The sequence below is a fragment of the Methylocucumis oryzae genome (assembly GCF_000963695.1).
GTDB lineage: Bacteria > Pseudomonadota > Gammaproteobacteria > Methylococcales > Methylomonadaceae > Methylovulum > Methylovulum oryzae.
The window spans coordinates 1-43444 of sequence record NZ_LAJX01000119.1 but is presented as its reverse complement, the minus strand read 5'-3'; the positions used below and the strand labels follow the sequence as shown (position 1 = coordinate 43444).

Genomic DNA, 43444 nt, shown 5'->3' with positions numbered 1-43444 from the left:
TAGATTCGTTTTACGAGAAAGTATTGGCTAATTTAGTGATGGGAGGCACTACTTTTTTTTTTTGTATTTATTTCAGGCTTCTTTTTTCCATCATGCGTTTTATCCTAAATTTCAATATCGGCAATTCCTATGGAAAAAAGCGAAATATGTGTTATTGCCCTATACCTTTCTAACACTCGCCGGTGTTGTCTGTTTTATTGTTTATTTGGAGCATCCCTCGGCCTGTGCTGAAGTTTTTTATCACCGGCTCAATAAGTCATTGGTATCAATATATTTGGCTAAGTGCCCAGTATTGGTGGGTGGGAAACATCCTGGCCGCTTATTGGTATATCCCCTTTATCATGATTTTTTTTGTGCTTTCACCGATATTTATTAAGCAGATACAACTCCCTATAAAAATTCAGGTGAGTTTGTTTTTGATCTTATTATGCATTTCAACCTTAATTCATCGGCCATTGGATAATTTTCCACATCTACATTCGGTGATTTACTTTATGCCGGTATACATGCTGGGAATTATTTGCTCAATAAAGAGAGAACAAGTATTTAAATTTCTGGTAGGCAAGGGTTTTGTGTTGGGAATCGCTGTTGTTTTGATGTCAATGGCGCAAATTTTGCTCTACGACCATTATGGGAATTTTCATAGAAATCTCCTATTGTCTTATGATGGGATTGATATGATGCTGCTACAAAAAATATTGATGTGTTTTTTCCTGTTATCGGTACTGCAGAAATTTGAGCATAAAGACTTACCCTTTTTAAAATATATCGCTTCTGCCAGCTTTGCTATTTATTTCATACACCCTTGGGTTCTTTATTTCTTTGAATACTTGTCAGATTTTGGGCATCTTAATATTTTTATTGGACAGCTAGGTTTCGTGGTTGCTACACCGGTCGTTCTTGCTATCAGTTTAGTTATGGCGGCAACGTTTAAGAAGGCATTTCCTAATAAAAGTCCTTTTATTGTCGGTTGGTAAGCGGGGTAGGTTGTTGGATTTTCGTCCTTGCTGAGTTGACTTGTTTCATAAGCCTCTTTAGGTTTTTTTGTTCAGTAATGTTTCTCAGTCAAACCCGATTTGCTCAGATTAAGTTATTAATATGTCACTACGGACAATGGTAAACTATAGACTAAATACGTCAGGATTTATCGGAGCATACCTTTGGAAACGAATGATTTAAGAAATGTGGGCTTAAAAGTCACTTTGCCCAGGCTTAAAATCCTCCAGATTTTAGAAAAACAAGTTGATGAACGGCATTTAACTGCTGAAAAAGTCTATAAAATTCTGTTAAGCGAAGATGAAGACATTGGTTTAGCAACGGTTTATCGCGTGTTAACTCAGTTTGAAGCGGCAGGGTTAGTGACACGCCATCATTTTGAAGGCGGTAACTCGGTGTTTGAGCTGAGTACCGGCGACCATCATGACCATATTCTGTGTGTAAAATGCGGTAAAGTCGATGAATTTACCGACGAGGTTATCGAAGCACGACAAAAAGAAATCGCGATTAATTTAGGCTATGAGTTAACCGATCATGGCTTGTATTTATATGGCTTATGCCCTAAATGTAAAAAACCTTAAAGCCCCCTAATGTTTAAACCCTTAATTTTCTATATTGGCTTGCGTTATACGCGTGCCGAACGCCGTACTCAGTTTATTTCTTTTGTCACATTAGCATCGGTTTTAGGTATTGCGTTAAGCGTTACGGCGCTGATTACCGTGTTATCGGTGATGAATGGCTTTGTTGAAGAGATTAGTCAACGCATGTTAAGCATGACCGCACATGCCACCGTGACCGGTGCATCCGGTGAATTAAGCGATTGGCAAAACATACAGCTACAGCTTAAAACTAATCCTCATGTCATGGAATCAGCACCGTTTATTACTGGGCAAGTGATGATTAATGCTGACCGTCGCGTCAGCGGCACAGTATTAAGCGGCATATTGCCTGAAACAGAGGCTAAGGTGTCAGAAGTTGCGAATAAAATGCTGGCCGGTTCGTTAACAGATTTACATGCCGGTGAATACGGGATTGTGTTAGGTGCTGAATTGGCATCTTATTTAGGCGTATTAATCGGCGATAAGATAACTGTCATTACGCCACAAGTGACATCAACACCAGCAGGTGTGGTGCCGAGAATGCGCCGGTTTACTATTGTCGGCGTGTTTAAAGTCGGTATGTTTGAATACGACCGCAACATGGCGTTTATTCATTTAGACGATGCCGCTAAGTTATTCCGTTTTGAAAATAACGCCGTGTCTGCGCTACGTGTGAAACTGGATAACGTGCTAAAACGCGCCACAGGTTACGCAAATGTTGGCGGATAAGTTTAGCCCGAATTATTTAGTCAGCGATTGGACTAAAGCGCATGATAATTTTTTCCAAGCAATAAAAATGGAAACGCGTGATGTCAATTATTCTGTTATTAATGGTTGCCGTCGCAGCGTTTAATATTGTGTCTACGCTGATTATGGTGGTGACCGATAAACGTAGCGATATAGCGATTTTAAAAACCCAAGGCTTGACTTCACCGGCCGTCATGGGCATTTTTGTCGTGTTGGGTACGGTGATTGGTGTGTTCGGTACGTTATTAGGCAGTTTAGGTGGCGTGTTATTAGCGCTGAATGTGGCTAAGCTGGTTAAAGCCGTAGAGGATACATTTGGTTTTAAATTTTTATCCGCTCAGGTTTATTACATTAGCGACTTACCGTCTAAATTGATGTGGGGCGATGTTTATGTCATTGCCAGCATGGCATTTTTATTAACGGTGTTAGCAACGCTTTATCCCGCGTGGCAAGCCGCGAAAGTCAACCCAGCGGAAGTGCTGCGTTATGAATAAATCCATCATATTAAGCTGTAGCGGTTTATGTAAGCGTTATCAACAAGGCACACTGGACGTTGAGGTGTTAAAAGGCGTGGATTTAACCATCACGGCTGGAGAGCGTGTTGCGATTATGGGCGCTTCCGGTTCGGGTAAGAGTACGCTGTTGCATTTGCTAGGTGGTTTAGATAAGCCGAGTTCAGGTGAGGTCATTTTAACCGGCGTTAATTATAAGCAAGCCAATAGCAGAAAATTAGCGCGTTTGCGCAATCAGGCGTTAGGCTTTATTTATCAATCGCATCATTTATTAAGCGAATTTACCGTGCTGGAGAATGTCGCGATGCCATTGCTTATTGCTGGGCAATCGGTAAAAACAGCGCGCTCGGACGCTGAAGCGTTGTTAAAACGCGTCGGTTTAGGGCATCGTATCGAGCATAAGCCGGGTGAATTATCAGGTGGTGAGCGGCAACGCGGCGCGATTGCTAGAGCCTTAATCAATAAACCTGCCTTAGTGTTAGCCGATGAACCGACTGGTAATTTAGATAGCAAAACCGCAGAGCAGGTTTACGCATTAATGCTAGAGTTAAATCAAGAGTTAAACGTCAGCTTTTTAGTCGTGACGCATGACCATGAGCTAGCGTCTAAATTAGAGCGAGTGTTACACATGGAAGATGGGGTGATTAAAACTTAGCTATGTGAAAAATATGAAAACATCCAACAGATTTATCCGGGTTATATTGTCGATACTGTTTGTACTGGCTGGTTTTTGGATGTTGAATTATTCACTATATTGCTTTTGGATCTCAGGAGGTCCGCCAAATGATTATCCAGAAGCATGGTATCAGCAAGGGATTATTAGTGGGTGGTATAGCATTACGCTATTAGTTTCTGCGATATTTGCGCAGTTTACGCTTAAGCAAATAAAAAAAAGTATATTTGCAAAAATGGTTATAGTTTTGGTCCTGTTAGGGCTTTGTTATCCTTACGTCAGGCAGTATTTGCTTATCGATAACTGTTTGGACTCTGGCGGCAGTTGGTCATCAAAGTATTTCAAATGCGGCAGCGTCAAATAGCAAGTCGTTCAAGTCGACTGTTCTACTTCAAAGGCTCCATTTAAGACTTATGTTAAGCCATGCGTTTGCTTTATTCATCGGGGTATTATGCGCTCAGTATTTGCCTGAGCTACCCGATGGGCGAATGCTGGTTGTGTTAGTCATATTTATGCTGGTTACGGCTTGGCAACGTTGGTGGTGGCTGTTGGCATTACTTGTCGGCTTAACATGGACAATAGCCATCGCGAATAATAGGTTAGCACAGCGTTTACCGGAAAACTTAGCCGGTAAAGACTTAATCATTAGCGGTCAGGTGTTAAGCTTGCCCGATGGCGATAGTAAGGCCTTGCGTTTTGACTTTGCACCCGATGTCAGTGAGCTTAAGTTACCGGATAAAATTCGTTTAAGCTGGTATCAGGCAACTATGTCGGTTAAAGCGGGGCAGTATTGGCGATTTAATGTCCGTTTAAAACCGCCGCACGGGCTGTTAAATCCAGGTGGTTTTGATTATGAGCGCTGGGCGCTAAGCGAAAATATAGGCGCAACCGGTTATATTCGCCCATACCCTAAACCGGTGCTGTTGGAGGAAGGTTCGGCCTGGCGGGATATTAATGTGCTTAGGCAGTTGATTAGCGATTATTTAGCTCAACATCAGCATTCGGCGTTATTAACCGCGTTAACGATAGGCGATGGCCAGGGCATTAGCCGTGAACAATGGGATGTGTTTAGGAAAACGGGCACGACACATTTAATTGTGATTTCCGGTTCGCATATCGCGTTAGTGGCAGGATTGGTGTATTGGTTAGTGGTTAAACTTTGGGCGTATAGCGGTGTGTTGCGTTATTCGGCGCAGAAAATCGCCGCTGTCATTGCCGGTTTGTCAGGTGTGTTTTACTCGGTATTGGCCGGGTTTTCTATTCCAACCCAGCGCGCGGCTATCATGCTATGCGTTTACATGTGGGCATTACAGCAACAGCGCGTCTATAAGCCCTTGTCGGTGTTAGCGATAGCGGTTGTGGCGGTGGTGTTATTCGACCCGTTTGCGGTCTTTGCGCCAGGCTTTTGGTTGTCGTTTTTAGCGGTGTTTATTATTGTCTATTGCTTGTCTGGACGCTTAAAACAGCCTGGGCTTGTCATCGAAACCTTAACCGTTAATTGGGCAAGCTTCGTCGCGTTAACGCCCATTGTGTTATTTTATTTTCAACAGTTTAGCCTAAATGCGCCGATTGCTAATTTAATAGCGGTGCCGTTTATTAGCGTGATTATCGTACCGTTGGCATTAATAGCAGTGGGCTTATTGTTTATTTGGCTAGATGCAGCAGAATGGTTGTTAACGCAATTAGATACGCTCTTAGCCTATGGTTATCAAGGTTTAACCACTATTGCCAAGCTGCCTTATACCACATTGACCTTGTCGCAACCGACTTGGCCGTCGCTGCTATTAGCGCTACCCGCCGTGTTATGGTTATTAGCACCTAAAGGTATACCGATGCGCGGTTTAGCGTTGGTTTTACTCTTACCGTTATTTTTTACTGAAGGCGATAAGCCGCGCGTGGGTGAGTTTAACGTGACGGTGTTAGATGTAGGCCAAGGTTTAGCTGTTGCGATAGAAACGGCTGAGCATTGGTTAATCTATGATACCGGTGCAAAATTTTCGTCAGATAGTGATATTGGCTTGTCGGTGTTAATTCCGTTTTTACGCATACACGGCGTGACGGCGCTGGACAGTTTAGTGATTAGTCATGGCGATAACGACCATATTGGCGGTAGCGCATCGTTATTAGCTGAAATTCCAGCACGTCAACTATACACCAGCGTACCTGAGTTATTATCGGCTTATCAGCCAGAGTTATGTCGCTCAGGTCAGCATTGGCAATGGGAAGGCGTTGAATTTACGATGTTAGCCCCGTCTGAGCAGCGTTTAGGCTCGGAAAACAATCAATCCTGCGTCTTAAAAGTCAGTAACGGTCAGTATTCGGTTTTATTAACCGGCGATATTGAAGCGGAAGCCGAAGCGTGGTTAGTCGAACATCAACGCGAACAATTAGCCACAACGGTGTTACTCGCACCGCATCATGGCAGCAAAACCTCATCGACCACGCCATTTTTATTAGCGGTGCAACCTGAAGCAGTGATTATTTCCGCCGGTTACCATAATAGCTTTGGTCATCCGCATGAGTCCGTCGTCAAACGTTATCAACAATTAGGCATTCACGCTGTCAACACAGCGGATAAAGGCGCGCTAAGCCTATATTTCACACAACAACGTTATGCGCTAATAAGTCAACGTGAAAGCCAGGCCAGGTATTGGCATAATACGCAGCAATTTCAGCTAACAACACGAGAGGAGTGAGTCATGGCAGAGTTTACTGTCACCGGAGATGTAGACCCGTTTTTACATGTGAGTCTTAAACGCGGTGAGAAAATTTATTGCGAATCTAACGCAATGGTGATGATGGAAAACGGCTTAGAGTTAAAAGGCAAAATGACCGGCGGCATTGGCGGCGCGTTAACACGGGTTTTCGCAACCGGTGAGTCGTTTTTCCAGCAACACATCGAAGCGGTGCGTAGCGATGGCGATTGTTTATTATCACCCGCGTTACCTGGCGCGATTCAAGTCTTAGAAGTCGGTCGCGACAGCTATATGCTGACCGATGGCGCGTTTTGTCGCGGCAGAAAGTGGCGTAAATTTAAACGTGCGTACGCAAAATGTGGGTTCGGCATTATTCGGTCATTCAGGTGGTTTTTTTGTTTGCGAAGCCACAGGCGTCGGTAAATTAGCTGTCTCAGGCTTTGGTTCAAGTTTTACCTTAGATGTCACGCCAGATAAACCTATTACGATAGATAATGCCCATGTCGTGGCGTGGGATAGTCGTTTACACCACGAGATTTCAGTCGCCACGCAATCAGGCGGTGGCATTTTCGGGCAATTAGTCAACAGCGTAACCAGTGGCGAAGGCGTGGTGTTGAAGTTTTCCGGTACCGGTAAAGTCGTGATTTGCTCGCGTAGCCGGGATAATTTTATTGCGTGGTTAGTGAAGTTGTTGCCGGGTGGGCGTTCGTGAGTGTTTGGTTTAATGGAGTGTGGGAGCATAGTTGAGTTTCAAGCTTTCAAAACCTGAGGGCCTGGCTAACTGCTTCCATAGTGAAGTAGTCCATGTAGTATTAGCTAAATAGTGGATTCGAAACTGAACAATCACCAATTCCGGCAAAATATACCAAATTAATACGTTCAGACACTATCTTCAGAAACGTAGAGTTTTTCAGAAGTATTTTTAAACTAGGTAATTACAATGGAATTCGTACAAAAGAAAAAATCGAATAAACACACTTTCACGCTTCATGATGACTATTTTAATTTCGCGTATAAAGATAACAATGGGTCTGGAGATGTTGATTTAAATTATGCGGATTTGCCGCAAAAATCGTCTGTTCAAATCGAACAAAATGAATGGTTTAGGAATGTAGGCGTTCTGTGGGTTGCATTAGGGATTGTCCAGTATAGCCAAGCTATTTTCTTAAATATGCCCTTAGCAGGCAAGGGAGTTTGGATAACCGTTGGTTCGGCATGCCTTATCTGGTTTTACCTTTCAAAGGTAAAGTACACCGTATTTCGTACCGAACGAGCAAATGTTCTTGTTATTCAGGATAAAAATCATGACAAAATCATCGATGAACTAAATAAGAGAAGAAAATCACAGCTTCTAGCATGGTATGGAGATGTCAACCCCCAAAATAATCTTGAGAATGAGATACAGAAGTTTAAGTGGTTGGCGGAGCAAAACATCTTGAGCAAGGAAGAAGCCGAGATAAAAATTGCTCAGGCGGAGCTCCTACAAAAGGCAAACACTCAGCTACCTAAGGAGAGGCTAAACTAACGCTGTAAGGTGGATTCGCCGCTAGGCAATCCGTCATTCCGGGCCGCACCGATGGCGGTTTGCTGCTGCCAAACCTCCTTACTTCGCTAAAAAGTCACGTTGTTGTTAGCTCACAGCTTCGATGTTAGTTTTTACTTAACAAAGACGTACAATCGCCTTCATGAAAGTTTCTGAGTTATTGAGCATTTTAGAAAAAGATGCTTGATTTTTGGTGCGTGAGCGTGGCAGTCATCGTCAATTTCATCATGGTACTAAATCTGGAACAGTCACTGTTGCGGGTAAACTCAGCATTGACGTGCCTCGCGGCACGCTGAACAGCATTTTGAAACAAGCGGGTTTGAAGGAGTAACTATGCGATATATGGTTATAGTTGAGAAAGGCGAATCAAGTTATGGTGCTTTTGTTCCTGATTTGCCTGGTTGTGTAGCGGTTGGGGAAACTGAGCAAGAGGTTATTGAGCTGATTCGAGAGGCCATTCAATTTCATCTGGAAGATTTGCAAAATGAAGGTCAGCCAATTCCTCAACCCGTATCAAAAAGCACATTTATCGAAGTAGCTGCGTAAAAGGAATTCGCCGCTAGGCAATCTGTCTTCGGGGCGCACCGATGGCGGTTCACCGTTTTTGATGAGCAGTAATCATCTCTGGAAAAACGGGAGATGATGCCAAAAAATCAGGAACGGGCTGTCGAGGCTGCTATTGAAGAGGTGAAAAAATGAATCAAAAATACTGCTATGTAAAAATCGTTGAATGGTCAGATGAAGACCCATAATAAAAATTATTGCTGATTTACTCTGACCCCGATTTTACTAGACTTTTTATCTAACTCAAGACTTTTTATGAAAAAATCTACTCTCGTTATTATTGCGATAATTACGTTTCTTCCTTCTTGTGCTTACATAGCCATTAAATCTGCGCCGTCAAAACACGATACGGTTACTCGCAGCCGTGCGGCATTAAAAGCTGATGCGTTGTTTTGGCAAATCTTTCATGCTGGCGAATATGAAAAAATTTCCAATGCATTAGAAAGTATGACGGCTGCTTATTTGGATGCTCCTAACGATTCAGTTACGGCTGCACACTTAGGATGGCTCCATATTTGGCGATTAGCAGAGCGTAGTCGGTTGCAGGAAATACCGTCTTTTATCACTGATGATGCGGTATTAGCCCATAAATATTTTCATGAGGCTGTGAGGCTCAATCCTTTAGATGCCCGCTTTTTAGGTTTTCTGGGGAGTTCAATCGTTGCCGAGGGGACGATTCATAAAGATGAAAAGCTCGTTCGCGAAGGGTATTATTTATTGGTGGACTCAATCAGCGAATGGCCTGAATTTAACTTTTTTACTGCAGGCTATATGATGAGTTCGCAACCCGCTAACTCGTCCCAATTCCAAGAAGGCCTGGAATGGCAATGGCGTAATTTAGATGTTTGTGTCGATGAGACCGTCGATAGAAATAATCCTGATTTTTCTAAGTATATGCGATTGCTGACGGTGCAGGGAAACAAACGGGTGTGCTGGAATTCTTGGATTGCGCCACATAATTTTGAGGGATTTTTTTTAAATATGGGTGATATGTTGGTGAAATCAGGTGATTGGGCTACCGCTCAAAAAATTTATGCCAATGCGAGATTATCAGCCGATTATGTCAAATGGAAATTCCGTGACGTACTGGAAAATCGTATTAAAAATGCACGGGATAACGTTGCTCAATTTAACGATGATTCGAGTGGTCCATCGGGTGTAAAAATCATGTTTAATTCGTCATTCAACTGTGTGGCATGTCACCAGCAATAATATTGAGCTTAAGTAGGGGGCACCCGACATAAGCGGTTAAACTAAGTATTTCGCGATGTTAGTCGTATCAAGATTTTTTATACCAAGCCCTGGCGCATACCCATAATTCGACTCGTTCAACACCTTGATTTTTTAAGGTTTTGGTCAGCTCATCCGCTGTCGCGCCGGTGGTCATGACATCGTCTAGTAGTGCAATATGCTTAGCCGGTAAAGGTTTAACTACGCTAAACGCATGTTTGATATTTTGCCGACGCTTTTTAGCGGTTAATTGCGTTTGTTGCTCCGTCGGGCGGTTGCGTTTACAGCTATAAAAATCAATAGGTAACTTCAATTCGGTCGCAACAATTCTTGCGATTTCCAGCGCTTGATTAAAACCGCGTTCCCGGTAACGTTGCCCATGTAACGGTACCGGTAATATCAGTTCGGGTAAGTCGTCTCCTGGGATATGCTCGGCTAATAACTGTCCTAAAATACGCGCATTTTTAAAATCACCACCGAACTTCAATTGGGTAATCAATAACTGCATGGCATCTTGGTATAAAAACGGTGCCAGTGTTTTATCAAAAGCCGGTGTTAACCTTAAACATTCCCCACAAACAAGCCCTGATTCATTGGTTGCTAGCGGGCGCGCGCATAGTGAACAACAGATGAGGTTACGCGCTAAGTCTCGGTAACAATACTCGCACAAGTCTCGACCTAAAAAACCTTCATGCCCGCATAAAACACAAGTAGGCGGTAGCAAGTAATTCTGTATAATATTAAGCCAGTTGTAACCCATAACAATAATATCAAGTTGACAAGTGTTTGAGTAAAGTCGCTCACACTATACCCGGAGAACATAGCCATGTCTTTAATTCGCCACGATTGGCAAACCAGTGAAGTGCTCGCGCTTTTTGCAACGCCGTTTAATGATTTGATTTTTAACGCACAAACGCTGCATAGACAATTTTTTGATGCCAATGAAGTGCAAATCAGTAGTTTGCTCAGCATTAAAACTGGCTCATGCTCAGAAGATTGCGGCTATTGCCCGCAAAGCGCGCGTTATCATACCGGTTTGACGTCTGAAGCCCTCATGCCAGTGAGTGATGTAATACAAGCAGCAGCGCAAGCCAAACAACAAGGTGCCTCGCGTTTTTGCATGGGTGCGGCGTGGCGTCAGCCTAAAGACCGCGATATAGAGCGTGTCGTTGAAATGGTACAAGGCGTTAAAGCCTTAGGTATGGAAACCTGTGCAACTCTCGGTATGTTAACCGATAGCCAAGCCGCACGTTTAAAAGACGGTGGTTTGGATTATTACAACCATAACCTCGATACTTCAGAAGATTATTACTCTGAAATCATCACGACACGCACGTATCAAGACCGTTTAGATACTTTAGATAGAGTGCGCGCGGCCGGTATTAATGTCTGTTGCGGCGGTATTGTCGGCATGGGTGAAAGCGATGACGATAGGGCGAATTTGCTGGTGCAATTAGCTAACTTGCCTAAACATCCCGAAAGCGTACCTATCAACATGTTGGTGCAAGTCGAAGGCACGCCGTTAATGGGTACCGATGCGCTAGACCCGTTACTGTTTATCAGAACTATTGCCGTGGCGCGCATTATGATGCCAACTTCGCGTGTCCGATTATCGGCAGGCCGCAATAGCATGAGCGATGAAATGCAAGCCTTATGCTTTTTGGCGGGTGCGAATTCTATTTTTTATGGTGAAAAGCTATTAACCACCGATAACCCCATGACTAACCATGATAAGCAATTGTTTAACCGGTTAGGCTTACATGCGGGTGGGTCTAGTTATGCGTAATTTCGTAGGTACAAACGTCGGCTACCAACTTAAGTAGGGACAGGGCGTTTAGAGAGCAGGTGTCGGCAGCAGGGATGCTGCCGCCAAGCCTACAGGGATGTATTTACGGCGTCCTGCGCTCTGAATGTCCTGTTCCTATTTAGCATTGTCTCGTCTAAAGTGCATAGCCCATAAGCCTAACTAAACCATGTCGTTTTCCCACTTACAACATCACTTACAGTCACTAGCCGCACAAAACCTTTTACCGCACTCGGCGTATTTTAGAAACCGCCCAAGGCGTTAAGGTAAAGGTAGACGGGCGCAACGTTATTAATTTTTGTAGTAACGATTACTTAGGGTTAGCAAGCCATCCTAAAGTGATACAAGCCTTGCAGCAAGGCGCAGAACAATACGGTGTGGGCAGTGGTTCTGCGCATTTAATAGCGGGTCACAGCCAGGCGCATCATGAGTTAGAGCTGGCTTTAGCCGAGTTTACTGGGCGCGAGCGCGCATTGTTATTTTCGACTGGGTATATGGCTAATATTGGCGTAATGACTGCGTTATTAAACGCTGGCGACACGGTATTAGAAGATAGGCTGAATCATGCGTCGTTACTCGATGGTGGTTTAAGCTCTGGCGCGCGTTTTCAGCGTTACGCTCATGCGAATAGCCAGCACTTGGCTGAGCAGTTAGCGAAAGCGAAAGCGAAAGGCAACAAACTGATTGTCACTGATGGTGTGTTTAGTATGGATGGTGATATGGCGCCGTTAGCTGAACTCGCTACGCTGGCACGCGAGCATAAGGCTTGGATAATGGTCGATGATGCGCATGGCTTGGGCGTGTTAGGCGCACAAGGCGGTGGGGTTTTAGAACAGTTGCAATTAACGCAAGACGATGTACCTATTTTAATGGCGACGTTGGGGAAAGCATTGGGTTGTTGTGGTGCGTTTGTTGCCGGTTCAGAAGCGCTGATAGAAACCTTAATTCAGTCGGCGCGCACGTTTATTTACACCACAGCCTTACCGCCCGCGCTGGCGTGTGCCAGTTTAACGAGTTTAACGCTGTTGCGTGATGAAGCCTGGCGTAGAGATAAACTGGCCGAGCTTAGTGTGTATTTTAGCGAAGGTGCTAAGCGCTTAGGGCTTGAAATCTTGCCGTCCGTATCGGCCATTCACCCTGTGATTATTGGCGATAGCGGTAAAGCTTTAGCCGTCAGCCAAGCGTTATTGGTGGATGGTTTATGGGTTACGGCGATTAGGCCACCCACCGTACCTAAAGGCAGCGCGCGCTTACGCGTCACGTTGTCGGCCGAACACGATAAAGCCGATATTGATTATTTATTAACCCGCTTAGCCCATCATTGTCATTAATGACTCAGTTACATATTGAATGCTTAGGTGCGGGTGAACCGCTAGTCATGCTACACGGTTGGTCTATGCATAGCGCTATTTGGTATGAGTTTGCGCAAGAGTTGGCTAAGTCTTACCAAGTTTATCTGGTCGATTTGCCCGGACATGGCTTAAGTGACACAGTAATTCCTTATAGTTTAGCGTCGGTAGGCGATGCGATTATTGCGGCATTACCGAATCAGCCTAGTTATTGGTTGGGTTGGTCATTAGGTGCGACGCTTGCGTTGAGTATAGCCGAGCGTCATCCGGAGCGAGTCAAGCGCTTAGTGCTGATCGCAGGTAATCCTTGTTTTGTTAAACGCGCCGATTGGCCTGGGATGAGGGCAGAGGTATTACAGCAATTTGCTGAGCAGTTATTACAAGATGCGCCTGCCACGTTATTGCGCTTTCTAAGCTTACAAGTACAGGGTATGGCGGCGTATAAGCCGGTGCTAAAACAACTAAGAAGTGCATTATCAAAACGGTCTGCACCGAATAACGCCACGTTACAGGCCGGTTTAGCTTTATTAACCGATACCGATTTAAGACCTGCATTAACCAAACTTGCTCAGCCCGTTATGGCGTTATTAGGGGCAAAAGATGCCTTAGTACCTAAAGCGTTAGCGCCTGCATTAGCTGAATTAAATCCTCAGATACGAGTTAACTGCTTAGCCGGTTCAGCTCATGCGCCTTTTTTATCCGATAGTGCCGAATGTTTGGCACTGATTCATGACTTTTTTCAATGATTGCCGCGACTAATACGATTAAGCAACAGATTAAAGACTCGTTTGCTTTGGCTGCGCCTCGCTATGAACAAGCCGCTCAATTACAACAGGCGAGTGCAATACGGCTTGCTGGCTTGATAAAACCTGGACTTGAGCAATGTTCCGCGCAAACGGTTGTGGAATTAGGTTGTGGTACCGGTTTTTTGACCGAAGCCTTAGCACCGGTTATGACTACGCACCGCTTTATCGTCACCGATTTTGCGAGACCTATGTTGTTAACCACGCAGCAAAAATTGAGCAGCTTAACTACACTGCACTATGCCTGTGTTGATATGGATGCGCTACCTTTTACCAGTAATAGTGTTGATTTATTGTGCGGGAATTTAGCGCTGCAATGGAGTCAGCAGTTAGCTGATAGTTTCAACGACTTCCGTAGGGTATTAACCCGCCACGGCCAGATAATGTTCACGACGTTCGGCGCGAATTCATTAATCGAGTTAAAGACAGCGTGGGCCAGTTTAGATAGCTATCAACACGTTAATGATTTTTATAGCCAAGAGCAACTGTATACCCTATTAAAACAAGCCGGATTTAGCACGATAACACTGCAATGCCAACGCCATGTTTGTGTATATGCTTCAGTGTTTGAGTTAATGCAGGCGTTAAAAACCATAGGCGCGAATAAAATCGTCGGCGCAAGCAAAAAAGGCTTAACGACACGCGCTCAGTTACAAACCTTAGAAAATGCTTATTTGCGTTTAACGCAGGCGTCTACGATTAGCGCGACTTTTGAAATTATCACCCTACAGGCTAGTGTATGAAATCTGGACTATTTATTACTGGAACCGATACGAATGCAGGTAAAACCTGGGCTACGCTCACTTTAATGCACTTATTACAACAGCAAAATCATTGTGTAGTTGGCATGAAGCCGGTCGCATCGGGGTGTTTGTGGCAACAAGGCGAATGGCGTAATGAGGATGCGTTAGCGCTACAACAGGCGTCATCGATACCGTTACCGTATGAGTTAATCAATCCTTATGCGTATGAATTGCCGGTATCGCCTGATATAGCCGGGAGCCATAATCCGGTTAAGCTTGAATTACTGAAACAACGTTACCAAACCTTACAAAGCCTGGCTGATGTTGTCTTAGTCGAAGGTGCGGGAGGCTGGTTATCGCCTATTAATGCAACGCAATCCATGAGTGATTTAGCATTGGCATTGCAGTTACCGGTGTTATTAGTCGTCGCACTACGTTTAGGTTGTATTAATCATGCGAGTTTAACACTTGCGGCGATTAAGCAAGCAGGACTTCGTTGCCTAGGTTGGTTAGCAGTAAGCGTAGACCCGGACATGGTATGTCCTGAGCAAACCTTACAAGTTCTAAAAGCTAGACTGCACGCAGAATTTCTTGGCGTATTAACTTATCAAGCGCAAGCGGACTATCAGCAACTCGGACAGGCGGTTGATTTAAATGTCTTAAGTCAGCAATTAAGTATGACTCAATAGTTTGAATATTAGGATTTTCTGATATAGTTTGACGTGCCGAACGGTACAACAAGACGCAAGTCTGAGGAGAGGAAATGTCAAACTATTATAAGAATTATTCCCGTCGCCGCTTTCTTACCCATACCAGTTTGGGTGTCGCTGCGACGTTATTACCTAACTGGTCGGGCGCTATGCAAGGCATGGCCATGTTGCCCCAAATGCCTAAGCGAACTGCCTCGCCCACGTTTAAACCCGATGTTGAATTTGAATTACGTTGTGAACGAGGGGCAGTACCTATTTTAACCGGACAACAAACCCGCGTGTTTCAATACCGCGCCAAGCTATTAAAAGGGCCTGATAATACCTTAGTCACTTTGCCTGATTCCTATCTAGGCCCACTTATCCAGCTACAACGCGGGCAAAAAGTCCGCATTCATTTACAAAATGCCTTACCCGAAGCTTCCGTGACCCATTGGCATGGCTTACATGTGCCAGCGGAAATGGACGGTCATCCGGTTTATGCGATTAATCCAGGTGAAAGCCTAGTCTATGAATTTGAAGTCTTAAATCGAGCCGGGCTACATATTTATCATCCCCATCCGCATGAGGCGACTGCCACGCAAGTTTATTATGGGCTAGCCGGTGCCATACGCGTTAGCGATGCTGAAGAAACTGCATTGGAGTTGCCTTCTGGCGCGTATGAATTACCGATTGTTATTCAAGACCGCGCCTTTGATGCAGATAATCAACTCGCGTATGGGCATGGTATGCATGCCAGCATGATGGGCAATTACGGTGACCGTATTTTGGTCAATGGCCGTGCCGATTATCAACTTGATGTCGATAGCCGCGCCTATAGACTTAGAATTATGAATGGCTCTAATGCGCGTATTTACAAATTGGGCTGGGATGATGGTACGCCTATCACGGTATTAGGCGTTGATGGCGGTCTGTTGGCGGCCCCGGAAGTTAAGCCATATTTAATGCTAGCACCGGGTGAACGTTTAGATGTCTGGGCGGATTTTAGTGGCCGTAATCCAGGGACGTTACTGACGTTGCGCAGCTTAGCGTTTAGCGGAGCCTTACCATCAATGGGTATGATGATGAATCACTCTAGTTTACCGTTAGGTAGCGATTTTCCCATCATGACGTTTAAGATTGCGCGGAAAATAGACGATAGTCCGAAATTGCCCAAACAATTAGCGTCACTGACACCGCTTACGCTTAACCAATGCTCGAATCCGAATCAGCCTAGGCCTATCGCGATTAGTGAAGGCCACATGGCGATGCTGTTAAACGGTCATGCCTATGAATACAATAATCCATTGCCTACTGAGCGTATTCCAGTCAATACCATTCAATTAATGGAAATTTTCCACGAGCATGGCGGACACGGCGGTATGGGCATGGGACGTAGGCATGGTTCAGGCGGAGGTCGGCACGGACGCATGGGTATGATGATGTCTATGGCGCATCCGATTCATCTACACGGTCAGCAATTCCAAATCATTAGCCGTAGTATCGAAGACGCTGATGATGCAGGCTATGCCAGTGTACGCGACGGTTTTATCGAGAGCGGTTTAAAAGACACAGTCTTAGTCATGCCTGGTGAAACCGTGCGCATTATCAAACCATTTCAAGACTTTAAAGGTTTGTTCATGTACCACTGTCATAACTTAGAGCATGAAGACATGGGTATGATGCGTGAGTTTTTGATTGAATAAAGGGTGAGGTTTCTGCGTCGTTATGGCGCAGAAACCTCTAGTTTTTTGATAAATGTATTTTTCCACGTTACTTAATGGGCGTTAAGCAGAGAGAAACTCTCCGCTAGCCGACGGCTAACAGAGAGTTTAAAGCACTATGGCAAGCTGCCATTACTTTTTAAATACACCAGCAATTGCCGTAACGCTTCTGGTGGGTTAGTTGCTGTCGCATGGCCGGCTTGGTCTTCGGTATTAGGTGCATGACAAGCTGGGCATGTGCGAACTTCACCCGGTTGTAATGTCAACCAGTTGCGCTCACGTACCACAAATTTACCTTTGTCATCAGTAATCTGCCAACTGACGGCTCTTTGCGTGGGTAATAACATTGCAACCGAACCATCATTAGCAATTTTAACGCTACCTTTAGGTGCGCCAGCCGCTAACGGTGGGTTTGCAGTAACCCCGTGTACAGGCACGCCCAATACTCGGCGACCTTGCTTAGGGGTGGTTGAGCCGCAGCAGCCGTATAAGCCACGAATTTGATCGGCTTGAAAGGCTTGAAAATGCGCGACTTCATAGAGTTTGCCTGAGTTTCCTGTCGTTTGTGTGCCAGAACCTTTGACAGCAAGATTAAACGGCTGTTGTTTATCATGACTATCACGTTGCGTGACATTGCGCATAATCGCTAAGGCTAGACCTTTAGATTTCAAATACTGTTTTAAACTCGCTTCAGTCACGCCTTCTTGTTGCAAGATTTGCAGTTCTGGCGCGCCTAAACTGGTCACTCTAGTATTAGGTCGAGTTCTAGCCACTAATTCTACCGGTTGTAATTCCCAGAGTTCAGTCGAGTATTGTCTCAATGTGTCAGGACTGTAATAGCTAATGACTTCAGTAATGCCATTGGTTAGCGGTTGGTCGGCTGTCCAAGTACCACCTGGTAATTGCTTTAATGTGCGTAAACGGAAGCTATAACGTGATTTAGGTGATGATACGGAGTTATCATCAGACACTGTGCCTTCGTTGCGGTCTTGTCGAGTTTCAAACGTATGAGCTGCGATTAACGAGCCATCGGTTAACGCGGCTGGGTCACGATAATGGCCAGAATTTTCCGGGCTAGGTGTTTCATCATCGCCTAGTAAACCAAACGTTGACGGGTCAGTCACATATTCAATACGCATATCATCTGGATTATGACCTGGCTCAACATGGGTTAACCGGACAATTTGTCCTGATGCATGTGCACCAAACTCTGGCGCATTAACGCCTATGAAATCATTAGGGTGGATAGGGTCTTGTTTAATCTGGAAAAAATTGGCGATTTTATTTTGGTTAGGACTGTCGATAACCGCTGTTAAACTTGGATCGTCGGTAAAAACTCCTTCAACATAGCTACCACCTAACTCGTGTCTACCAATATGGTTAACAGTTTCTAATTCGGAGCCATCTTCATTCACTTGCCAAGGGAAAAATTGATTAAAGGCATGACCATGCAAATTAGTACCCGCTAGCGAAATTTCATCGCGTGCAATAGGCTCTGGAAACACTTCTTTGCGGGTATTTAATATCTTGGCTTTAGCCGACTCGCCGGAATAATTAAACGTACCATAATCACCACCGTCTCTATCCGCAGCCGCTTGCTGGTCTTGTTGCAAATGATCCCAACGAGTAAAAATCACCCGGCCAAAGCTGTCAACAAACGGTGAAAAATCCCCTGATGGAGCATGTGTTACCATGGCTAATGCGCCTGTCGTTGGGTTTAAACGCCATAAGCCAGTTACCGTTGGCGCTTCTTCATACTCGTCTAATTGTGGGTATAAATGGCTTTTGCCGCCGCGCGGTCTATCCGAAGTAAAAATGATGCTGTCGTCAGTGCCATACGTTGGGCTTACATTATTGTAGGTTAATGGCTGTTTAGCGACTTTAGTGATAACAGGCGTTTCGTTTTTACCTAAACCGGTAATTTCGTATAACTGCCAGTTAAAACGCTTAACTTGATAGCGTTGGCTGGGCGCACCGATGACCATACTAAAAACCACTTTATTGCCATTCCAATGCACCGCTGGGTCACGCACGGCTATCGCTTGGTCGCTTTGAAAACCGTCTTGCCCAAAGCCTGCGGCTTGAGTTAAGTTTTTTAGGCTACCATCAGGATAGCGTATCCATAAATCACCACCGCGTCCGGTGCTATCTATATCGCCTTCTTGGTTGCAAAATGTTGAGGTTAGGGCGCAAAAGTCACCGGGTATGGGGACTTGAGTGACAAATACAATGGGATTATTGATTTGTGCTGCACAAGGATTGCTTAGCCCTGCTAGCAGCAAGAGGCTTAAGCCAGTTAGTTTCTTAATCATAAGAGTTACCTAGAGAGTATGTAGTTAAAAAATACGCTACCGATGCAATCGGTAGCGTGAAAAGGCGCATCCTTGCTTAAGCGACAGAAGAGGAGACCGTTGCTTAACTATTTCCCAACATTAATGTAACGCGTTAAACAGAGCTATTAACGTTCGGTGGCTGTTACGGACGTAAGAACTGCACTATCCGGTTATTTTGACTATCGATAACATATAAATTGTCATCGCTGTCAGTCGCTACCGTATCAGGACCGCATAAGGTCGAAGCACTGACGGGGGCAAGACAACTACCGGTATCGAAATGCCCATCTTGACCAAATACCAGATCAGCTCGTCTATCAGTCGTCAACGGGCTGTTGTACTTCAATACTCGATTATTGGCATGGTCGCTGATAAAGACGTCGGCTTGGCTGTTGACGGTAACTGAGCGTGGGTGACACAAACTATCGGCGCTGGTGGTAGCGCACGCTTTGCTAGTTAAATCGGGTTGTCCGAAAACATGGCTGGCACTGGTGGTATCTTTAGGAAAGGCTAATACTCGGTTGTTTGCCCAGTCGGCTACATATAAACGGTCTTCAGCGTCGACGCTTAAACCAAGGGGATGACAGAAGCTATTTGCACTGGCAATATCTGGGTCACCATCAAAATTACACAGACTAGACGTGAAGCTGCCGCCTTGACCATACACGGCATCGGCAACAACATTTGTCGTTAATGGCGCTAAGTATTTTAAAACACGATGGTTGTTTAAATCCGCCACATACACACTATCATTGCTATCCACGGTTATGCCCGCTGGATAACATAAGCTATCAGCACTGATACCATTTTGATTACAACTGTTAGTCGTAAAACTACCGCTTTGCCCTAATACAACATCCGCAGTGGTGTCCGTAGTAAATGGTGTGTTAAACGCCAGCACTCGACTATTACCATTGTCGACAACAAATAAGTTACCGTGTTTGTCAACGGATAAGGCTCGCGGGTAATTCAAACTTTTATTGCTTAAGCCACCATAATTAGCCTCATGACTATAAGCATTGGGTTGACCTATGACTAAATCAGCCTTAGCTTGAGAGGTAAATGCGGCGATGCTGTTATAGCCTAACACCCGATGATTGGCGGTATCGGCGACATAAACCCGGCTTGGTGTCACGCTAGTATCAATAGCGATTGAGCCTGAATCATCATATTCAGAAAAACTAAAGACACGACTATTGAAATCATTTTTGTAGCTCGTCTTAAATAGATATTGACCTAACACACCACTTGCGGGTTGCCACCGTTTAAACGACCATTCCTTAGTAACCTCGTCTTGACTAGGCTGGTATTGCAACACGCGATTATTATAGACATCGCTTACATAGAGCTTAGCGCCATCGTTTGCATTATCCAGCGCTAGACCTGAAGGACCATTGAGTGTTTTACGGCTAGTTTCAACATCATGTTCATGGCGAATAAAGTTAGGTTGACCCAATACAGTATCCGCCCGTGTTTTTCCTTTGGCATAACCCAAAATTCTCTGGTTACTTCTATCGGAAATGTAAACATCGCCATTAGCATCGACAGCAACCGACCAAGGGTAGCACAAGCTCCGTTTAGAAATTCCGCCTTTATTACACTCAACGGTAGTAAATAACTTATCCTGCCCATAGACATTATCGGCGGTCGTATCGGTTACCAGAGGCTTTTTGTATTTCAATACGCGGTTATTAAACGAATCGACGATATACACATTGTTTTGTATATCAACAGCTACATCACTAGGGTAGTAAATACTGTCCGCCGTCGCGCCAAAAGCATTAGCGCTGTTGGAGCTGAACACGCCTAGTTGACCAAAAACTCTATCCGCACTGGTATCGCCAGAACCTGTTACGACCGTAGTTCGTAATGGTGAATGAAATTCCAAAACGCGATTATTACCACTATCTGCGACGTATAAATTACCAGCTTTATCAACTGTCAAACCGGTAGGATAAGACAGTGAGTTTTCTGTTACGCCACCGTTGTTTTCTGCATGGCTAGTAAAACTGCCACCTTGGCCAAATACTTCATCGGCTAGTTTTCCTCCAGATTTATAGGGCAAGCGATAATATAACACCCGATGATTACCGGTATCCGCGACATATAAATTGCCTGAATTATCAACAGCCACACCAGAAGGTGCATTTAAACTTGCTGCACTGACACCACCGTTATTAGCGGTATTTTCGGCAAAGTTAGGTTGGCCTATGACAATATCAGCCGGTGCATGGGTTTGAAATGCTTTTATATCACTCCAGCCAAGCACACGGTTATTGGCGGTATCTGTTACATACACCCGATTAGGCGTAACGCTGTTATCAATAGCGACATCGCCTGTTTCCCAATCCGCTAAGTTTAAGCCATAACCATCAACCAAATAATGGCTGTTATGGTTTAAGTCTAATTGCCCAAGAACCGCATCGGCTACGGTATCGGCTTCGCTAACAAGGCTATCGGCTGCCAACAGAAGAGTCGGTTGTGCGGACAATAACAAAATACCTGTTATCGCTGTTAACAAGGGTTTTAATGAGGGTTTTGAATTATTTAACATGGTTACTCCTAGCGTTTAGCGCTGTATTAGGGTTTTAAAAAATTGCACTACACGGTCGCGATAAGCATCGACCACATATAAATTATCAGCGGCATCCATCGCTACACCTTCTGGACCACATAAGGTAGATGGGCTGATTGTTTTGCATGATGCTTGATTAAATTGATTGTTTTGTCCAAAAAACGCGGTCGGCACGCGCATCAGTAGTCAACGGCGTTGTATATTTCAATACTCGGTTATTTTCGTTATCAGCAACAAAGACATCGCCCCGGCTATTGCTAATCACTGCTCTAGGACGGCATAAGCTGTAAGCTGATACACCTAAGTAATTACAGACATTTGTCACCATATCAGGCTGACCTAAAACGTTATCCGCTGTGGTATCAGTAGGGGTAAAGAGTAATACTCGGTTATTAGACGAATCAGCAACATATAAATTAGACGCCTCATCTAGGGCTACGTCATTCGGATAGCATAACGAATTGGCACTGGCAGGTAGAGGTGTATTAGGATTAACTGTCATATTGCAAGCGTTGCTGGTAAAGCTACCGTTTTGACCGTATACCTGGTCAGCTTTGTCATCAGAAATAGCAGGTCGTAAATATTTTAAAACCCGGTTATTGCCTTGGTCGGCGACGTATAAATTATCTTTACCATCTAACCTCAAACCAGTTGGGAAACATAAGCTGTCTGAGCCTAGGTTATCGCCCCTATTACAATCATGATAGGAAAAATTACCCAATTGCCCCAATACTTTATCGGCAACGGTATCTGAGCTAAATGGCGTGTTATAGATTAATACGCGGTTATTGTCGGTGTCTGAAATATAAAGATTACCGATACTGTCAACGGCGACACCTGACGGTAGAGCTAAACCACTCGCACTAATCTCGCCGCCTGCATTGGGTTCATTGGTATACGCTTTAGCTTGCCCAATGACGAAAGCCGCAGGCGATTTTGTATGAAAGGCAGCAAGGCTTTTAAATGCTAAAACCCGGTGATTAAGCGTATCAGCCACATAAACGCGATTAGGTGTGACACTTTTATCTATCGCTATTACGCCTTCACTCTGTTTACTGGCAAAACTAAAGGTTCGGCTATTGAAATCGTCATAATGGTTAGTGGTTAACGCATATTGACCTAACACATTAGTGGCTGATTGAGCAGATTTAATTACTAGTGTTGGATTCTTATCGGAAACTGGGCTAGGTTGGTATTGCAAAATACGACTATTTGCCCCATCAGCAACATAAACATTTGGGCTATTAGGGGTAACAGTACTATCTAAAGCAATATCTACCGGATTACATAAGCCATAACCATCAACAGGTCGAAAATCAACTTTACTCAGGCTAAATATAGCCGGATTACCCGCACAAACATTAGTGGTTAAATCATTTTGTCCTAACACTTTGCTAGCAGACGTTGAGTTTTTCGCATAAATGGCAATTCTGTTATTAAATTTATCAGCAATATAAACGGAATTATTGCCATCAGTTGCAATAGCTCCAGGACCACATAACGAATCTGCTGTAATAACATCGCCAATATTACACACACCCGTCGTGAACAAGCCGTTTTGGCCATAGACTTTATCTGCTTTAGTGTCGGTCAATAGCGGATTGTTAAACTTCAACACCCTATTATTGCCAGTATCAGCGATATAAAGATTGCCCTCGGCATCAACGTCTATATTGTCTGGGCGAAATAATGATTCAGCGCTAATGCCGCCGTTATTCACGTCTTTGCTTATAAATGAATCGAATTGACCAAAAACCTTATCAGCTGTTGTATCGCCTGTTCCGTTAATATCACTGACTACAAACGGGTTATAAAATGCTAAAACACGATTATTATAACTATCTGAAATATAAACATTTCCGACATTGTCTAAACGCACACCTGTGGGACGAGCCAAAGTATTTTCAGAAGCACCATCGGGGTCGGTATCGTTGGTAGTAAAGCTGCCGAACTGACCAAAAACCTCATCAGCGACTTTATCTTGCTTAAATGGCGAATGATAAAACAACACTCGATTATTACTTGAATCAGCTACATACAAATTGCCTTTTAAATCAACGGCTATACCGTTTGGGTAACAAAGACTGGCTGCCGATGGATTACCGCCTTGATTACAACTATTAGCAATAAAATCAGGCTGCCCTATCACAATATCGGCAGGTGCATGATTTTTAAATACCTTCAAATTTTTCCAGCCTAAAATTCGATGGTTAGCACTATCAGCAACATACACACGGTTTGGGGTCGCTGATTTATCAACCGCAATATAAATAGCGGGGCCACTTAAACCACGCCCGCTAGTACGGGTTTGCTGGGCCAAATCAGGTTGCCCAAGTACAGCATCGGCTATTGTGTCGTTTTCAGCGATGATAGACGTGATAGCTTCGCTAGCTAAACTCGGTATGACCGATAAGGATAATACAAAACAAGAGGCTATTGTGAGCCGCTTCGCATTTTTAGTTTTATTACTACACATAAAACACCTGCTCTATTAAAAATGACTACCCGTCAAGGCGGCTACGCAATAAAGTTTAATTTCACTCTATTAAGCGTGCATTCAGCTTGACTTCGGCGCAAAGGTTAGCAGTTAAATATAAATAAATTGTTAACAAACATTGGGTATTATTACCTTAAAAAATCCATTGACTTAAGATGTTATTTATCTTACTTATAAGATAAGCCGACTAAAGAAATTCAACGTTAAAATCAATGTAAATAATTGTAAAAGTAGATGGGTAAAATATCACAGCGTTGTTTTGGTGCTCTTTTTACTTTATTAGCTGCTTCGTATCTAAAATCGAAGCGCAATCTTGTTAACACAGTGGAGCTTATCATGTACAACAGAATCTTAGCACTAATTTGTCTACTTACTTTATTAGTTATGGCGTCTGTAACGAATGCAGCAACGGTAGTAACATTCGATGATTTAGCGGATGGCTTAGTACCTTCACCTTATCAAGCATTAACTGGGATGATAACTGGCAAACTTATAGCAATGCTCAAGATCCATACAACCCACAAAGCCCTTTTAGTAGAATTTATAGCAATTACGCTAAATACAATGGCGGCTGGGATTCCGCCGTACCGTTTTATTTTTTGAGCAAAAGTGTCTTTATCGGTGCTTATGTTTCGGGCAATTCAAGCAAGGGTCCTGTGTCGTTTGAAATGTATTATTTAGGCAGCCTAGTTGCCACATCAATTAGTCTTATACAAACATCAGTACCTACTTTCTTAGCGAGTGGTTACGCTGGATTAGTAGATGAAGTTAGAGTGATTGGAAAAGGAGGTGTATATGTCTTAGATAATATTACTTATGATGCTGCTAACGTAAATGCTGTTCCTGTCCCTGCAGCCGCTTGGTTATTCGCAACGGGTCTTGCCGGATTAGGCTTAACCCAACGTAAACGAGCTAAGCTTGTGGGTTAATAATCAATAGATTGCATAATTAACCGCTTCTTGACCCATAAAAAAACCGGTCATTCTTCTTGTAAATGACCGGTTTTTTGTATCTATTATGACTATTCAACATCCGATGTTGTTTTATTTAAAGCCTGCCTATCTTCATTTTGCTCTTTTTGTAATGTACGCATCATATAAAACAAACCTGATAAGACCCCTAGCACTAACGCGATTTCAAGCAGCATTCTAAACATCATCTTCTCCTCATAACCTTGTCATTGTTTTTTAACAGAGCGTATACGCTCATGAAACAACCTATCAGCTATTTTGAGTATGGCAAGTGCTTTAAAATCAGCAAGTCATTGTTAATAGTAGTTATTAAGTGCCAGCTGTGTTTATACCCTAAATTTTGGTCGATAATACCTGCGAAAAGATTCAAAGTTGGCATGTGCGGTAATATTCTAAGTACACAGCTCGCAATTTTGATGTTTGAATTTTAACAATTCCCATAAGTAAAACCTGGATTTAGTATAATAATAATTGGCTAAAAACACGCTTAATTTACAGGTAAGACTATGACTATAACAACAAATATAATGAATAACTTGGAAGCCTTTATTAATGGGGGATGTGAGCGAGTGGTTAATCATCCACAGTATCAAGTGTGGTTGAATATGCCACCGGTTAAGCGCTGGTCAGTGCTTACGGGCGTATTACTAGCAGTAACGGCTTTATTTTTTGGTCTTTTATATCTGATTTTTGGCAAAATTGTCGTTATCGGCTTTTTGCCAGTATTTTAGCGGGCTTAGCGACGGGTGCGGGGGCTTTGCCGGCGTTATTTTTTAGAAATATATCCAATAACTTATTTAATAGCTTATTAGGCGCTGCGGCTGGCGTGATGTTAGCGGCAACCGCGTTTTCTTTATTGGTGCCAGGTATAGACAGTGCGAATGCGTTATGGCCGGGTAAGGGCATATACGCGGTGTCATTGGGTATGATTATTGGCGCGCTATTTTTGCATTTCGCCGACAGTAAAATGCCTCATGTACATTTTGATAGCATTAGCGATAAACACCTTACCTCAATGAAAAAAATCTGGTTGTTTATTATCGCTATTACAATTCATAACTTTCCTGAAGGCATGTCGGTTGGGGTGAGTTTCGGCGCGGGTAATATTAATAATGGCGTGGTGTTGGCGATTGCGATTGCTTTACAAAATATTCCTGAAGGTTTAGCGGTTGCGTTGCCGTTAGTCGCGTTAGGCTATGATAAATGGCGCGCTGTGGGTATTGCTTTGGTAACGGGATTGGTTGAGCCTGTCGGTGGTTTATTGGGCATTACTATGGTAACGATTTTCCAGCCGTTATTGCCTCTCGCAATGGGCTTTGCCGCCGGTGCGATGTTATTCGTGATTAGTGAAGAAATTATCCCAGAAACGCATAGTAATGGCCGGTCGCGCTTTGCGACATTTACGTTAATGCTTGGCTTTATTGTCATGATGATTTTAGATAATTTGCTAGGCTAGGATTAAGTATGGAGCTTTTTGCCAATTGGCATCTTGTTGAGTTATGGCAACAAACGGTTAGCACTTTAACGGCACCGGCTTTTTCATTGGCGACGTTTACCAGTTACGCGTTAATTGTTGCGGCTGAAATGGGCGACAAAAGCCAATTAGTGTGTATGAGTTTAGCGGCTAGGCATAAAGGGATGCCTGTGTTTTGGGGGGCGCTAGCCGCTTATGCATTACTGAATGCGTTAGCGGTAATTTTTGGTAGTGTTATTGCTTCATGGTTACCTGACTATGTCGTGGCCTTCGTTGTTTCGCTGTTGTTTGCCGTGTTTGGCGTGCAAGCGTGGTTTACCGAAGAGGACGATGATGACGAAGAGGTTGTAGAAAAAAAGTGGCGTCAGTGTGTTTGCGACAGCGTTTTTATTAATTACGATGGCTGAATTTGGTGATAAAACACAGCTAGCCGTAGTGGCATTAAGCAGTGGTACATCAGCGGTTGCCGTTTGGTTAGGTGCAACCGCTGCGTTAGCCACAACAACAGCCGTAGGTGTTATAACTGGACGTACTTTATTGCAAAAACTACCGTTAGTGTTGTTGCATAAGCTGAGTGCGGTAATTTTTTTGTTATTATCCGGGTTTGCCGCGTGGCGTATGTATCAAGCGTATGGTTGCCAGTAAACACCTGATTAACGTAAAGGTGCGACTTGGCCGCTATTCCGATAAGCTTGATAATCCGCTATTACTAAAGCATGGTCAAATGCGAGTAACTCAGGTAAGGTTTTAAATGTAAATAACGCTACATTTTTTGCATCATCTGCGGCCTTAGGTTGACCATGCGCTTCAGCAACATAAACGGCGGTGACGGTATGATTTCTAGGGTCGCGGGCTGGGTTGGAATAAAGCCCTAATAGCGTTATTAAACTAACGTCTAAGCAAGTTTCTTCTTTAGCTTCGCGTATGGCTGCGTGTTCAAGCGTTTCGCCTACATCAACAAATCCACCTGGGATGGCCCAGCCTAGCGGTGGATATTTACGCTCAATCAAGACAAATGGGCGTTCCGGCAAATCAATTAATTCAATAATACAATCGGCGGCTAATAATGGCGTGACTGGTTTTGGCATATAAAACTCGAAGTGGTCGTGTTAGGTTTTTTAGTTATAGCATAAGGTCGGGTTGTTTAGCTAAGTTTGTTACAATAGCTTTCTTTATTCTTTTTCTTAAGTCCCTGTGAAACATTCGACTAATATCCATCACGATAAAATTCTCATTTTAGATTTTGGCTCACAATATACTCAGTTAATCGCTAGACGTATTCGTGAAATCGGCGTTTATTGCGAAATCTACTCGTGTGAAGCGAGTGACGATGAGATTAGCGCGTTTGCGCCTAAAGGTATTATTTTATCGGGCGGCCCTAATACGGTGACTGCTCATGATACGCCTAGAGCGCCTGCATCTGTGTTTACTCTAGGCGTACCCGTATTAGGCATTTGCTACGGTATGCAGACCATGGCAGAGCAACTCGGCGGCAAAGTTGAAAGCTCTGACCACCGTGAATTTGGTTATGCGCAAATTCGCGCACGTGGGCATTCCCCGTTATTACAAGGCATAGAGGACCATTTGTCACCAGAAGGGTATGGCTTATTAGATGTGTGGATGAGTCATGGTGATAGAGTGGTGACGATGCCTGAAGGCTTTAAGCTTATCGCGAGTTCAGAAGGTGCGCCTATTGCGGGCATTGCTGATGAAGAAAAAGGCTTTTATGCGCTGCAATTTCATCCAGAAGTAACCCATACCAAGCAGGGCTTACGCATTCTTAGCCGTTTTGTTGTTGATATTTGTGACTGTGCGACATTGTGGACTTCAGACAATATCATCGCCGATAGTATTCGTTCAATTACTGAGCAAGTCGGTAGTGAGCAAGTGATTTTAGGTTTATCGGGCGGGGTTGATTCTTCAGTAGTTGCGGCGTTGTTACATAAAGCCATTGGTACGCAGCTTACCTGCGTATTTGTCGATACCGGCTTGTTAAGACTGCATGAAGGCGATCAAGTCATGGCCATTTTCGCTGAGCATTTAGGCGTGAATGTGATTCGTGTTAATGCTGAGCAGCGTTATTTAGAGCAACTGGCCGGTATTACTGACCCTGAGCAAAAACGCAAAATTATCGGGCGTTTTATTCGTCGATATTTTTTCTGAACAAGCCGAGCAATTACATAATGCTAAATGGTTGGCACAAGGCACGATTTATCCTGATGTGATTGAATCGGCCGGTGCTAAAAGCGGCAAAGCGCATTTAATCAAATCCCATCACAATGTTGGCGGTCTACCTGAAAAGATGCATTTAAAATTGTTAGAGCCGTTGCGTGAATTATTTAAAGATGAAGTGCGTAAGCTAGGCTTAGAGTTAGGGCTGGCGTCTGAAATGATTTACCGCCATCCTTTCCCAGGCCCAGGTTTGGGCGTTCGTATCTTAGGTGAAGTAAAAAAATCCTATGCTGATTTATTGCGCCAAGCGGATGCGATTTTCATAGAAGAACTTTATAACCACCGATTATACGAACAGGTTAGCCAAGCGTTTGCTGTCTTTTTACCGGTGCGCTCTGTTGGCGTCATGGGCGATGGTCGGCGTTATGACTATGTTGTGGCCTTACGTGCGGTTGAAACGATTGATTTTATGACAGCCCGCTGGGCGCATTTGCCGTATGACTTTTTTAGAATTAGTATCAAGACGAATTATCAACGAAGTCAACGGTATTTCGCGCGTTTGTTTACGACATTTCCGGCAAACCACCGGCTACGATTGAATGGGAATAACGGAACAAGACGTTGCTTGGATGCGCTATGCGTTACGCTTAGCGCAACGTGCCGAACAGCAAGGTGAAGTGCCCGTCGGTGCGGTGTTAGTTAAAAACAATGACTGTTTAGCGGAAGGTTGGAATCGAGTGATTCAAGATCATGACCCAACTGCTCATGCTGAAATCATTGCCATACGCGCAGCCGGTTTAGCACTGGGTAATTATCGGCTACTTGATACTACATTGTATGTCACGTTAGAGCCCTGTGTTATGTGCATAGGCGCTTTATCACAGGCACGCATTAAGCGTTTAGTGTTTGGTGCTGATGATCCTAAACGCGGCGCGGTGTGTCATGCGTTAAGCTTATGTGAAGCGGATTTTTTAAATCATAAAATCGAATGGCAAAAAGGCGTGCTCGCAGAGCCGTGTTCTGAGCTGTTGAAACAGTTTTTTAAGGCTAGGCGTTAGATTCGTGGTAACAAATTGTTAATAACGGCATGTCATTATTAAAACTCCTCTAACATTTTAAAAATTCACTATGTACAACGTTTTGATATTATGCACAGGCAATTCTTGTCGCAGTATTTTGGCCGAAGCATTATTAAATGCTAAAGCGGCGGGTCGTTTAACAGCGTATTCGGCCGGTAGCCATCCTACAGGCACAGTCAATCCTAATGCCTTAGCGACTTTGGCGCGTAATGGCTTGACGACTAGCGGTTTTCTTAGTCAATCTTGGGATGATTTTTCTGATAAAGCTATTGATTGGGTGATTACCGTGTGTGATAACGCGGCAGGTGAGACTTGTCCTGTTTTTTTAAACGACAGTGTTAAAGCACACTGGGGTTTACCAGACCCTGCTAAAGTAACCGGCACAGAGACAGTGATTACTGAGGCTTTTCAGGCTACTTACGACGCCTTAGCCGAGCGAGTTGATATGTTGCTGGCCTTGCCTTTTGAGACTTACAGCCGCGAAGACTTAGTAGAACAGCTTAATCAGATAGGGACGCAGGCTGAGTTAAAAGGTTGTGTAATAGTTTGATGGTTAACGGATAACATCTGAGTGAGGATGTTATCCGAGTCATTAGCGGTCTATTTGCTATTTATCGACTTGAACACTGGCGCTGGAGCCTAAAACGTTTTAAGCTTGCAACGGAATCGATAAAGCACTCTCTAGGTGTGGCTTCGTTGTAAATAATCCCATGTTGTTGGCAGAAGTCGCGGGTAATTTTGGCGGCTATTGGCAGTTTATGCCAGGAGATACCCGGCCATAAATGATGCTCGGTTTGGTAAGCTAGCACCCCCCAAAACCAACGGCCAAAAGCGCCATTCACATTGCGCGTGGTATAGGTTTGCAGCGTTAAGCGATCAACGGGAAAGTCACCCGAAATGACGGGAAGGCCAACATGATTTAACGCAAAGACAAAGCCAATGACAAAACCTGCCAGCAAATATTTATAAACTAATAAAATAATCGCCATCCACAAAGCTTAGCCATAAATAGTGGGAAATTATTAAGAAAATAACCCGCTAAAATTAAGATAAACACCCAAGATTTTGGGCTTCTGACTGAAAACGCGCGCTCTTTAAACTTGCCGGTGACGACGAAGTGAAAGCTTTCTATGGTTAAGCCAACGATTAACAGCGAGAGATAAAGCCAATACAAAATATGCTGATATTTGACAATCGCTAAGGCCAATAAGGATTTAGGTTGGGCTTGTAAGCTTCCTAGCACAAAACGGCGGTGTTTCAATATCGGGGTCGCCGTTAGACTCCGAGGCAATATTCGTAAATTTATGATGTAAGCTGTGCTTAGCATCCCAAAATTCTTTACTTAAGCCTAAAAAAAAGCACCAAACAAACTCGCCTAAATAATCTCTATACCAACGTGAGCTTTTGACGGAACCGTGCGCTAAATCATGGCCGACAAAACCAATGCGTAAAATAAAAACGGCGTCAATCGATAAAAACACCAGACTCAAAAAGAGATTAGACGTCACTGCAATTAATGCCAACATCGCAACGTGTACAGCGATATAACCGGCTAAATGGCGCATATAAAACATCGGTTGTTTTTCAAAGCAATTGTAAGGTCTTAATTGCTCGGTGAGTTCATTAAAAAGCTTAGAACGATCCGTTTTAAGATACTCCTCATCAGCTACTTGAATCATGCATATTCCTCCTCGATTTTATAATAGTTATTGTTTTTTATAGTTTTTTTGGCTAAACCGCTGGGTTGCTGGTTTGCTTTGTCGTCAGCGTGAAGCTTTATGCTGCGAAGCGTGTAACTATACAACGTTTGCCGGTTGAACGCATGGCAACGAATGCAAAAAAACAGGGGAAAGTTTAAGAGATAGAAAAAAAACGGTTACCAACGTAGGCTACGCACTTAAGATGGGACAGGGCGTTTAGAGCGCAGGTGTCGGCAGCAGGGATGCTGCCGCCAAGCCTACAGGGACGTATTTACGGCGTCCTGCGTTCTGAATGACCTGCCGTCTTAAGTAGGTAACCCCAACGTATGGCGGGACAGGGGACTGGGAGTGCATAACGTCAGGGATGGCGTAGTGCAACGTAGGAGCAGTTGCCGAGGAGCGGTTTTCTATCGCTCTAAACGCCCTGTCCCATCTTTAAGTGTATAGCTTTTTTACGCCTCGAAAAGAGGTAATGCCCGCCAGATTTGGATGTATTCATTGTTGGACATCGCGCGTATCAAGTTACTTACTAGGGTTGATAAACAAAATTAGAGCGAAGCAAAATAGCGACAAACTAATTGATTAAAGCGGTTGATGTGGACTGGCTTTTCACCGCCATAAGCGTGTACCGAAAAAATCGGCCAGTGCGGTCCGGTGGTGCCTTCTAATAGATGTACCATTTCCCCTGTCTTCAGTAATGGCTTGGCAATCACATCAGGTAATAAAACAATACCTAAATGCCGCAACGCTAAAGCCACTGCACTAGGTAAGCTGCTGACGCGGGCAAACGGAGTTAAGTTTAGGTAAGTCGTTTGGGCATTACCGGCAACGCGTAGGGGCACTTTAGTTGCTTGCCAAGACGTGGCAATCCATCGGTGGTGTGGTAAATCTTCCAGTATTTGCGGTGTGGTGTGCCGGTTTAAGTATAACGGCGTGGCGCAAAAATATTTCGGTCATCGTGCCGACGGGTATTGCTCGATAGCCGCTATCGGGCAATGCCCCCACATGCAAAGCCACATCCAATTGGTTAGCGATTAAATCCAAGGTGTTGTCACTAGCAATCAGTACAGGCTCTAGTCTGGGATACTCGTTACAAAGCTGTTCCAATGCCGGGAGCACTACACCCATTTCTAAACTATGCGGAAAGGTCACGGCAAAACGGCCTTGCGGGTCGCCGCTGGCATTGGTGATTTCTGCAAACACTTGCTCGACGTGGTCTTCCAACAACTGGCAGCGTAACAATAGTTTTTCGCCCAAAGCGGTCAGCGATACGCCACGGGTGCTGCGGTTAAGCACTCGGATTCCCATGGCCGATTCCAACTGCCGGATATGCTGGCTGGCAGCCGATTTGGTGATGCCTAACAGCTGCGCCGCTTGGGTGAACGAGCCTTTTTGAGCGACGGCGGCAAACACCATCAGTTTGTTCAAATGGCGAATATTGTTCATAAAAACTTAACAGTGATTGAAAATATATGCAATTGTGCTGTAAATCAGTCAAACCTACAATGGTTTTCCCTTTGTAACCCCAATGAGAAAACCATGTCTGCTTATATTATTGTCAGTTTTACCCCTACCGATGCCGAGCAACTCCAGCACTATGCCACCGCCGTACCCGCCACTTTATCGCCTTACAACGGTGAGCTGTTGGCGAAAGGCCCAGCGGAAAACTTGCAGGGTGATAGTGGTTTCACTTTGCAAGCCTTAATCGCCTTTCCCAGTAAAGCCGAAGCCAGTGCTTGGTACGGTTCGGCGGCTTACCAAGCTCTAGTGCCATTGCGGGATGCCGCCATGGTGAGTCAGTTTAGTTTGTTAGCGTAACCGGAGGCATACATGAACCCATTTATTCTGCACACATTGGTTACTGCCCCCGAAGCCAGCCAACCTTTATTATCAAATGTCCAACACAACTTTGGTTTTATCCCCAACTTGCTGGCTGGAATGGCAACGTCGCCAGCTTTGCTGGAAGGTTACCGGAGCTTGGCGGCCTGCTTTGATAAAACCCAGTTAAGCGAAACTGAACGACAAATTATATTGCTGACCACCAGCCGCCTGAACGGTTGCCGTTACTGCATGGCGGCACACACAGTGATTGCCAAATCTGCGGGTGTACCCGACGAAGTCATTGCCGCCTTACGCAACAACACGCCGCTCGCCGATGCTAAACTGGAAGCCTTACGGCAATTTGCCGGTACAGTGACTGAACGCCGAGGCTGGCTTGATGAGGTTGATTTACAAGGCTTTTATACGGCGGGATATACGCAGGAAAATGTTTTGGAGGTGATTCTCGGCGTGGGTTTAAAAATACTCTCAAATTACACCAACCATATTGCGCAAACGCCGTTGGATAAAGTTTTTGAACAAGCTGTTTGGTCTGGGGCTGACCCTGCAAGGTCTCCTTAGCATATGGTGTAAAGTTTCAAAAACGCTGCGCCATGACCTTGGCGGGTTGTAGGCCAATGGCTAAGGTTTGTCACATTCATTTGATTTTTTCGTGATGAATTCGTGAATTCTTGTATTGATAATAAACCAGCAAAAAGTATTTTGGCTGGGTCTTGATCGCCTGGACTTACACACTCCATTCACTTAAATGAAATAGGAAAACGCATGAAAACTTCAGCAAATACCTCTGGATTATTATTGGCAACTGCGGTTGCAGCTTTATTTGTAAACAGCCCTGTTATGGCAGAGGAAAGCAGTGCAGAAGAAGCGAAAGTGCATTGCGTCGGTATAAAACGCCTGCAAAGGGCATTCTGATTGTAAAACTGCCACGAATGAGTGTGCGGGCAAAAAAAACGCCTGCAAAGGCAAAAGGTTTTGTGCAGACCTCTAAAAAAAGAATGTGCGGATAAAGGCGGTAAGGCTGAGTAATTTCCAACTTTTTAAAGCGGCAGATAAATGAGGGCGGTGTTCGGTTATTTGCTTTGAACGCCGCCTTTTCTTCCTCAGGGAGCCAGATTTCTGTATAGTTTGAAAGTCTAAAAAACCATTAAAAATTTGTAACATAGCAAAAATAATCAGCCTATTGGCTTATTGCTCACGAGTTTTACAGATTTTTAATCAGCCGGCATACACAAAAGGCAACCTCCTCAGTAAAACAATTTTGATAGTATTTGCAGCCTAGCTTAATGGGCAAATTAACATAGGCTGAATCCACGAAAGTTAACAACGGACATAATACCGTTAGAGGTAATCATGATCGACAAGATGTTCGCTGAACATTTCTCAGCCGACTGGATAGCGTCATGGAACGCTCACGACCTTGATCGCATACTGTCGCATTACACCGATGACTTTGAAATGTCGTCACCTGTAATCATCAAGGTGACTGGTGAACCATCAGGAGCACTAAAGGGCAAGGAATCCGTGGCTTCTTATTGGGCTAAAGCCCTTCAATTGGCTCCGAATCTTCATTTCGAGTTGGTCACTACGCTTGTCGGAGTAAACAGCATCACCCTCTACTACAATGGTGTCCGTGGTTCATCCGCAGAGGTGTTCCATTTCAACCAAGATGGCAAAGTTACAAGCGCATATGCACACTATCTCTCACTTTATACTCAATAGCTGCTGTGCAAATAAACCTTCGCGCAGCCCCTTAGCTCCACGATAACAGATAAGCTTTATGAATATTCCGCAAATTTACAGCCAACGTGCAAAAAACCTTACTTACCGTATTAGCATCACAATGCGAATACACAGGAAGGTTAGACATTATTACCTTAACGGGTGCGTTTTTAACCTATGCCAAAAACTTGATGCCCGATAGCCTCGCTGAGCTTGATGAGATCCGTGTTTGCCTTGAAGGAAAATGGTTGCCGATTCGCTGTGAAATTGTTTATGCCGCCACAGAAAATGACGGGATTTTTCCGTTCGGCTTTGGTGTCATTTTCAAAGATGATGAAGCGACGCAATGGGCGATAGCAAAGCTGTTAACCACTTCACTGCTGAGTGAAATGGCTTCTCCACCTCATTTACAGAAACATGCAGCCTATGGCAATGAATTTACCCATTTAACAGAGCTGCTATGCCAACCATGAAACCACTCCCCAACCTCGGCTTCGGTCTAGGTTTACGCACCGACCACTATCAAACCATCTTGGCTGACAAACCTGCCGTGGATTGGTTTGAGCTTATCACCGAAAACTATCTGGTAGCCGGTGGCAAGCCTTTGTTTTACTTGGACAGCATCCGCGCCGATTACCCAATGGTCATGCACGGTGTGTCGCTATCCATCGGCAGCACTGATCCCTTGAACTGGGATTACTTGCGGCAACTGAAAGCCTTGGCGAAGCGCATAGAACCCGCTTGGGTTTCCGACCATTTGTGCTGGACGGGTGTTAACGGCGTTAACCTGCACGATTTGTTGCCCTTGCCTTATACCGAAGCCGCCATTGACCATGTGGCAAACCGTGTCAGCACTGTGCAAGAGTATCTGGGACGGCAATTGTTACTGGAAAACGTTTCCAGTTATGTCAGCTATGCCCATTCCGAAATGAGCGAATGGGATTTTCTTAGCGCCGTTGCCGAACGCGCCGATTGTTTGATCTTGCTCGACATCAACAACATTTATGTGAGCGCCCATAACCACGGCTTTGACCCTTTGCGGTATTTACGGCAGCTTCCCGCCCAACGCATCCAGCAAATCCACTTGGCGGGGCATTTGGATTTGGGCCATCTCATCATCGACAGCCACGGCGACACCGTGATTGATCCGGTTTGGTCGCTGTACGAAGCCGCCTTGCAACGCTTTGGTTTCGTCGCCACGATGATCGAACGCGACGACAATGTGCCACCGCTCACGGACTTATTGGCGGAGCTGGACATTGCCAAACGCATCGCAAACACCCTGAGGTTAGCCGCATGACGACGATGACGTTAAGCCTTGCCGACACCCAGCAAGCCTTCCAAACTGCCGTATTGCATTTGCAAAAAGCTACCCCGGATTTTATTATCGGCACACCGCAAGTATCTGCCGACCAGCGATTCAAAGTTTATACCGACGCTTATCGCTTGCGGCTGATCGAAGCGTTAAGTGCGGATTTTCAGGCTTTACACACATATCTGGGTGATGACGGATTTGCTGGTTTAGGCCAGACTTACATCGACGCATCGCCATCCGATCAATTTTCCGTGCGTTGGTTTGGCCGCCATCTGCCGCGTTTTCTCGCGGAAACCCCGCCTTATACCGAACAACCGGAACTCAACGAACTGGCTGTTTTTGAATGGGCGTTAAGCGAAGCCTTTGACGCGGCAGAAAGCACCTTGCTAAGCCATGCCCAACTGGTCACCATCGACCCCAACGCTTGGCCATCGTTAACCCTGCATTTCCATCCGTCTTTACGCCGCATCAATTTACACAGCAACGCCCCGCAAATCTGGCAAGCGGCAAACCAAAAACAAGCGTTACCCGAATTTACCCGCCAACCCGAAGCGCAAGCTTGGAGCATTTGGCGGCATGAACAGAAACTGTTGTTCCGTTCTTTATCAGAGCAAGAAGCTTATGCGCTGGATGCGTTTGTACAGGGACAATGTTTTGCGGAAATTTGTACGGGGTTGTCAGAATGGTTGGAAGAAGCCGATGTGGTGATGAAATTGGCAAGCTTTTTACAAACTTGGTTGCGTGATGGATGGATTGCGGATAAGGCTACTGGTGTAGCTAAAGCAACATGAATAGATAAGGATTGGGTGTCCTTTGTCTGGCCTACATGACACAATCAAATTATAGTGCGTCAGCCAGAATAAGCGGTGTGCCGAAAAATGCCCGTCCACACCATGAATCAATCAGAGGGAACATTATGCCTATTAAGACACTATGAACATTCACGACCAAAACCCTGTCCTTGATGCCATCCTTGAAAGCTGGCGTTTGGTTTTAGGCGATGACTTCACCGCTTACAAAAACCATGGTTACCGCGTCCTCAATTTTGCCTTGGCGTTTTGTGAAGAAAACCCGCAAAAACCTCAGCAAGTTAGCTATCGCCGTGGCTTTTCACGACTTGGGCATCTGGACAAACCAGACTTGTGATTATCTTGAGCCTTCCCAACAATTGGCCCATGACTATCTTGTCAAATATGGTCAGGAGGATTGGTGTGACGAGATTGCAGCCATGATTGGCCTGCACCACAAAATTAGACCCTATAAAGCCAAGCCAAATTGGCTAGTGGAGCCGTTCAGGAAAGCCGATTGGACGGATGTAAGCCAAGGGATGCTCAAATTTGGCTTGGCATCCAGCACGGTTGCCGAGATTTTGGCACATTTCCCTAACGCCGGTTTTCACAAGCGGCTGCTAGCTTTAAGCAAGCAGCGCTTGCAAACACATCCGTTCAAGCCACTGCCGATGCTGAGGTTTTAACGGATAATCCCATCTCAGCCTCGTCATGCGGCGCAACAAGAATTTGATGATTAACCACAGGAAATTAGCAATGAGTACACGATTTTTTCAGTTTGTCGGTGGCGATACGGGCGTTTGGCGGGTTGTCAAAACCCACACGTTGATAGGTGAACCGCTGTTGGATGTCGCTAGGCTGGATGTTGTTGCCGGACAGGATAACGCAAGCCAACCCGACAGCGGCTGGCTATTGCGCGGCATCACCAGCAACGAACGCTATGTTGAGCGAGCAGAAAAAAATACCTTGGTGGAAAAACAACAAGGTCTAGGTCGGCCTGAAGCGACCTGTGCCGCGTTAATCCCTATCCGCAAGAATGCCGCATGGTGGGCGCTGACCCAAGACGAACGCCGCCATATTTTTGAAGGCCAATCCCAGCACATCCAAATCGGTCTGGACTATTTACCCGCGATTGCCAGAAGGTTGCACCATTGCCGCGACATCTCCGAAAACGAGCCTTTCGATTTTTTGACGTGGTTTGAATTTGCCCCCACCGATGAAGAGGCGTTTAACCAGATGCTTATGCAATTGCGCGCCTCTGAAGAGTGGCAGTACATAGACCGGGAAGTTGACATCAGGTTGGTACGCGAAGCCTAGCCGTTAATACTAGCAATCATTTAAAGTTGGCCTAGTCCAAATGAACGTCATGATTATCTGGAGCCGGTTACGGCGGCCTTTGGCTGTGGCTTTGTTCGCGGCGGTTTTCGCCTATATCTTCATTACCCCGCTGTGCGGCTGGTTATTTTCCTGCGGTTGTGACTGGCCTTGGCGGGGATTTACCCAACATTGCAATGCCTTTATCGCCACAGCACCGGAAAAATGCGCGTGGTGCGCCACGCATTGGCGTTTAAGCCAATTGTGGCCTGGGCATTAAAAAAAATCGGATTTATCGGTCACACCTCCGTCATCCAAGCCGTCTAATGAAGTTCAAGGCTGCGATTCCCAAAGCCCTAAACTTGAGAGAACCACGATGAACAATTGTGAACAGATCATTACCGCCGTCAACACGATGGCTTTAGCAATGGCAGAAGGCCGCTTGGATGACGTGCTGTCCGCTTACGAACCCCATGCCACGTTGGTGGCGCAACCGGGTATGCCTGTTTCAGGCACTGGCTTGTGCACAGCGTTCCAAGGTTATATTGCCATGCAACCAAAGTTTGCCATGCCCCAACATGAAGTCATTGAAGCAGGCGACATCGCGCTGCATATCGCCCCGTGGACGATGACCGCAATAGACCCTGTGAGCGGCAGTCCGATAGAACAAAGCGGCTTGTCGTTGGCGGTTTTCCGCCGCCAACCGGATGGCCAGTGGCTGATGGTGATCGACAATCCGTATGGTTCGGTGTTGCTGGATGGCTAAACGGCAATACGGCTGAAATTCAGCCATTTTAAATGTAGCAAGGAAATGGGGGACAGACCACATTTTTACAAACTTATCATAAAACGTGGTCTGACCCCTATTTCGTCATGTCGGCGACAGTCGAATGGTTTATTAGCTATGCACATGTTTAATCTACCCACGGAAGTGACCGACTATGAAAATTGACAGCCTTGACCACTTGGTTCTCACCGTTAAGAACATCGAAGTCACCGCATCCTTCTATGCAAACGCCTTGGGCATGGACATCATTACCTTCGGTGGTGGCCGAAAAGCACTTGCATTTGGTGAGCAGAAGATTAATTTACATCAGCACAAAAAAGAGTTTGAGCCTAAAGCCCACAATCCCACGCCCGGTTCGGCTGATTTGTGTTTTATCACATCCGTCCCGCTGCCTGAGGTGGTCAATCATCTCGCCTCATGTCATATAGCGGTCATTGAAGGGCCGGTGCAACGTACAGGCGCGACAGGAATAATTCTTTCAGTTTATTTCCGCGATCCGGACTTTAACTTGATCGAGGTTGCTAACCGGTTCATGACCAACATCGCGATTAGTACAGATGAAGGCTATACACTTAAGACGGGATAGGGCGTTTAGAGCGAAGGTGTCGGCAGCAGGGATGCTGCCGCCAAGTCTACGGGGACGTATTTACGGCGTCCTTCGTTCTGAATGACCTGTCCCGTCTTAAGTTGGTAACCCAGATGAATAAGCCAGTATTTCGCTTATTCACAACCCGCACATTTTTTTAACCTTAGGTTTTTTTGGAGAACTATGGACAATATCACCGTCCGCCAAGCTGTTCTTACTGACCTCGACGCGCTTGCGCCGCTTTTGGACGCTTATCGCCAATTTTATGGCCGTGCCAGCGATGTTGCCGCCGCGCGGGCGTTTTTTGCTTGAGCGCTTTAATCACGGCGAATCGGTGTTGTTCATCGCCCATGAAGGCAATCATCCTGTTGGATTCACCCAACTGTACCCCAGCTTTTCATCGGTATCACTAGCCCGGACGTTCATACTCAACGATCTTTTTCGTGCATGAAAACATGCGCAGAAAAGGCGTTGCCAAAAAGCTGATGTCCGCTGCGACTGAATTCGCTAAATCAGTGGGGGCTGTGCGCGTCTCGCTTTCAACTGCCACCAGCAACGAAATAGCGCAAGCAGTTTATCAATCCACTGGCTGGAAACGGGATGAGCAGTTTTACGTTTATCACTTTGCCATTCCGTCATAATCTGTGCAACTCAAGACGTGAGGCATTAACCAACCTGCTTAAACAAAGGAGTAACTGGAATGCGATGTATACGATTAATTAGCGGCCTGATTTTAGCGATGGTCATACTTTCTGTTGCCAATGCCCAAGTCTCCGAACCTCGCTACAAAGCTGTCGCTTTTGACTATTTTGTGATTTTTGATCCCAACTCGGTTGTACCCGAAGTTGAAAAAAGTTTTTCCGGGCAAAGGCTTGGAAGTCACGAAAGCATGGCGCACCAAAATTTTTTGAATACAGCTTTTTGCGCTCCATTACGAGAGCTCACGAAGATTTTTTCAAGGTGACGGAAGATGCCATGCTCTACACGCTCGCCAGCATGAAACTGGAAGCCAGTAAAGAACAGAAACAAGCACTTCTTAACGCTTTTCTTGCCCTGAAACCTTGGCCCGATACGGTAGAAGGCCTGAAAAAATTGAAAGCGTCCGGCGTGAAACTTATTGCCCTGTCTAATCTCAGTAGCATGATGCTTAAATCCAATGCCGACCATGCCGGTATTACCGAACTTTTCGATGAGCTGGTAAGCACCGAGATCAACGGCACCTACAAGCCACAGCCTGAAGCTTATGCCTTGGCAATACAACACCTTGGTTTGAAGAAAGAGGAGATTGTTTTCGCTGCTTTTGGGGGTTGGGATGCTTACGGCGCAAAAAGCTTCGGCTACCCCACCTATTGGGTTAATCGCTTCAACCTGCCCACAGAGCGATTGGGTACTCAAGCGGATGCAACATCCAATAGTTTTCAAGGATTGTTGGATTTTGTTTTGAGCACCGGAAAATGGGCAAAAAAAGAGTGATGAACTTGTTTAATGTTCAGTTCGTTAAATCCAGCCTTACCGATAGTCACAGCCGCTTGCCTTTCATTTTTGAACAAGCCGCAGGTTCCAAAGGCAAGCTGCTCAAAGCTTGGTGGACTTTGCTTTGGGTAGATAAGCATATCAATTAAACAATGGGCAAGTTACTACCCAATAACCCGTAACCTAATAAGTTTAAGGAGATGACATGAACGAACTATATGGTGAACAACATAAGCTGTTACAACAAGAATTTGATACCACGAAATTAGCCGAAAGAGTAAAAGAATTCATCGTATTGCCGGAGATTACCGATGAACATAAGGCTTTCATTGAAAGTAGGGATATGTTTTTTCTGACCACCATTGATCATCGCGGCTACCCCACATGCTCATACAAGGGTGGGATACCTGGATTTATAAGAGCGGTTGATAATACGACCCTGGCTTTTCCAAGCTACGATGGTAATGGCATGTTCCTATCTCTGGGCAATATTAACGGCAACAACAAGATTGGAATGCTCTTTATCGATTTTGAAACGCCGCATCGGGTGCGGGTGCATGGCACTGCCAGCATAAACAAAAACGATCCGTTAATACAAGAATTTAAAGGTGCGGACTTGATTGTGCGTGTTACAGTCAAGGAAATATTCGTCAATTGCCCACGTTACATCCATCAATATCAACGTGTGCAATTTTCCCAATATGCACCCCAGTCAGACTTTGAGTCACCATTGATACCTCAATGGAAACGTATTGATGCCCTACAGGATGTGCTGCCTGAGCGGGAGAATTTTATTGCAGAAGAACTGGGTACAATTAGCCCAGAAGAGTACGGGGCGCTGCTCTTGAAAGGCAAAGGTTAATGGGTGAGGACGACAATGCCGAATATGCGCTCAATCGGGATACGCCTTGTCATGGCAATTTTGAAGGCTTGTTGTTTTTTCGGCTTCGGTGGCTTCGCCAATCGTCCGTGAAAGGTGCGTCCCTTTGCTTAATGCTAGAACTCAGGAACCAACATGTATATTCCCGAACATTTTAATGAAACAAATTCGGAACGTATCTCCTCGCTCATCAATGGCAATTCCTTTGGAATGCTGGTCACCGCGCCTGATGGTGAGCCGTATGTCAGTCACTTACCTTTCATCTTTGACCACACCGCAGGTACTAAAGGCAAGCTGCTCTGCCACATGGCGCGCGCCAATCCGCAATGGCAGCACTTTTCATCAAGCACTGAGGTGCTGGTTGTGTTCCAAGGGCCTCAGGCTTATGTTTCCCCTTCGTGGTATTCGTCACCTGGCGTGCCAACATGGAATTACGCGGTGGTTCACTTGCGTGGCAAGCCCCGCCTCATCGACAGTGAGTTCGAGCTTGAAGCCTTGGTTGAACGGCTTACCCATGTTTATGAATCCCAGATGCCAAACCCGTGGCAAGCCAACCTTGCAGGTGAACGGCGAACTAAACTTCTCAACATGATTGTGGGCTTTGAAATTGACATCACAACCATTCAGGCAAAGTTCAAACTCAGCCAAAACCGCCCGCCCGAAGACCGACAAAGTGTCGTTGAGAAGTTGGGGCAATCAAGCAATCAAACGGAGGTTGCCGTTGCAACGCTCATGTCCGAGATGTTTGATGCCGAGTTCTAATGTGGCGCTCAACTTTACGTTAGGCGACCAGATGGTTAATAAAAGGAGGAAATAATGGAAAACCATGCTTTAACACAAGAAATAGCTAGAGCTGATAAAGCAATTAATGAGCGTGATTTTGATACCGTGGCTTCTTGCTATACTGAAGAAGCGGTATTGGTTGTTAAACCTGGTATGCTGGTTCAAGGTCGTGACAAAATTAAGGCAGCTCATCAAAAAATTTCTGATTACTTCAATGGCAGCCTTAATGTATCGCAAGGGGATATGGTTATTATCGAAGCCGGGGATATTGCGCTTGTTTTATCAAATACTTTTGTTGAGTCTCCCGATAAACTTGATTCAGAGTTTGCAACGGAGAGAGATGCGATTTATGTCTATAAGAAAACATCTGATGGTAATTGGTTGTGTGCCATTGATAATTCCTATGGTGTAGAGTTATTAAAAAAAAGATGCTTAGCATTACGCTCATACCCACAAGGGGCACTAGAGCGGGATGCGCCTTTTCGCG

At 44.9% G+C, this 43444-nt stretch carries 54 protein-coding genes and 3 pseudogenes; 44 read left to right on the top strand and 13 right to left on the bottom strand.

Annotated elements, in window-relative coordinates; genetic code table 11:
* Nucleotides 1–182: 182 nt before the first annotated feature.
* From VZ94_RS12335 to VZ94_RS12290, 11 genes and pseudogenes are all read left to right on the top strand, one after another.
* Nucleotides 183–977, top strand: a complete 795-nt coding sequence (locus VZ94_RS12335; RefSeq protein WP_082081610.1) for an acyltransferase family protein — start codon at nucleotides 183–185, stop codon at nucleotides 975–977.
* A gap of 183 nt (nucleotides 978–1160) precedes the next feature.
* Nucleotides 1161–1577 carry a ferric iron uptake transcriptional regulator gene (gene fur, locus VZ94_RS12330; protein WP_045779457.1) on the top strand — a complete coding sequence of 139 codons (417 nt, stop codon included), beginning with the start codon at nucleotides 1161–1163 and terminating at the stop codon, nucleotides 1575–1577.
* 9 nt (nucleotides 1578–1586) lie between these two features.
* Nucleotides 1587–2836: pseudogene (locus tag VZ94_RS12325) on the top strand (lipoprotein-releasing ABC transporter permease subunit).
* Nucleotides 2829–3509: a lipoprotein-releasing ABC transporter ATP-binding protein LolD gene (lolD, locus tag VZ94_RS12320; RefSeq protein WP_045779456.1), complete on the top strand. Its 681-nt coding sequence runs from the start codon at nucleotides 2829–2831 to the stop codon at nucleotides 3507–3509. Before VZ94_RS12325 ends, lolD begins: the two are co-directional and overlap by 8 nt.
* 431 nt (nucleotides 3510–3940) lie before the next feature.
* Entirely contained in the window at nucleotides 3941–6223 is a 2283-nt protein-coding gene (locus tag VZ94_RS12310; RefSeq protein ID WP_045779454.1) for a DNA internalization-related competence protein ComEC/Rec2, read from the top strand.
* Nucleotides 6224–6226: 3 nt separating this feature from the next.
* Nucleotides 6227–6646: an AIM24 family protein gene (locus VZ94_RS28980; RefSeq protein ID WP_239649893.1), complete on the top strand. Its 420-nt coding sequence runs from the start codon at nucleotides 6227–6229 to the stop codon at nucleotides 6644–6646.
* Complete coding sequence (locus tag VZ94_RS28975; RefSeq protein ID WP_239649892.1) at nucleotides 6567–6935, top strand: AIM24 family protein; 369 nt, start codon at nucleotides 6567–6569, stop codon at nucleotides 6933–6935. Before VZ94_RS28980 ends, VZ94_RS28975 begins: the two co-directional genes overlap by 80 nt.
* A 228-nt stretch (nucleotides 6936–7163) precedes the next feature.
* Nucleotides 7164–7748, top strand: coding sequence for a hypothetical protein (locus VZ94_RS12300; protein WP_045779453.1), 585 nt, complete (start codon nucleotides 7164–7166; stop codon nucleotides 7746–7748).
* A 211-nt stretch (nucleotides 7749–7959) separates the two neighbouring features.
* Nucleotides 7960–8097: a type II toxin-antitoxin system HicA family toxin gene (locus VZ94_RS24470; protein WP_239649894.1), complete on the top strand. Its 138-nt coding sequence runs from the start codon at nucleotides 7960–7962 to the stop codon at nucleotides 8095–8097.
* A gap of 2 nt (nucleotides 8098–8099) precedes the next feature.
* Entirely contained in the window at nucleotides 8100–8312 is a 213-nt protein-coding gene (locus VZ94_RS12295) for a type II toxin-antitoxin system HicB family antitoxin (RefSeq protein WP_045779452.1), read from the top strand.
* 273 nt (nucleotides 8313–8585) lie between these two features.
* A complete protein-coding gene (locus tag VZ94_RS12290; RefSeq protein ID WP_045779451.1) occupies nucleotides 8586–9542 on the top strand; it encodes a hypothetical protein in 957 nt (318 codons plus the stop codon).
* A gap of 67 nt (nucleotides 9543–9609) precedes the next feature.
* On the opposite strand, the gene VZ94_RS12285 is transcribed toward VZ94_RS12290, so the two are convergent.
* Nucleotides 9610–10320 (bottom strand): ComF family protein, encoded by a 711-nt coding sequence (locus tag VZ94_RS12285; protein WP_045779450.1) that lies wholly within the window; start codon nucleotides 10318–10320, stop codon nucleotides 9610–9612.
* Nucleotides 10321–10386: 66 nt separating this feature from the next.
* Between VZ94_RS12285 and bioB the strand changes: the two genes are divergently transcribed.
* The 6 genes from bioB to VZ94_RS12255 all read left to right on the top strand — a co-directional run bounded on the left by bioB (nucleotide 10387) and on the right by VZ94_RS12255 (nucleotide 16651).
* Nucleotides 10387–11346 carry a biotin synthase BioB gene (gene bioB / locus VZ94_RS12280; RefSeq protein WP_045779449.1) on the top strand — a complete coding sequence of 320 codons (960 nt, stop codon included), beginning with the start codon at nucleotides 10387–10389 and terminating at the stop codon, nucleotides 11344–11346.
* A gap of 257 nt (nucleotides 11347–11603) precedes the next feature.
* Nucleotides 11604–12695: an 8-amino-7-oxononanoate synthase gene (bioF, locus tag VZ94_RS12275; protein ID WP_082081606.1), complete on the top strand. Its 1092-nt coding sequence runs from the start codon at nucleotides 11604–11606 to the stop codon at nucleotides 12693–12695.
* Nucleotides 12695–13459 carry a pimeloyl-ACP methyl ester esterase BioH gene (gene bioH, locus VZ94_RS12270; RefSeq protein WP_045779461.1) on the top strand — a complete coding sequence of 255 codons (765 nt, stop codon included), beginning with the start codon at nucleotides 12695–12697 and terminating at the stop codon, nucleotides 13457–13459. The genes bioF and bioH overlap by 1 nt, the downstream gene beginning before the upstream one ends.
* Entirely contained in the window at nucleotides 13456–14259 is an 804-nt protein-coding gene (gene bioC, locus VZ94_RS12265; protein ID WP_045779448.1) for a malonyl-ACP O-methyltransferase BioC, read from the top strand. Before bioH ends, bioC begins: the two co-directional genes overlap by 4 nt.
* Nucleotides 14256–14948: a dethiobiotin synthase gene (bioD, locus tag VZ94_RS12260; protein WP_045779447.1), complete on the top strand. Its 693-nt coding sequence runs from the start codon at nucleotides 14256–14258 to the stop codon at nucleotides 14946–14948. The genes bioC and bioD overlap by 4 nt, the downstream gene beginning before the upstream one ends.
* A gap of 74 nt (nucleotides 14949–15022) precedes the next feature.
* Nucleotides 15023–16651: a multicopper oxidase family protein gene (locus VZ94_RS12255; protein WP_045779446.1), complete on the top strand. Its 1629-nt coding sequence runs from the start codon at nucleotides 15023–15025 to the stop codon at nucleotides 16649–16651.
* 134 nt (nucleotides 16652–16785) lie between these two features.
* Here VZ94_RS12255 and VZ94_RS12250 read toward each other — a convergent pair whose 3' ends face one another.
* From VZ94_RS12250 to VZ94_RS12235, 4 genes are all read right to left on the bottom strand, one after another.
* A complete protein-coding gene (locus tag VZ94_RS12250) occupies nucleotides 16786–18981 on the bottom strand; it encodes an HzsA-related protein (RefSeq protein ID WP_045779445.1) in 2196 nt (731 codons plus the stop codon).
* A 163-nt stretch (nucleotides 18982–19144) separates the two neighbouring features.
* A complete protein-coding gene (locus tag VZ94_RS12245) occupies nucleotides 19145–21556 on the bottom strand; it encodes an NHL repeat-containing protein (protein WP_045779444.1) in 2412 nt (803 codons plus the stop codon).
* 15 nt (nucleotides 21557–21571) lie between these two features.
* Nucleotides 21572–21757 carry a hypothetical protein gene (locus VZ94_RS32760; protein ID WP_045779443.1) on the bottom strand — a complete coding sequence of 62 codons (186 nt, stop codon included), beginning with the start codon at nucleotides 21755–21757 and terminating at the stop codon, nucleotides 21572–21574.
* Nucleotides 21714–24053, bottom strand: coding sequence for an NHL repeat-containing protein (locus VZ94_RS12235; protein WP_045779442.1), 2340 nt, complete (start codon nucleotides 24051–24053; stop codon nucleotides 21714–21716). Before VZ94_RS12235 ends, VZ94_RS32760 begins: the two co-directional genes overlap by 44 nt.
* Nucleotides 24054–24308: 255 nt before the next feature.
* Between VZ94_RS12235 and VZ94_RS12230 the strand changes: the two genes are divergently transcribed.
* Both VZ94_RS12230 and VZ94_RS12225 read left to right on the top strand, forming a co-directional pair.
* A complete protein-coding gene (locus VZ94_RS12230) occupies nucleotides 24309–24677 on the top strand; it encodes a hypothetical protein (protein WP_131655548.1) in 369 nt (122 codons plus the stop codon).
* Nucleotides 24674–25003 carry a VPLPA-CTERM sorting domain-containing protein gene (locus VZ94_RS12225; protein ID WP_045779440.1) on the top strand — a complete coding sequence of 110 codons (330 nt, stop codon included), beginning with the start codon at nucleotides 24674–24676 and terminating at the stop codon, nucleotides 25001–25003. Before VZ94_RS12230 ends, VZ94_RS12225 begins: the two co-directional genes overlap by 4 nt.
* 92 nt (nucleotides 25004–25095) lie before the next feature.
* On the opposite strand, the gene VZ94_RS30750 is transcribed toward VZ94_RS12225, so the two are convergent.
* Nucleotides 25096–25230: a hypothetical protein gene (locus tag VZ94_RS30750; RefSeq protein WP_275575223.1), complete on the bottom strand. Its 135-nt coding sequence runs from the start codon at nucleotides 25228–25230 to the stop codon at nucleotides 25096–25098.
* A gap of 342 nt (nucleotides 25231–25572) precedes the next feature.
* Here VZ94_RS30750 and VZ94_RS12220 point away from each other — a divergent pair.
* The 3 genes and pseudogenes from VZ94_RS12220 (at nucleotide 25573) to VZ94_RS32115 (ending at nucleotide 27164) form a co-directional block, all read left to right on the top strand.
* Nucleotides 25573–26501, top strand: a pseudogene (locus tag VZ94_RS12220) (ZIP family metal transporter).
* An 8-nt stretch (nucleotides 26502–26509) separates the two neighbouring features.
* Nucleotides 26510–26926, top strand: coding sequence for a TMEM165/GDT1 family protein (locus VZ94_RS32120; RefSeq protein WP_338040389.1), 417 nt, complete (start codon nucleotides 26510–26512; stop codon nucleotides 26924–26926).
* Nucleotides 26919–27164 (top strand): TMEM165/GDT1 family protein, encoded by a 246-nt coding sequence (locus tag VZ94_RS32115; RefSeq protein ID WP_338040388.1) that lies wholly within the window; start codon nucleotides 26919–26921, stop codon nucleotides 27162–27164. Before VZ94_RS32120 ends, VZ94_RS32115 begins: the two co-directional genes overlap by 8 nt.
* A gap of 8 nt (nucleotides 27165–27172) precedes the next feature.
* Here the strand turns inward: VZ94_RS32115 and VZ94_RS12210 are convergent, their stop codons facing one another.
* Complete coding sequence (locus VZ94_RS12210) at nucleotides 27173–27607, bottom strand: NUDIX domain-containing protein (protein WP_045779439.1); 435 nt, start codon at nucleotides 27605–27607, stop codon at nucleotides 27173–27175.
* 106 nt (nucleotides 27608–27713) lie between these two features.
* On the opposite strand from VZ94_RS12210, the pseudogene guaA reads away from it, so the two are divergent.
* From guaA to VZ94_RS12195, 3 genes and pseudogenes are all read left to right on the top strand, one after another.
* Nucleotides 27714–29300, top strand: a pseudogene (gene guaA, locus VZ94_RS32110) (glutamine-hydrolyzing GMP synthase).
* On the top strand, nucleotides 29291–29749 hold the full coding sequence (tadA, locus tag VZ94_RS12200) for a tRNA adenosine(34) deaminase TadA (RefSeq protein WP_045779438.1): 459 nt from the start codon (nucleotides 29291–29293) through the stop codon (nucleotides 29747–29749). Before guaA ends, tadA begins: the two are co-directional and overlap by 10 nt.
* 70 nt (nucleotides 29750–29819) lie before the next feature.
* Nucleotides 29820–30320, top strand: coding sequence for an arsenate reductase ArsC (locus VZ94_RS12195; protein WP_045779437.1), 501 nt, complete (start codon nucleotides 29820–29822; stop codon nucleotides 30318–30320).
* 61 nt (nucleotides 30321–30381) lie between these two features.
* Here the strand turns inward: VZ94_RS12195 and VZ94_RS12190 are convergent, their stop codons facing one another.
* The 5 genes from VZ94_RS12190 to VZ94_RS30740 all read right to left on the bottom strand — a co-directional run bounded on the left by VZ94_RS12190 (nucleotide 30382) and on the right by VZ94_RS30740 (nucleotide 32916).
* Nucleotides 30382–30759, bottom strand: coding sequence for a fatty acid desaturase (locus VZ94_RS12190; protein WP_045779436.1), 378 nt, complete (start codon nucleotides 30757–30759; stop codon nucleotides 30382–30384).
* Nucleotides 30741–31013, bottom strand: a complete 273-nt coding sequence (locus VZ94_RS12185; protein WP_045779435.1) for a hypothetical protein — start codon at nucleotides 31011–31013, stop codon at nucleotides 30741–30743. The genes VZ94_RS12190 and VZ94_RS12185 overlap by 19 nt, the downstream gene beginning before the upstream one ends.
* Nucleotides 30985–31449: a fatty acid desaturase gene (locus VZ94_RS12180; RefSeq protein WP_045779434.1), complete on the bottom strand. Its 465-nt coding sequence runs from the start codon at nucleotides 31447–31449 to the stop codon at nucleotides 30985–30987. Before VZ94_RS12180 ends, VZ94_RS12185 begins: the two co-directional genes overlap by 29 nt.
* 569 nt (nucleotides 31450–32018) lie before the next feature.
* Nucleotides 32019–32366 carry a LysR substrate-binding domain-containing protein gene (locus VZ94_RS30745; protein ID WP_275575224.1) on the bottom strand — a complete coding sequence of 116 codons (348 nt, stop codon included), beginning with the start codon at nucleotides 32364–32366 and terminating at the stop codon, nucleotides 32019–32021.
* Nucleotides 32314–32916, bottom strand: coding sequence for a LysR family transcriptional regulator (locus VZ94_RS30740; RefSeq protein ID WP_204369132.1), 603 nt, complete (start codon nucleotides 32914–32916; stop codon nucleotides 32314–32316). The genes VZ94_RS30745 and VZ94_RS30740 overlap by 53 nt, the downstream gene beginning before the upstream one ends.
* A gap of 93 nt (nucleotides 32917–33009) precedes the next feature.
* Between VZ94_RS30740 and VZ94_RS12170 the strand changes: the two genes are divergently transcribed.
* The 12 genes from VZ94_RS12170 (at nucleotide 33010) to VZ94_RS12120 (ending at nucleotide 39821) form a co-directional block, all read left to right on the top strand.
* A complete protein-coding gene (locus VZ94_RS12170) occupies nucleotides 33010–33288 on the top strand; it encodes a DUF1330 domain-containing protein (protein ID WP_045779433.1) in 279 nt (92 codons plus the stop codon).
* A 12-nt stretch (nucleotides 33289–33300) separates the two neighbouring features.
* A complete protein-coding gene (locus tag VZ94_RS12165) occupies nucleotides 33301–33870 on the top strand; it encodes a carboxymuconolactone decarboxylase family protein (RefSeq protein ID WP_045779432.1) in 570 nt (189 codons plus the stop codon).
* A gap of 204 nt (nucleotides 33871–34074) precedes the next feature.
* Nucleotides 34075–34224 (top strand): hypothetical protein, encoded by a 150-nt coding sequence (locus VZ94_RS27030; RefSeq protein WP_204369131.1) that lies wholly within the window; start codon nucleotides 34075–34077, stop codon nucleotides 34222–34224.
* A 438-nt stretch (nucleotides 34225–34662) separates the two neighbouring features.
* Complete coding sequence (locus VZ94_RS12160; protein WP_045779431.1) at nucleotides 34663–35031, top strand: nuclear transport factor 2 family protein; 369 nt, start codon at nucleotides 34663–34665, stop codon at nucleotides 35029–35031.
* Between the two features lie 86 nt (nucleotides 35032–35117).
* Nucleotides 35118–35504 carry a hypothetical protein gene (locus VZ94_RS12155; RefSeq protein WP_045779430.1) on the top strand — a complete coding sequence of 129 codons (387 nt, stop codon included), beginning with the start codon at nucleotides 35118–35120 and terminating at the stop codon, nucleotides 35502–35504.
* Nucleotides 35501–36331, top strand: coding sequence for an MNIO family bufferin maturase (gene bufB, locus VZ94_RS12150; RefSeq protein ID WP_045779429.1), 831 nt, complete (start codon nucleotides 35501–35503; stop codon nucleotides 36329–36331). Before VZ94_RS12155 ends, bufB begins: the two co-directional genes overlap by 4 nt.
* Nucleotides 36328–37137 (top strand): HvfC/BufC N-terminal domain-containing protein, encoded by an 810-nt coding sequence (locus VZ94_RS12145; RefSeq protein WP_052700485.1) that lies wholly within the window; start codon nucleotides 36328–36330, stop codon nucleotides 37135–37137. The genes bufB and VZ94_RS12145 overlap by 4 nt, the downstream gene beginning before the upstream one ends.
* Nucleotides 37138–37346: 209 nt before the next feature.
* Nucleotides 37347–37820, top strand: coding sequence for a hypothetical protein (locus VZ94_RS12140; protein ID WP_204369130.1), 474 nt, complete (start codon nucleotides 37347–37349; stop codon nucleotides 37818–37820).
* A gap of 70 nt (nucleotides 37821–37890) precedes the next feature.
* Nucleotides 37891–38451: a chlorite dismutase family protein gene (locus VZ94_RS12135; protein WP_045779428.1), complete on the top strand. Its 561-nt coding sequence runs from the start codon at nucleotides 37891–37893 to the stop codon at nucleotides 38449–38451.
* Nucleotides 38452–38491: 40 nt separating this feature from the next.
* Nucleotides 38492–38728: a hypothetical protein gene (locus tag VZ94_RS12130; protein ID WP_045779427.1), complete on the top strand. Its 237-nt coding sequence runs from the start codon at nucleotides 38492–38494 to the stop codon at nucleotides 38726–38728.
* A 96-nt stretch (nucleotides 38729–38824) separates the two neighbouring features.
* Complete coding sequence (locus VZ94_RS12125; protein WP_045779426.1) at nucleotides 38825–39214, top strand: YybH family protein; 390 nt, start codon at nucleotides 38825–38827, stop codon at nucleotides 39212–39214.
* 175 nt (nucleotides 39215–39389) lie between these two features.
* On the top strand, nucleotides 39390–39821 hold the full coding sequence (locus tag VZ94_RS12120; protein ID WP_045779425.1) for a VOC family protein: 432 nt from the start codon (nucleotides 39390–39392) through the stop codon (nucleotides 39819–39821).
* Between the two features lie 214 nt (nucleotides 39822–40035).
* Here VZ94_RS12120 and VZ94_RS28955 read toward each other — a convergent pair whose 3' ends face one another.
* On the bottom strand, nucleotides 40036–40173 hold the full coding sequence (locus VZ94_RS28955; protein ID WP_239649889.1) for a hypothetical protein: 138 nt from the start codon (nucleotides 40171–40173) through the stop codon (nucleotides 40036–40038).
* A gap of 103 nt (nucleotides 40174–40276) precedes the next feature.
* On the opposite strand from VZ94_RS28955, the gene VZ94_RS28950 reads away from it, so the two are divergent.
* From VZ94_RS28950 to VZ94_RS12095, 7 genes are all read left to right on the top strand, one after another.
* Nucleotides 40277–40462: a GNAT family N-acetyltransferase gene (locus VZ94_RS28950; RefSeq protein WP_239649888.1), complete on the top strand. Its 186-nt coding sequence runs from the start codon at nucleotides 40277–40279 to the stop codon at nucleotides 40460–40462.
* Between the two features lie 98 nt (nucleotides 40463–40560).
* Nucleotides 40561–40785, top strand: a complete 225-nt coding sequence (locus tag VZ94_RS27025) for a hypothetical protein (protein ID WP_204369129.1) — start codon at nucleotides 40561–40563, stop codon at nucleotides 40783–40785.
* Nucleotides 40743–41294: a haloacid dehalogenase type II gene (locus VZ94_RS12110; RefSeq protein WP_204369128.1), complete on the top strand. Its 552-nt coding sequence runs from the start codon at nucleotides 40743–40745 to the stop codon at nucleotides 41292–41294. Before VZ94_RS27025 ends, VZ94_RS12110 begins: the two co-directional genes overlap by 43 nt.
* Nucleotides 41276–41443, top strand: a complete 168-nt coding sequence (locus VZ94_RS25955) for a hypothetical protein (protein ID WP_157844908.1) — start codon at nucleotides 41276–41278, stop codon at nucleotides 41441–41443. The genes VZ94_RS12110 and VZ94_RS25955 overlap by 19 nt, the downstream gene beginning before the upstream one ends.
* A 56-nt stretch (nucleotides 41444–41499) precedes the next feature.
* Complete coding sequence (locus VZ94_RS12105) at nucleotides 41500–42156, top strand: pyridoxamine 5'-phosphate oxidase family protein (RefSeq protein ID WP_045779424.1); 657 nt, start codon at nucleotides 41500–41502, stop codon at nucleotides 42154–42156.
* 153 nt (nucleotides 42157–42309) lie between these two features.
* Nucleotides 42310–42936: an FMN-binding negative transcriptional regulator gene (locus tag VZ94_RS12100; RefSeq protein WP_045779423.1), complete on the top strand. Its 627-nt coding sequence runs from the start codon at nucleotides 42310–42312 to the stop codon at nucleotides 42934–42936.
* 54 nt (nucleotides 42937–42990) lie between these two features.
* Nucleotides 42991–43444 (top strand): YybH family protein (locus VZ94_RS12095; protein ID WP_109867684.1); only part of this gene is annotated, 454 nt, incomplete at its 3' end.

What these genes read in the sequence shown, in the direction of transcription:
- VZ94_RS12300 (WP_045779453.1), top strand. Translation starts at nt 7,164, where the DNA reads ATGGAATTCGTACAAAAGAAAAAATCGAATAAACACACTTTCACGCTT.
- VZ94_RS30740 (WP_204369132.1), bottom strand. Translation starts at nt 32,916, where the DNA reads ATGAACAATATTCGCCATTTGAACAAACTGATGGTGTTTGCCGCCGTC.
- VZ94_RS12290 (WP_045779451.1), top strand. Translation starts at nt 8,586, where the DNA reads ATGAAAAAATCTACTCTCGTTATTATTGCGATAATTACGTTTCTTCCT.
- VZ94_RS12120 (WP_045779425.1), top strand. Translation starts at nt 39,390, where the DNA reads ATGAAAATTGACAGCCTTGACCACTTGGTTCTCACCGTTAAGAACATC.
- VZ94_RS12135 (WP_045779428.1), top strand. Translation starts at nt 37,891, where the DNA reads ATGAGTACACGATTTTTTCAGTTTGTCGGTGGCGATACGGGCGTTTGG.
- VZ94_RS12310 (WP_045779454.1), top strand. Translation starts at nt 3,941, where the DNA reads ATGTTAAGCCATGCGTTTGCTTTATTCATCGGGGTATTATGCGCTCAG.
- VZ94_RS12180 (WP_045779434.1), bottom strand. Translation starts at nt 31,449, where the DNA reads ATGATTCAAGTAGCTGATGAGGAGTATCTTAAAACGGATCGTTCTAAG.
- VZ94_RS12100 (WP_045779423.1), top strand. Translation starts at nt 42,310, where the DNA reads ATGTATATTCCCGAACATTTTAATGAAACAAATTCGGAACGTATCTCC.
- VZ94_RS32120 (WP_338040389.1), top strand. Translation starts at nt 26,510, where the DNA reads ATGGAGCTTTTTGCCAATTGGCATCTTGTTGAGTTATGGCAACAAACG.
- bioH (WP_045779461.1), top strand. Translation starts at nt 12,695, where the DNA reads ATGACTCAGTTACATATTGAATGCTTAGGTGCGGGTGAACCGCTAGTC.
- VZ94_RS12160 (WP_045779431.1), top strand. Translation starts at nt 34,663, where the DNA reads ATGATCGACAAGATGTTCGCTGAACATTTCTCAGCCGACTGGATAGCG.
- VZ94_RS12125 (WP_045779426.1), top strand. Translation starts at nt 38,825, where the DNA reads ATGAACAATTGTGAACAGATCATTACCGCCGTCAACACGATGGCTTTA.
- VZ94_RS30750 (WP_275575223.1), bottom strand. Translation starts at nt 25,230, where the DNA reads ATGTTTAGAATGCTGCTTGAAATCGCGTTAGTGCTAGGGGTCTTATCA.
- VZ94_RS12255 (WP_045779446.1), top strand. Translation starts at nt 15,023, where the DNA reads ATGTCAAACTATTATAAGAATTATTCCCGTCGCCGCTTTCTTACCCAT.
- VZ94_RS27025 (WP_204369129.1), top strand. Translation starts at nt 40,561, where the DNA reads ATGGTCATACTTTCTGTTGCCAATGCCCAAGTCTCCGAACCTCGCTAC.
- VZ94_RS12235 (WP_045779442.1), bottom strand. Translation starts at nt 24,053, where the DNA reads ATGTGTAGTAATAAAACTAAAAATGCGAAGCGGCTCACAATAGCCTCT.
- VZ94_RS12285 (WP_045779450.1), bottom strand. Translation starts at nt 10,320, where the DNA reads ATGGGTTACAACTGGCTTAATATTATACAGAATTACTTGCTACCGCCT.
- VZ94_RS12170 (WP_045779433.1), top strand. Translation starts at nt 33,010, where the DNA reads ATGTCTGCTTATATTATTGTCAGTTTTACCCCTACCGATGCCGAGCAA.
- VZ94_RS12145 (WP_052700485.1), top strand. Translation starts at nt 36,328, where the DNA reads ATGACGACGATGACGTTAAGCCTTGCCGACACCCAGCAAGCCTTCCAA.
- VZ94_RS28950 (WP_239649888.1), top strand. Translation starts at nt 40,277, where the DNA reads ATGCGCAGAAAAGGCGTTGCCAAAAAGCTGATGTCCGCTGCGACTGAA.
- VZ94_RS27030 (WP_204369131.1), top strand. Translation starts at nt 34,075, where the DNA reads ATGAAAACTTCAGCAAATACCTCTGGATTATTATTGGCAACTGCGGTT.
- bioD (WP_045779447.1), top strand. Translation starts at nt 14,256, where the DNA reads ATGAAATCTGGACTATTTATTACTGGAACCGATACGAATGCAGGTAAA.
- VZ94_RS32760 (WP_045779443.1), bottom strand. Translation starts at nt 21,757, where the DNA reads ATGCGCGTGCCGACCGCGTTTTTTGGACAAAACAATCAATTTAATCAA.
- VZ94_RS25955 (WP_157844908.1), top strand. Translation starts at nt 41,276, where the DNA reads ATGGGCAAAAAAAGAGTGATGAACTTGTTTAATGTTCAGTTCGTTAAA.
- tadA (WP_045779438.1), top strand. Translation starts at nt 29,291, where the DNA reads ATGGGAATAACGGAACAAGACGTTGCTTGGATGCGCTATGCGTTACGC.
- VZ94_RS12250 (WP_045779445.1), bottom strand. Translation starts at nt 18,981, where the DNA reads ATGATTAAGAAACTAACTGGCTTAAGCCTCTTGCTGCTAGCAGGGCTA.
- VZ94_RS12195 (WP_045779437.1), top strand. Translation starts at nt 29,820, where the DNA reads ATGTACAACGTTTTGATATTATGCACAGGCAATTCTTGTCGCAGTATT.
- VZ94_RS12230 (WP_131655548.1), top strand. Translation starts at nt 24,309, where the DNA reads ATGGGTAAAATATCACAGCGTTGTTTTGGTGCTCTTTTTACTTTATTA.
- VZ94_RS32115 (WP_338040388.1), top strand. Translation starts at nt 26,919, where the DNA reads ATGGCTGAATTTGGTGATAAAACACAGCTAGCCGTAGTGGCATTAAGC.
- VZ94_RS28980 (WP_239649893.1), top strand. Translation starts at nt 6,227, where the DNA reads ATGGCAGAGTTTACTGTCACCGGAGATGTAGACCCGTTTTTACATGTG.
- bufB (WP_045779429.1), top strand. Translation starts at nt 35,501, where the DNA reads ATGAAACCACTCCCCAACCTCGGCTTCGGTCTAGGTTTACGCACCGAC.
- VZ94_RS12245 (WP_045779444.1), bottom strand. Translation starts at nt 21,556, where the DNA reads ATGTTAAATAATTCAAAACCCTCATTAAAACCCTTGTTAACAGCGATA.
- VZ94_RS12140 (WP_204369130.1), top strand. Translation starts at nt 37,347, where the DNA reads ATGACTTCACCGCTTACAAAAACCATGGTTACCGCGTCCTCAATTTTG.
- VZ94_RS12165 (WP_045779432.1), top strand. Translation starts at nt 33,301, where the DNA reads ATGAACCCATTTATTCTGCACACATTGGTTACTGCCCCCGAAGCCAGC.
- VZ94_RS12210 (WP_045779439.1), bottom strand. Translation starts at nt 27,607, where the DNA reads ATGCCAAAACCAGTCACGCCATTATTAGCCGCCGATTGTATTATTGAA.
- bioC (WP_045779448.1), top strand. Translation starts at nt 13,456, where the DNA reads ATGATTGCCGCGACTAATACGATTAAGCAACAGATTAAAGACTCGTTT.
- VZ94_RS12105 (WP_045779424.1), top strand. Translation starts at nt 41,500, where the DNA reads ATGAACGAACTATATGGTGAACAACATAAGCTGTTACAACAAGAATTT.
- bioB (WP_045779449.1), top strand. Translation starts at nt 10,387, where the DNA reads ATGTCTTTAATTCGCCACGATTGGCAAACCAGTGAAGTGCTCGCGCTT.
- VZ94_RS12295 (WP_045779452.1), top strand. Translation starts at nt 8,100, where the DNA reads ATGCGATATATGGTTATAGTTGAGAAAGGCGAATCAAGTTATGGTGCT.
- VZ94_RS28955 (WP_239649889.1), bottom strand. Translation starts at nt 40,173, where the DNA reads ATGGGCGATGAACAACACCGATTCGCCGTGATTAAAGCGCTCAAGCAA.
- VZ94_RS12130 (WP_045779427.1), top strand. Translation starts at nt 38,492, where the DNA reads ATGAACGTCATGATTATCTGGAGCCGGTTACGGCGGCCTTTGGCTGTG.
- lolD (WP_045779456.1), top strand. Translation starts at nt 2,829, where the DNA reads ATGAATAAATCCATCATATTAAGCTGTAGCGGTTTATGTAAGCGTTAT.
- VZ94_RS12190 (WP_045779436.1), bottom strand. Translation starts at nt 30,759, where the DNA reads ATGGCGATTATTTTATTAGTTTATAAATATTTGCTGGCAGGTTTTGTC.